The following is a 55621-nucleotide window of genomic DNA, read 5'->3' as shown; positions in this document are numbered from 1 at the left end:
ATGCTGCGCGTAACCGAAGCGGCGCAGGCCTATAGTTTCTCGAGAAGGGCGCTGTTGCTCGGCGGAGCGCAGGCCGCGGTGGGGGTTATTCTCGCCGGACGGATGACGTGGCTCGCGGTGTTCGAGAATGAGCGCTATCGGCTGATGGCCGAGAGCAATCGCGTGAATCTGACGCTGACGCCGCCCCGCCGCGGCTGGCTGGTCGATCGAAATGGCAAGCCGATCGCCAACAATCGGACCGACTTTCGCGTCGATCTGATCCCCGACCGGATCCAGAACAAGGAGGCGACTGTCGCCGGGCTCCAGCCGATCCTGAAGCTCACGCCCGAAGACATGGCGCGGATCCGCACCGATCTGAAGCGCGCCGCCGGCTTCCAGCCGGTTCCGGTCCTCGAAAATCTCGATTGGGAACGCTTTGCCGCGGTCAGCGTGCGCCTGCCCGAGCTGACCGGCGTGGCGCCCACCCGCGGCTTCGCCCGCAACTATCCGCTGGGCGCTGCGGTGGGCCATCTGGTCGGCTATGTCGGTGCCGCCTCGGCCGAGCAGTATCGCAAGGAGAAAGACCCGTTGCTGCTCGCGCCCGGCTTCAAGCTGGGCAAGGAGGGGCTTGAGAAATCGCTCGAAAAGCGGCTTCGCGGTGCCCCTGGCGCCAAGCGGGTCGAAGTTACCGCGCGCGGCAAGCTGGTGCGTGAACTCGAGACCCGCGCCGACGTGCCGGGCGAGACGATCAAGCTCACGATCGACGCGGGGCTTCAGGACTATGCGGCGCGACGGATGGGCGAGGAATCGGGCTCCGTTACGGTGTTCGACTGCATGACCGGCCATATCCTCGCGATGGTCTCGATGCCGGCCTACGATCCGAACGCTTTCTCGGACGGGATCAGCAACAGCGAATGGCGGATGCTGTCGGAGGACGATCACATCCCGCTGATGAACAAGACGCTCCAGGGGCTCTATCCCCCCGGCTCGACCTTCAAACCCGCGACCGCTCTCGCCGCGCTGGGAGCCGGCGTGGACCCGAAGCGCGTGATTTACTGCAATGGCGGTTACACCCTCGGCAATCGCCGTTTCGGCTGCCTGGGGCGGCACGGGCCGATGACGATGCACACCGCCATCGCGCGCAGCTGCAACACCTATTTCTACACGGTCGGTCGTGAGATCGGCGTCGATCGGATCGCAGTTGCCGCGCGCGCGCTGGGATTCGGTGCCGAGCATGCCCTCCCTTTGCCCTCGCAGCGCTACGGCACGATCCCCGACGAGGCGTGGAAGCTGCGCCGCTACAAACAGAAATGGACTCAGTCCGACACCCTCAACGCGGCGATCGGCCAGGGCTATGTGCTGGTAAGCCCGTTCCAGCTCGCTTTGTCGGCCGCGCGTCTCGCCTCTGGTCTTCTCGTCGATCCCTCGCTGCTTCACGCCCCGCCGCGCAACTTCCCGCCGCTGCCCTTCCCCGCCGAGCATCTTGCGATCGTGCGCGCCGGAATGGATGAGGTGGTCAACGGCCATGGCACCGCGGGCGCGTCGAAGCTCCGGCTAGACGGGGTCCGCATGGGCGGCAAGACCGGCACCGCACAGGTGCGCCGCATCATGGATCGCAATCGCGGCCAGGGCGGCGACTGGAAATATCGCGATCACGGACTCTTCATCTGCTTCGCGCCCGTCGACAATCCTCGCTACGCTGCATCGGTCGTGATCGAGCACGGCATGGGCGGCGCGCGTGCGGCGGCGCCGATCGCAAAGGATGTGCTGACCTTCCTGTTCGACCGAGAGCAGGCGATGACCCGGCTGGGCGAGCTCGAGGCGGGCTGGGGCGGCGATATCGCGACTCGGATGGCCACCAAGTCCGCCGCATGGCGGGCAGCACAGGCCGCCCCCGCGCCGCCCGTTCCGGAAGACGCGGCAGAAGCCGCCAGCACGATCGCGTCGGCCGCGGCCAACGCCACGACCAACACGATCGACAGCGACGCTGCCAATACGAGCCCCGAGGAAGTCACGCCATGAGTTCGCTTGGACCCGGCATCGTGCCCCGGCCGCTCGCCCAGCTTCCCTGGAAGGTCATCCTGCTCGTGCTCGCCATCGGCGGCTTCGGACTGGTCGTCCTCTTCTCCGCGGCAGGGGGCAATCTTTATCCCTGGGCGGTTCCTCAGGGCGTACGGTTCCTGGTTTTCCTCGGCATGGCGCTGGTCCTGTCGCGCGTCCCGGAGGGCTTCTGGGCGCTTGCCGCCATCCCGATGTATATCCTCATTCTGCTGATGCTGATCGGCGTCGAGGCGCTGGGCGCGGTCGCGGGCGGAAGCCAGCGCTGGCTCGATCTCGGCTTCATCCGCCTCCAGCCGTCCGAATTGATGAAGCCGATGATCGTGCTGGCGACGGCGCGCTTCTACGAGATGCTGCCCGCCGGCGAAATTCGGCGCTTCGGCGCGATCTGGCCAGCGGTCGCGCTGATCGGCGTGCCTGCGGGGCTCGTGATGCTGCAGCCCGATCTCGGCACCGCGCTCATGATCACTGCCGGCGGGGTCAGCGTGATGTTCCTCGCCGGCATCCCGCTCCGGCTCTTCATCGGCAGCGCATTGGCGATGGCGGTCGCAGTGCCGCTCGCGGTCAACTTCCTGCTCCACGACTATCAGCGCAAGCGGGTGCTCACCTTCCTGAGCCCCGAGAGCGATCCGCTCGGCACCGGCTACCATATCAGCCAGTCCAAGATAGCGATCGGATCGGGCGGCATCTTCGGGAAAGGCTTCCTCAACGGCACCCAGAGCCATCTCGATTATCTTCCCGAAGGTCATACCGATTTCGCGCTGGCGACGATGATGGAGGAATGGGGCCTGGTCGGCGGCGTGCTCCTGATCATCGCCTTCGGTTGCCTGATCGGCTGGGCGATCAGCGTGAGCATGCGCGCCAAGAGCCGCTTCGGCCGGCTGACTGCCGCGGGCCTCTCGGCGACGATCTTCTTCTACAGCGCGATCAACATGGCGATGGTGATGGGTCTGGCGCCGGTAGTAGGCATTCCGCTGCCGCTGATCAGCTGGGGCGGCACCGCGGTGATGACGCTGATGATCTGCTTCGGCATTCTGCTCTCGATCGACCGCGAAAGCCGCCGCGTCGCGCGCTGGTGATGCGCCGACATCATTTTAGGGTTTGCAAGCCGCCAAAGCTTTGCTAACCGCCCCCCTCCAAACGCGGCGGCGCATCCTCCATATGCGCCAAGCCAGCCCCGGAATGGACGCATAGCTCAGTTGGTAGAGCAGCTGACTCTTAATCAGCGGGTCCTTGGTTCGAGCCCAAGTGCGTCCACCACCACTAAACCAATGACTTAACGCCCATATAGAACGGTCTGAAATTCGACTGTTTCCGGCTCACTTAATCGTCACGTAATCCGCGGGATCAATCTCGAGGTTTTCGCCGGCGGCTTTCTAAGCATCGCCCAGCCGGCAGATGCCTACGCGATCAGCTTTTGCGCGTCGTCCCGACGTTCTTCTTCGGTCATCGCATTCCAGTCGGCCTAGCTGATGAACTCTGTAAGGGTGGTGCGCATAAAATCGCCGACCAGTTTCTCGAATCCCTCATATTGCTGGGATGTCAGTTAGCTATTGCTCAAAGGCGGTTTGCTGGGCGGGAGGCGTTAGGCGGGAAATGGACGTGCCGAATGGTGCTAGGTGGTCTTGGCCCAAGGCCCGTGATTGCCCATCTTGAAGTATAGTTCGGCTTCTTGGGGAAGAATTTCGCGCAAAGGCGTATGCATCCACTGATCTAAAGGCGCCATCTCCTCCATTCGGAAGGCGACCTGCCTCAATATGGCAGTCATCGGACAGAAGGTCGCTGTAATACAAAGTAGCAAAGACAGCGATAGTGAGGCCTTGGTCAATAGCCTGTTGTAGGCGCGCTGCGCTTAGTCGATCGCCTGGCATAGCTGATTTATGTGAGAAGAGGCACGGCGTCGTAATTGCACGTCCATCGGCCCATCATAGGGCCGCACCAGCACCTTCACCTCCTCGGTGGTTCCGTCGAACCAGGTGTCCCATTCCTCGGCTTTGATCGCCCGCATGTTTGGGGTGGATCGGCCCGACGACGTCGTTCGGCGCGGAAGTCGCGAAGGCCGCGCTCGGTCAGGTTCAGCCGCCGCATGATCGAGGAAGCTACCACCCGCACCACCTGACCGGGCAGACAAGGACAGCCTCCAAGGCGCTTAGGCTTCAGCTTGGGCACCCCTTCTAATGGCTGACATAACTCAAGGTCGCGTGCCTGCGAACGCCCTCCAGCTTAAATGCTTGGCAAGCTCGCCACCGGCGCGACAATCACAAAGTCCCCCGCACGAAGCGGGGTCCCTGCCGCCAGGGTAGCAAACAGCATCGCCGCCCCCGCGTCATTTCCATCGGCGTCATACCATAGCCGCCCCGTAGCTTGGCCATAGACCAGCCGATCGTCGCCATCCGCCGCCGCGGCACCGGCGACGGGCTCATCCGCCAGGATCCCGCCGCCGGTCACTCCCGCGAATGCATCTAAGGCGAGCCCGATCTTGTCACCTGCCGCGAAGTCCTGGATTCTATCGACATTGCCGGCGACCAGCGCAGTCGTGAACGCGAAGGTGTCGCTGCCCCCGCGCCCGATCAGAAGATCGTCGCCGCCCCGCCCATCGAGGACATTCGCGGTATCGTTGCCGACCAACGTCTGCGCAAATGCGTTTCCGCGCAGCGTGAACTGCTGTCCCGCATCGGTGGACGTCTGGTCCGCCACGGTCAGGTTCTCGATGTCGGTCCCGTCGCGAAGCTGATAATTCGTGTTGGCGACGACGGTATCAAATCCCTGCCCGACCGCTTCGCGTACCACGTCACCTTGCAGGAACACCGCGAACGTGTCGTTGCCATAGAGGCCGATGATCGTGTCAGCATTGCCTTCGCCATTGCCCGATCGGCTATTGACTATGTTGTCGCCATAACTGCCGATGATCAGGTGCGACGCGCCGTTCCCGATCAGGTAGAAACTCTCGGTTCCGCCATGCAGCGATGTCGAAAGCGTCTCCACCGCGGCGGTCGAATAAAGGAAATAGCTCGTGCCGCTGGTGTAGACGATGTCGTTGCCGCCAGTGTCGTTGATTACGTCCCCGCTCGCGAACACGCGGTACGTGTCGTCACCCAGCCCGCCCTTGAGCGTATCGTGCGAGTCTGGACTGCCGCTCGACGGGATGTTCGCACCATCGTTGCCGTTGATTGTCTGCGAAAGATAGTTGCCGGTACTGTTGATCGCCGCCCTACCTGCCTCGGCCGAGACGGTCTCGACGTGCGCGTTTCCGGTCATAACCCAATTGAAGCCTTAAGCTTGGACGATCACGGTGCCGATGCCTTCCCCGACGCTCTCCATAACGACTGTGTCCATTGTACTGACAACATAGGTGTCGTTCCCCCCTAACCCCGAGAGGTTGTCCGAGCCTCCATTGCCCACAATCGTATTGCTAGCATCGTTTGCAACGATCGCGTCTGCGTAGTGTGATCCTACAATCCTATGACGGTGTTTGGCCGATGATCACATTAGACTTCGAGGCAGTCGAGTTTCCCGACCACTGGGATATAATTTAAATCTTCCCTATGTCCGACACTCCGCCGATGCGAAGGTCGAGGCGTGCGGCGACCTTCATGTTTGAAAGGTCAAGGGTGTCGGTACCGCCGAAGTCCCAGATTGTACGAAGCCCTGGGTTGAGGGCCGGGATCGTGCAGGTATCATCGCCAGCGCTCGCTGTCTGATTGATGCCGTATAGCTTCTGGAGCGCGAGAATATCGAGCGGCATTGGGGCCTGTCCCACTGTGCACCGTTGGCCTCTGGAGCGTTGTCGTAAGCCATCACCATATAAAGCGTGTTCCGCATCTCTGGATTGATTGCGACTGGTATTCGGATTATAGGCTCCCGTGGCGTCCGAATAGTTCATCGGATGAAACAGGCCTAAGGCGTGACCAAGCTCATGCAGAAAAGTCTCGTAGAATCCGGCCAAGCTCCCATTCCCCACCACATCGTAGGTCGACTTGCTGATGCCCCCATTCTGCTGCACAGTGTTCGCGCCCAGATAAATGTCACCTGTGCTGGGAAACAGGGCGTAACCCTGCCTAGTCGGGAAGAAGGCAGCACCACCACCGGAGATTGTGGTACCGTTTATCACAATGTCTACGTCTCGGTAGCCGCTGGACGCGGGAGCTTCCACGAATGTTACATTGGTGACGGCGCTTACCGTGCTGAATGCGCTTCGAGCGATTGCTCGCAGCTGGTCTGGCACCGGCATATAAGTGGCGACCGAACCGGTCATGTGCGTATCGTAGTCTGGCAACGTCTCGGAGAAGCGATACGATAGCGTAATTGGAGTGCCCAACGGTGCGCCCGAGTTCTACCGGAAGGGGTTCATAGATTCGGTTTCAAACAGCCCCGCGTAATTCTCATTAAACGCCGGCTGACCAACTGCGACCGCCATTTTCCGCCCCCGTGAATTATTAAGCCGCAGGCCTAAGTCCTTATCGGCGCTCTGATTAACATTTTGTAGTGTGGGACTGCTGGCCTGGTCCGGCTCGCGACATCCGCCCGCGTTTTGCGCCAGCCCTTGCTTGTTGTGCACCAGCTTGTTGAGCCGCGGCGTTCGGCACGGTTTCGTGTGCGCAGCCCAAACAAGCAAAACGCGACCCGCTTTTGGCCGCAGCTATGGCCATGATCGTTAGCAAGTTTCATGGACATCGATGCGTCCCCGCAATTGCACTACGCACCCCCGACACCGCTGCGGGGTCATGACTGTCACGTGACGTCGCGCGTGACATCGCGTTACGCCCGTCACGCCGCCGCCCTCGCTTGCACACGACAAAGCGCGAGCTGCAGATATATGAACTGGGAGCGAGCCAGCCCCCGTCCGCGGTGCAGGAACTTCGACAGCGTCCCGCCCTGTATCTTAGCGGCATCGGCTAGCCACTTATGCGTCACGCCAGCATCACGCTCTTGGCATGCCAGCACTCGCGAACGAAGGGCCTGCAAATCGGTCTCGGCGACGCCGCCTGCAGTTTCCACCCCATTTTCCAAGTGATCTCCCTGCCCTCCTCTATGGCTAACTATATGTACTGCGGTACATGCTCCAGCAGATCGAAAAGTCAAACAAGACCTGTCCGCAGGGCAGGGGCTCACCGAGCGCCCGGTCCCTGCGCTCGTCGCGACGATCAGCAACGCCGCGGCCAAATGCCTCAGCCTCAAGGCGAGCGGCGTCGCCTTCGCCGTCGGCACGCTGCTGCGCGTTTCCCAGCCCGACGAGTAACCCGACCGGAGGGCGCCGCGTCTATTTTGACGGAGGCGGCCTCAATTCTCAGCGCCAGCCCTTTGCGGGATCGCCTTCTTGCGCGTCCCGGATGATCATAGCAAGAAGCCTTGCGCGTAGAGCCACCGATCCGGCGAATTCTCCGTCGAGCGGAGGCAGGACCTTAAATCGCGCCTGCCTTCATTTGCTTTATCGCATGGTCCGTGGCGCGCGCGGTGAGCGCCATGAACGTGAGCGACGGGTTCACGCACGACACCGAGGTCATCTGCGCGCCATCGGTGACGAACAGGTTCGCCGCGTCATGCGCCTGGCTCCATTTGTTGAGCACCGATTGGCGCGGGTCCGCCCCCATCCGCGCGCCGCCCATCTCGTGGATCGCGTCGCCGGGAACATGCTCGCTCCGCGTACTGGTCACGTTGAGCAGGCCGGCCGCGCGCAGCATCTTCTCACCCTCGGTCCGAGCATCGTCCATCATCCGGATCTCATTCTCGCGGAAGGTGACGTCGAAGCGCATCAGCGGCACCCCGAAGCGGTCGAGCTTGTCGGGATGGAGGCTGACGCGATTGTCTTCATAGGGCAGGCATTCGCCGAATGCGCCCATCCCGAACTTCCAGGGGCCATAGCCGCGCATGCCCTGCTTCATCGATGCGCCGAAGCCCTGCGGCGTGGCCGGATCGCGGCGCGCCGCGCCCTGATAGCCATAGCCGCGCCGGAAGCCGACGCCTTCCTCACCGCCGACATTGCGGAAGCGCGGGATATAGACCCCGCCCGGGCGGCGGCCATATTCGATGAAATCGGTCATGCCGGGGATCTCGCCGCCGACGCCGACGCGGAAGATATGGTCCATCACATAGCGGCCGAGCGTGCCGCTGCTGTCGAAATGGCTGGTACCGCTGCCGGGGATCCGCGAGTTCATCATGATCTGCGTCGACGCCATCGCCGAGGCGCAGAGGAAGACGAGCCGCGCGGGGATCACCTCGGCCTGCTTCGTCTTGGTGTCGATTACACGTACGCCCGTTACCTTCTTGGTGGCGGGATCATATTCGAGGTTGGAGACCAATGCGTCGGGCCGCAGCGTCAGCCGCCCCGTGGCGCGCGCGGCGGGCAGCGTCACCGCCTGGGTCGAAAAATAAGCGCCGAACGAACAGCCGCGGCCGCATTGGTTGCGATACTGGCATTTGCTACGGCCCTGGTCGGGTTTGTCCTCGGTCATGTTCGAGAGGCGCGTGTTGATCAGCTTGCGGCCGGGCGACGTCGCCTCCAGCCGTTCCTTGAGCCATTTCTCGGCGATATTCATCTGCATCGGCGGCTGGAACAGGCTGTCCGCCAACTGCGGCAGATTCTCGCGCGAGCCGGAAACGCCGATATAATTCTCGACATAATCGTACCAGGGGGCGAGGTCGTCATAGCGGATCGGCCAGTCGATCGCGACATTCTCGCGCTTGTTGGCCTCGAAATCCTCGGGGCTCCAGCGGAAGCTCCAGCGCCCCCAGATCAGCGACTTGCCGCCGACTGCGCCGGGGCGGATCCAGTAGAATTTGTCGCCCTCGCCATAGGCATAGGGGTTCAGCCGGTCGTTGTTGTAATATTTCTGGCTCGAAGGCGCGACATAGCCATATTTGGCGATGAAATAATCGCGCTCGACCAGCGCCTTGGGCATCATGTCACGCGCGGGAATCTCATAAGCGGGCTTGCCGTCATAGTCATAGCCCTCGCCATGCTCGACCATCACCCCGCGGTCGAGCATCAGGACCTTGAGCCCCTTCTCGGTCAATTCCTTCGCCGCCCATCCGCCGCTCACTCCGGAGCCGATGACGATCGCATCGAACATGTCAGGCATGCTTATTTCCCCCGATGAAATTTATGCGACGAGCCGGCTGAGCGCGGCGAAACTGGTCTGAATGTCGGGAAGATAAGGCGCAGGCGACTGATCATTCTCGACATAGAAATGCTGCACGCCCGCGATGCGATTGAGCGTGAAGATATCGGTGAAATCGATCGTGCCCTTGCCGACGCTGGTCATCTTGCCGTCGGCGGTGCGATCCTTGACGTGATAGGCATAGATGCGGCCGGGATTGCGCCGGATGATCGCCTTGGGATCCTCGCCAGCTGCGACTGCCCAGAAAAGATCGAGTTCGAGCTTGACCAGCGCCGGATCGGTATCGGCCACCAGCATGTCGAACAGGCTGCGACCGTCCGGTTTCACGGTGAACTCGAAATCATGGTTGTGATAGGCGAAGCCCAGCCCGGCTTTCTTGAGTTGCTCGGCCCAGCGACTGAAATTGGCGAGCGCGGCTTTCCATCCCTCCGCATTGCGAAGATTCTCGGCCATCCAGGGAAGGACTACGGTGTCGGCGCCCAGCGTCTTCGCCCTCCGCACCGAGCCCGCGAAATCCGAGGCAAGCGCATCGTAGCCGATATGCAAGGACGGCGATTTTAGCCCAAGTCGGTCCATTGTCGCGCGCAATGCGGAGGGGTCGAGCTTCTCATAGCCCCCGCCGCCATATTCGACTTCGCGATAGCCGATCGCCGCGATCTTCTCGAGCGTGCCCATCGGGTCCTTCGAGAAGAGTTCGCGGACGGTGTAGAGTTGGATGCCGATCGACTTTGCCTTGCCCTGCGCCGCCAGCGGGCCAGCTGCGACCGCGGTCGCCAGCGCCGCACTGCCCGCCAGCCATTGCCGCCTGTTGATCATCATGAGGAATAGACCTTGTTGACCTGAGAATAGGGAAAGGCGCCGTCATAGCGCCCGGGCACGGGCAGATATTCGCGCTCCTGCGTGATGCCGACTTCGGAGGTGAAATAGCCGGTGATCACCAGCTGGCGAAACTTCTCGAAGAAGTCGGCCCCGCCCGGGAGCTTGTCTTCCATCGCCAGCGTCAGCAGCGCGTCCTGCCGCTCGGGGGAGACCGTGTCCGCGGCCTGCGCATAATCGGCCTGGCTGCGCGCCTCGATCGCATCGAGCCCCTTCAGGATCGGCGCGCGCTCGGCGGGCAGCGCCCAATCGGCGAGCAACTTCTCGATGAAGCCCGGCACGCCGGCGACGATCGCGCCCGGCGTGTCGGTGGTCGGCATCACCCGCTCGCTCAGCGCAGTCATCAGCAGGCGTTGCTGTGGATTGAACACCGGCGCGCTTGGCGGGCCGGCACTGATCGGAGTCACCTGCACGCCCGCCGCGCGGGCGATCGGCGCGAACAATGCGGTGCCGAACATCGCGGCCATGCCGGCCAGCGCGTCTCTGCGGTCCAGGCTCATTTCACGTCCCCTCGATAGTCGTGGCTCGCCGCCGCCTCGGGCAGCGGGCGCACCCAGATGTTGCGGAACGACACCGCCGAATCATGGTCCTGCAGCTGGATCGGCGCGGCATCGCCATGCGCTTCATATTTGGCGAGGCGCCGCCAGATCGTCGTGCCCGGCCAGGGCTGGCGATTCTGCACCAGCACGCCGTTGAGGAAGGCGGTGACATAAGCCGGCCGCACCAGCTTGCCGTCGGCGGCGAAGCGCGGCCGCTCGAACACCACGTCATATTGCTGCCATTCGCCCGGCGGGCGCGACGGGTTCACCAGCGGCGGCTGCGATCCATAGATCGCGCCGACGGTACCGTCGGCATAGGTCGGGTTGCGATAGCTATCGAGGATCTGGAGTTCGTAGCGTTGCATGAACCAGATGCCGCTATTGCCGCGATCCTGTGAGCTTTTGGTCGGCGGATTGGGCGAGCGAAATTCGAGATGGAGCTGTACGTTGCCGAAGCTTTGCTTGCTGACCAGCAGGCTCTCGCCGCCGCCCTGCACGCGGGGCGGCACTGTCATCGCGCCATCCTTCAGCGTCCATTCCGCGCCGCTCGGCCGCCACGCGTCGAGCGACGTGCCGTCGAAGAGAATTACCGCGTCCGATGGCGGCGCACCGGGAACGGCGCCCGGCGTCACCACCGGCGGATGCGGGCGATCGGCATCGTGCACGCGCCACTTGCCGCCGGGCAGCAGCGGCGTGTCGCGGAAGCCGGGTTTCTCCTGCGCTATGGCCGGGCTCCCCATCGCGATCAGTCCGGCTGCAGCCGTCCTCAGGAGCAGATTCAACCGGCGCCTCATGGCAGGTCGATTTCGCGATAGGCGGCGACGAGCCGCTCCTCGCCGGCGCGGCCGTCGATCGAATTGCCATGCTCCATCCCGATCACCCCGGCGAACTGCTTCGCGCGGAGCCAGCGGACGATGTTGCGATAGTTGATTTCGCCGGTGCCGGGCTCCTTGCGGCCGGGATTGTCGCCGAACTGGATATAGGCGATCTCGTCCCAGCAGGTCTCCATCGTCTTGATCAGATGCCCGGCCTGGATCTGTTCGTGATAGAGGTCGGCCAGCACCTTCACCGCCGGGCTATTCGCTCCCTTGGCGACCGCAAAGCCCTGCGGGATGGTCTGCAGGAAGACGCCGGGATGGTTCACCAGCGTGTTAAGCGGCTCCATCACCATCACCAGCCCGTGCGGGGCGACGATATCCGCGGCGCGCCGCATCGTGTCGATGATCCGGCCGGTCTGGATCTCGACCGGCAGCTTGCGATCCAGGAAGCCGGTGACCACCGTCATCCACTTCGCATCAAGCCGCTTGGCGACGTCGATCGAGGCGCGGATATCGGCGAGGAAGGCGATGCGATCCGCGTCGTCATTCCCGCCGAGCAGGGGCCGGAACTCGGCCCAGCGCGGCATGCTCGCGACGAAGACGCCCATCGTCATGCCGCGCTGCTGGAGTGCCTTTGCCATCGCCGTCTGCTCGGCGATCGTCCGGCCTGCCGCCTCATTGTCTTCCCAGGCGGTGAAGCCCTGATCGGCGGCGAAGGCGATCTGCTCGATCCGGCTGCCGCGGCTCTTGAAGCTGCCCTCGTGCGGCGCGAAGCCCAGCGAGAAGCGGGCAGCGTTGGACCGCGGCAAGGCCTGGCCCATCGTCGCCGCCCCCGCCGTGGCAGCGCCCGCAGCCAGCATCGTTCGTCGGCTCAGCTTCATGCAACCTCTCCTGCAAGCATGGTCCGCGACTTGCCGCGCTCGCGCAGCCAGATGAAGCCGAACACGAACAGCAGGATGATCGGCAGGAACGCCAGCTTCTGGAAGGATACCGATGCCGCAGCATCCTCGACCGCGAGCTTCGCCGCGCCGGTCAGCGCCGCGAACGCCTCGGGCCCGCCGGCGAACTCGATCTTCGCCTGATCGAACATCGCGCCAAGCCGCGGCAGCACGAAATAGCTCGCAAGCGCGCCGGCCGATCCGACCAGTCCCATCGCCCAGGATCCGCCGCGGGGATAGCGCTCCGCGACCGAGGCGAGCATCGTCGGCCACATCACGCACACGCCGAGGCCCCACACGGTCGATGCGAGCACCGCCGCGACCGGGGTCTGCGCCTGCGAGAGCATGAACAGGCCGATCGCGGCCAACAGGCTCGATACCCAAAGCAAACCGGGGTTCGATATCCGGTTCGCCAGCCGTCCGGCAAAATGACGAAAGACGAACATCAGCGCGTTGACATAGACCAGCAGCAGGATGCCCCGCATGCCGACGCGGTTCGACAATGCAACATCGATCCACTGCCCGGGCGCGAGTTCGGACGCGGCGGTCAGGAACATCGCCGCGAACCAGATGAAGAAGCTCGGGCGCCGAAACACTTCGCTTATCATCGCGCCGAAGCTCACCCCACTCTGGCTGCGCAGCGGCGGCGGGAAATCGGTGGTCGCGGCGATCAGCACGGTCGCGGCGGCTGGGATCATCACCAGCGCCATGATTCCCTGCCAGGGCAGCGCCGCCGACAGGAAAAAGCCGGCAAGCCCGCCGATGATGATCCCGCCGGGAAACCAGGCGTGCAGCACGTTGAGCCGGTGGGTGGTATCCTCGGGATAGAGCTGCGCGGTGAGCGGATTGATCGCCGCCTCGGTCAGCCCCCAGCCGATGCCGCTGAGCAGCATGCCGATCCAGACCAAAGTATAGACACTCATGCCCGTTGCCAGATGGCCCGCGGCGATCACCAGCAGCGGCCCGGCGAAGAAGCAAAGTCCTGCGCCGACCAGGCAGCGCTTCATGCCGATCTGGTCGAGCAATGCGCTGGCGACAAACAAGGTGATCGCGAAACTCAGGAACGCAGCGCCCAGCGCCGCGGCGAGCAGCTCGCCAGCTTGCAACGGCGCGATCGGATCGATCCACTCGGCCTTGAGCCCGCTCGCGATCGCCCCCCGAATCGCCAGCCCCGATGCTGCAGTGAACAGCGCCAGGATACCCAGCCAGAACAGCCGTCCTTTGTTGCTCGCCTCGGCCATCCCCATCCCCTCCGTTCGAGTCTCTAGTCCAGCCCCAGCAGCGCCCGGTTGAGCCCCGGATCGCTGCCGCCCGCAAAATCGTCGAAAGCCTTGTCCGCACGGCGGATCATATGCGCGGCGATGAACGGTGCGCCCTCACGCGCGCCGTCCTCGGGATGCTTCAGGCAGCATTCCCATTCGAGCACTGCCCAGCCGGCATAGCCATATTGCGTCAGCTTCGAGAAGATGCCGCCGAAATCGACCTGCCCGTCGCCTAGCGAGCGAAAGCGGCCGGGGCGATCGATCCAGTCCTGGAAGCCGCCGTAGACTCCCGAGCGCCCGGTCGGGTTGAGCTCGGCATCCTTGACGTGGAACATCCGGATCCGCTCGTGATAGATATCGATGAAGGAGAGATAATCGAGCGCCTGCAGCACATAATGGCTGGGATCGTAGAGGATGTTGGCGCGGGGGTGGTTGCCGACGCCGGCGAGGAACCGCTCGAAGGTCACCCCGTCGTGCAAGTCCTCGCCGGGATGGATCTCATAGGCCAGATCGACGCCCTGCTCCTCGAACGCATCGAGGATCGGCCGCCAACGCTTCGCCAACTCGCCGAACGCTTCCTCGACGAGTCCCGCCGGACGCTGCGGCCAGGGATAGAGATAGGGCCAGGCGAGCGCGCCGGAAAAGGTCGCATGCGCATTCAGACCAAGGCGGCGGCTGGCCTTGGCGGCGAAATGGAGTTGCTCGACTGCCCAGGCCTGGCGCTCGGCAGGCTTGCCGCGCAGCGACTCGGGCGCGAAACCGTCGAACGCCACGTCATAAGCCGGATGCACCGCAACCAACTGGCCCTGCAGGTGCGTCGACAATTCGGTGATCTCAACCCCTGCTTCGCGGCAGGTGCCGGCGAGCTCGTCGCAATAATCCTGGCTTTCGGCCGCCAGCGCCAGATCGATGCAGCGGCTGTCCCAGGTCGGGATCTGGACGCCGACATAGCCCGCATCCGCCATCCAGCGCGCAGCGGACGGCAGCGTGTCGAACGGCGCGGCATCGCCCATGAACTGCGCGAGGAAGACCGCCGGACCCTTCATGCCACCCCCCCTACTTTTTCGACGTTTCGGCTTTGAGGTAGGCGATCAGCGCCGCGCGGCGGGCGGGATCGGCCACGCTCACCACCATCCGGGTGCCGGGGACGCGTTTGGTAGGCGCGGCGATATATTGGTCGAGCGTCTTCGCGTCCCAGACGACGTTCGATGCCTTCAGCGCAGGGCTGTAGTTGAAGCCCGCGATCGAACCGGCCTTGCGCCCGAACAGCCCGTGAAGATTGGGACCCATCGCGCTTCTTCCGCCTGCAGCAAGCGTATGGCATGCACGACAGGTTGCGAAGGCCTGCGCTCCGGGATCCTGTACGGGCTTCGCCACGATGGCGGGGGGCATCGCCCATACCACTGCGCACAAAGCCGCCACGGCGGGCACCAGCGCGATCATGGACCTCATAAACCTCTCCGGCGTGCCAACCCTTTGGTTGACATCGTTGACAGCATCTTGCCGATAGGTAGCGCCGGGCGCAACCCCGCGCGGGCGGCTCGAACGCAATTATGGAGGAGAGGCAAGACATGCGCATTATGCCGAAGATCCGGTACGGCATGGTCGGCGGCGGCGAAGGTGCCTTCATCGGCGCAGTGCATCGCATGGCCGCGGCGCTTGACGGCGATTATGCCCTGGTCTGCGGCGCTTTCAGCAGCGATGCCCAGCGCGGACGGCGCAGCGCCGATGCGCTTGGCCTGGCCCCGGGGCGCAGCTATCCGACACTCGACGCCCTGCTCGCCGGCGAATCCGCCTTGCCCGCGGAGGAGCGGATGGAGGTATTGGCGATCGTCACCCCGAACCACCTCCACGCCCCCGCCGCGATCGCCGCGCTGGATGCCGGCTTCCACGTCATGTCCGAAAAGCCGATGGCGCTCGACCTCGCGGAGGCGCTCGCCATCGAGGCGGCCGTCCAGCGCAGCGGGAAACTCTATGGCCTGACCTTCACCTATAGCGGCTTTCCGCTCGTCGAGGAGGCGCGGGCCCGGGTCGCGCGCGGCGATCTGGGCAAGATCCGGCTGGTCCAGGTCGAATATTCGCAAGGCTGGCTCAGCGGTCCCCTCGACCGCGAAGGTAACAAGCAGGCCGAGTGGCGTACCGATCCGGCGCGTGCCGGGCTGGGCGGTTGCCTGGGCGATATCGGCACTCACGCCTTCCAGCTCACCGAGCATGTCTCGGGGCTAACGGTGGAGCAGCTCAGCGCCGACCTCACCACGCACGTACCCGGCCGCCGGCTCGACGACGACATTGCCGCGCTGCTCCAGTTCGAAAATGGCGCGCGCGGCGTGCTCAAGGCGAGCCAGATCGCCGCGGGCGACGAAAATGGCCTGCGCCTGCGCATTCATGGCGAGAAAGGCGGACTCGACTGGTCGCAGATGGAGCCCAATACGCTGACGATCCGCTGGCTCGACCGGCCGGCCGAGATAATCCGCGCGGGCGGCCCCGGCCTCGAGGCATCGACTACGGCCCGGCTGCGCACCCCCGCGGGCCATCCAGAAGGCTATATCGAGGCGTTCGCGAACCTCTACCGGAGCTTCGGCCACGCCCTGCGCGCGGGCCAAACGCGCCCGCCGGCCTGGGACACGGTCGACTGGTTTCCGGGCATCGCCGATGGCCTGCGAACAATGACATTCGTCGAGGCGATGATCGCGAACAGCGCCGGCGCGGCGAAATGGACGAGCCTGGCCGATGTCCTGGAGGCGCGCCGTAACCCGTCGTAGACCGCGGGCAGCGCCCGGCCCCCTTGCCTGAGCGGAAAATTTCCCTATTGCCCGCGCCTGAGGATCGGGGGCGACCCCTTCTCTCATGATCGCGCCGGTGCCCCGCAAGGGGCTTGAAAGGGAATGCGGTGCGGGTGCCCCCGGGCGTCCAACTCCGCGGCTGTCCCTGCAACTGTAAGCGGCGAGCGCGATGCACATGCGCCCTCCTCGGGGGGAGCAGCCACTGGGCCTTAGCGCAAGCGAGGGCCTGGGAAGGCGTGCATCAAGCTATGACCCGCGAGCCAGGAGACCTGCCAGCGCACCGGTCGCTCTTGCCATGGTCCAGGGATAGGCCAAGGCACGGTACTCCGTCTGAGCGACGAACCCATGCGGCGGGTCCGCATCGGTGCACGTTGCCGGGCGCGAAAGGCGTCCGCCCGCTGGCGCGCACCGACCGTTCGTTCGCGAACGGCACGCCCCGCCGACGTTGCTCATGACGCCGGGGATATCCCTGATGAAGAAGACCATGATTTCGATGCTCGCGCTTGCCGCGGCCTCGCCCGCTCTAGCGCAAGCCGACCAAGACCAGACCAATCCTGGCGACGCCATCCTCGTCACTGCTTCGCGCTCCGGCGACGCCGTGCGGGCGGACCAGATCGGCGCATCGGTGACGGTGCTCGATGCCGAAGCACTCGACCGGCGCCAGACGCGCCGGGTTTCCGACATATTGCGCGACGTGCCCGGCGTCGCGGTGAACAGCATTGCCGGCCAGGGCCAGGTCCGCATCCGCGGCGCCGAGGGCAATCAGGTGCTGGTGCTGATCGACGGCATCGAAGCCGCCGACCCTTATGTCGGCGAGTTCGATTTCAGCACCTTGCTGGCCGATCCTGCAGCACGGATCGAAGTGTTGCGCGGCCAGCAATCCTCGCTTTACGGATCGGACGCGATCGGCGGGGTAATCAATTACATCACGCTCTCCGGGGCCGAAGCTCCGGGGCTCAGCGCGCGCGCCGAGGGCGGCTCGTTCGGCACCTATAACGGCAACGCGCGGGCGGCCGGTGCATCCGACACGTTCGATTACGCCGTGTCGGGGTCCTTCTATCATAGCGACGGCACCCCCAATGCCCGCGGCGGCGCCCGCAACCTCGGGTCGGAGTCGGTGACCGGCACCGCCAAGCTCAATTGGATGCCTTCGCCCAACCTCAAGCTGAGCGCAGTCGGCCGCTACAGCCAGCTCGACGCCGATTCGAACAATAGCGAGCTAAACCCGGCCAGCCCCCGCTTCGGCACGATCGTCGACAGCCCCGGCGTGCGCTTCAACAACCGCGCTTTCTACGGCCTCGTCAGCGCCGAACTGACGGCACTCGACGGTCGCTGGACCAACGCCCTCTCAGCGCAGTTCGCCGACACGACCCGGAAAGGATACAATCAGGCTGGCCTAGACAGCGGCGACAAGGGTCAGCGCTACAAGGCCTCCTTCGTCTCGAGTTTCCGCTTCGGCACCGGTAGCGTCGTCCATCGGATCACCGGCGCGGTGGATCTGGAACGCGAAAGCTTCCGGAACATCACCCCCTCCCCCTTCGCGTTCCAGGGCAAGCGCGATACCGACAATCTCGGGCTGGTCGGTCAATATGAGCTGACGGTGGCCGATCGGCTGTCGCTCGGCGGCTCGGTGCGGCACGACGACAACAACCGCTTCGGCGATCCCACGACCTGGCGCGTCCAGGGAAGCTATCGCCTCCCGACCGACACGCGGATCCGCGCAGCCTATGGCACCGGCGTCAAGAACCCGGGCTATTTCGAACTCTACGGCTATTCGGACGGACGCTACATCGGCAATCCGAACCTGAAGCCAGAGAAGTCCGAAGGCTGGGAGGCCGGGATCGAGCAGAGCTTCGGCGAGGGCCGCGCGACGATCGGCGCGACCTATTTCGATTCGACGCTGAAGGACGAGATCTACACGACCTATCCCGCCCCCATCTTCGTCGCGACCCCGGGCAACCGCACGACCGATTCCAGGCAGCACGGCGTCGAAATCTTCGTCAGCGCGCGACCGATCCCGCAGCTTCGCCTCGACGCGACCTACACCTATCTCGACGCCGAGGAGAATGGTGCCGAGGAAGTCCGCCGGCCCAAGCATTTGGGAAGCTTCAACGCGACTGTGCTTAGCAAGGACGAGCGTTTCGCTGGCACGCTCACCGTCCGCTACAACGGCCGGATGACCGACATCACCTTCACCGATCCGACCTATGCGAGCTCGCCGGTCGTTTCGCTGCAGGAGTTCGTGCTGGTCAATTTCAACGCGGACTACAAGATCAGCGACAAGGTCTCGCTGTTCGGCCGCGTCGAGAATCTTTTCGACGAGCGCTATGAGGAGGTGTTCAGCTTCGCCACTCAGGGCCGCGGCGCCTTTGGCGGCGTGCGAGTCGCCTTCTAGGATGTTCTCCCCACCGCGCTGGACCCAGCGCGGTGGGGGCTTAGGCACAGCCAGGCATGCTTTGCCATCGAGCCCTGCTGCTCCGGATCCAGCGGACCCTGTTCGAACGCGCGCAGATTGGCCTCGACCTGCGCACGCGTCCGCATCCCCACCGCCACAGTCGATACCGCAGGATGCGACTGGGCAAATCGCAGCGCCAGATCCGATATCGCCTCTCCTGGCTCCGCGATGCGCCCTGCCCGCGCCTCGGTCTCTTTGCGATGCGCGTCGTAGAAATAGCCCGCCCGCCAGTCGCCTCGCGCGAGGTTGGCCCCGGCCAGCGCGCCATAATATAGCGGCGCGCGCGCGATCACCGCGACGCCGTGCCGCTGGCACAGTGGAAAGAGCGCCGCCGCCGCGCCCTGATCGAAGATATTGTACATCACCTCCACGGCGTCGATCAGCCCGCTGGTCACCGCCTCCAGCCCGGCATCGACGTCATGATCGAACAGCGAGATGCCGAAGCCGGCGATCTTGCCCTCCTGCCGCAGCCGATCGAGCGTCTCGATCCAGTCCCCCTCGCGCAGCCATTCGGGGCACCAGGCGTGGAGCATCGCAATCCCCAGCCGCTCGACTCCCAACTGCCTGAGCAGCGCCTCGGTCTCGGCGCGGAGTTGCCGGCCAGGATAGGCTTGGCCGACCATGACGTGCGGTGACGGCAGATCGAACGGCAGCAGCGAGGTCAGCCGCGCGAGGACATGCATCCGATCGCGCGCGCCCTCGCGCTGGAGCATGCCGCCCAGAAGATCGATCGACGCGCTGTCGCCGGCATCAACCTCTACTGCATTCACGCCGCGCTCGAACGCCAGCGAGAGCGCCGCTTTCGCTTCCATGAGATCGCTCCCCGCCAGCGCGGCGGTGCCGAAGGTGCAGGAAGACACCTCGATGCCGGTACGGCCAAAAGCGCGGCGCGCGATCATGCCGGCCCCGACGCGGCAGTGATCACGATCTGGAACCCCGGCGCACGGCGATTGGCCCAGGAAGAGCGATGATAGGTGCCCGGCTGCGATCCGGTCTCGACCCGGTGGATGCTGGCGGCATCGGGGTGGACCGCAACCTCCAAATCCGGATCGCGCAGGAAGGGATAGCGGCCGGTCGTCATCGCCTCCAGCTGGACCGGCCGGTGCGCCCAGAGGGTCTCGACGTCCGCGCCGGCGCGTAGCACGCGCGCATCCAGCTGGCACAGCAACGGATGTTCTCGGCGCATGTAGGCGCGGTGCATCCCCGCATCCACATTGTCCGCCGGGGTGAAGCGCATGCCGCCGGGCCGTCCGAGCGGCCAGAGCAGACGGAAGGCGCTTGGCTCGCTCAGGCGATCGAGATGCCAGACGAGGTCGCCGGGGGCAAACAGCGTGCGCACCGAAATCGACGGCCTGACCCCGCCCACCAGCCCCGCCGCGAAATCCGCGAGCTCGGCGATGTCGGATGCAAGCAGGCCGCGTTCCTGCCGGAACGCGCCCGGACCGAGGAGCTGGTCGGAGACCAAGGCGAGCGCCTCGTCCGGGGTCATCCGATTGAAGTCGAGCTTGAACCCCTGCCGCCCCAGCAGCGTCCGCACGAAGTCGCGGTAGGGCAGATCATCGAGCGGGGGACGGGCAATCTCCACCGCCCCCAGGGCCGGCGCAGCGAGCAGGCGAAGCGCGGCGGCGGGTCCGCCTGCCAGCGAGACAGGTACGAGCGCCGTCACGAGCTCGGGACCCCGGGGCATCAGATGCCCCGTGCAGCGGCGGCCTCGTCAGCAGACAGCCGGCGGACATTGCGGACCAGGCAGCGGCGAAAGCCGCTCTCGCTGGCGTTCGGAACCAGCAATTCGGCGGGCCGCCCGGGACAGATGCGCTCCCCGCCCCGCGCGCGAACGCCCAGTTTCATCGCCCAATCGACGTCGGGGCAACCGGGGGACAGCGTCAGCTCCCATGTCTCGCGGGTACCGATATGCACCAAAGCGCGGTCGGGCCCGGCATCGGCGAAGCCGGTGACTTGCGAGGACCAGAAGCAGGCGCGCTGCGCTTGCGGCGCGGTGCCCGCAATCGGCGGCGCTGCGCAGGCGCCGAGCGCGAGCAGGGCTGAAGTCAGCAGCCAGATCCGACGCATCAATCTCTCTCCAACCCCCGGTTGAAACGGAAAAAGCCAGGTGAGCATGGCTTCGAGCAAATGCTCCTACCACCGCTCCCCGGCTTTCCCAATCTCGGAGGTGGCGGGCCGCCCTTCAGAGCGGCCCGCTTAGCCTCAGTTGCCGAACTGGACGCGAACGCCCCCCATGATCCGCCGGCCGCCATAGTTCAGACGGAGAATGCGGGGCGTACCGTCGCCAAAAGGCACATATTCGCCCGTCGACACGGTCTGCGCCTCGCGCCGCATGTTGCGGCCTTCGGCATAGATCTGGAAGTTACGGGTGATGTTGTACGAGGCCTTGACGTCGATGAAAGTGCTGCCGTCCTCGAAGCGCGGCACGCCAGGGTTGTAGCCCGGTGCGACCAGACGGACGTTAGTCCACTGCTCGCCCGGATAGTTGATGTCGGTCGTATTGCCGCCGCACGGCGTGATGCACGAGAAACGCGAGCTGCGCTTCTGATATGCGACACGCAGATTCAGCTTGCCGTCGTCATACCAAAGCGAGGCGTTGGTATAATATTTGGACTCGTTGGGCGGCAGCATCACGTCGCCGGTCAGGGGGTCCTGCTGGCCGCTGGTCGCGGCGGAGGCGAGGATCGAGAAGTTGGCGTCCGCACCGGTATATTTGAGGAACCAGGGCAGGAACGTGAACGCCGTCTTTGCCGAGAATTCCCAGATCGAGCGCTTGTAACCGGGCCCGTTCGCAAAGGTCGGGACGAGGAAGGTGAAGTCCGCCAGCGCTGCGCCGGTGACCGGATCTACTTCGGCGCTACCCGCGAACGGCTGGCGCAGCTCGGTCACCTGGATCGGGTTGCCGACCGAGACATCCAGCTTGCCATAGGCCGCCGAGAACATGGTGTCCGCGTTCGGATACCATTCGAGACTGGCGTTATAGTTCCAAGCAGTGAACGGCTTCAGCCCCGGATTGCCGATGCGGCCCGAGCAGTTGAATTCGTCGGCGCCCGGATCGAGCGCCTGACGCTCGTCGAAGGTGACGCAGGTGCCGGCAGGAACCAGATTGTTGACGTTCGGACGCGCGATGGTCTTGCCGCCATACAGGCGAAGCACCAACGACTCGTTGAAGCCCCACAGGTTGAAGTTGAAGCTCGGGAGCCAGTCGGTCGTCGAGCTGTCGAAGGTGACCGGCAGCGAATAGCTGGTGGTGACGATCCCCGCAGTCGCATTGGGGTTCGCCGGGTTGTACGAAGCCGTCACGGCGACTTGCGAAAGCGTCTGCAGGCCCGAGCCTTCGACCGTGGTGAAGACTCCGCGGACGCCGACATTGCCGTTGAACAGCAGGCCGAGCGGCAGACGCTGTTCAAAATCGGCCATGGCATAGACGTTCTTGATCGTCTCGTTCGCGCGCGTGACGGGCTGCGCATAAACGTTGCCGTCGCTCGCCGTGCACTCCTTCAGGCAGTCGAAATTCATGAACTGCGACGCGCCGAGCGCTGCGAACAGCTCGTCGGTCCGAATGCCCTGCCATGACGGCGGCAGATCGCCCCGGTTTGGCAGATCACCGAAATAGTCCGAGTCGGCCGGCTCAAGCGTGCGCGTAAAAAGCTCGCGCAGTTGGTCCGGAGTCAGCGTGTCGACGCCAGAGCGAACATTGGCGGGATTTGTGCTGGGGACGAATCCATAGTTGCACGACAGGCCGCCTGCTGCCGACGAGGTCGCGGTCGGCTGGCATGCCCGCAGCGTGCCGCGGACGATCGCCGTCGGCACGATGACCGCAGGAACATAGCCCGGCGTACCAAAGGTACCGACCGCCGGCTTGGCGGTGTAGCCGCCATTGTTCCAGCGGCTGATGCTGTTGTTGCGATACATCGCGCCAACCTTGACCCGGGTGATGAAGGGCAGAATCTCGTCGGTCTTGTAGGCAAAGTCGAACTTCGCGATCTTCTCCGATGCTTCACCCAGAGCCGGGGTGTATTGGACCTGGAAGTTCGGCGTCGTCAGCGGCTGCTGCGCGATCGAGTAAGCAGGCACGGCTGGACCATTCGGCCCGGCCACCACGGCGGCCAGTGCGGTCGTGGCCGGAGCGACCTGGACGAAATTGCTCGGGTTGGTTTCGTCATAATTGGCCGGGAGATCGATGTCCCACAGGCCATTCGGCTGCAAGGTCAGCGTCGCATCGCCATAATTGTAGGAACGCTGCGTGCGCATATCGCCGCGGCTGGTGACCGCCTTGGTGTAGCCGCCCCACAGATCGATCTCGAGCCGATCGCTGCGATACTCCAGGCCGGCCTGGGCATATTTGGTGCTAGTATCGATGCGGTTCTCGATCTGATCGATCGTCACCGAATTGTTGGTCGTCGTGAGTTGGGTAACGTTATGCGCACTGTCGACCACGACGCTGCCGGGCACCACGTTGAGCACGTTGCCGAGCGTGGCGTTATTGGCGACATTGTTGAATCCGTACTGCGGATCGAAGAGGGCGTAGCCGGCCGGTGCGGTTGGCGAAACCGAGCGGATCCGCGGGTACCCGGTCGCGGTGTCGACGAAAGTGCCGTTCAGATTCGCGTTGAACAGCGAGACCGGCGTGCGGCTACGGTTCTGGTCGTGGACCTTGCGATTGGCGATCGTGCCCTTGGCGAAGAAGGTCAGATTGTCGGTGATGCGATAATCCATCCGTGCGTCGAACGAATAGCGTTCATCGGTCTGGGTATTCGAGAAATGCCGGATCAGCGACGGCGTATAATCGTTCCACTGATTGAGGCAGGTCTGCTGTTCCAGGATGCGCTGCGCGCGAACGCCGGTAGCAGCGGTGGCACTGGCGTTCGGGAAGATGGTCAGGCACTGCGCCTTGCTCGCAGCACCGGCCGCAAGCGTCACCAGTTCGCGCGGAGTCAGAGTGGAGCCGTCGGGCGCCGTGGCGTTGGCGATGGCAACATCGGCAGCGTCGGTGCCGACCGTGGCAGGATTGAACGCGAAGGTCTTCTCGGGCGAATTGTCGAAATCATACAGGCGCGAATAGCCGCGATTGTTGCTCGTGGTATTCTCATAGCCGTGGGCATTGTTCTGCAGCTTCGAATAGCTGCCGCTGGCGATGACACCCAGTCGATCATTGAAGAAGCGGCTCGCAAGCACCCCGTTGACGTCGGGCGTCCAATCCTTGCCCAGCGAATTCTGGCCGGCGCCGACGCGCAGCGAAGCATAGGGCTTCTTGAAATCGAGGCCTGTGCGCGTCTTGATCTGGACCGTGCCGCCCAGCGACCCTTCGGTCATGTCGGCGGTGGAGCCCTTGACCACGTCGACGCTCTTGACGAGTTCCGCGGGGAGCTCGCGGAGATCCGATCCGCGACCGCTCGCACCCGCGATCGCAAGCGCATTGGTGCTCTGCACGCCGATGCCGTCCAGCTCGACGCGGGTCAGATCGGGGCCGTTGCCGCGCACGGCAACGCCGTCGCCCTCACCGAACTCGTTGCGGCTCAGCGCAACGCCCGGGATGCGCGAAATCGCTTCGTTGACGTTGCGATCGGGGAAGGAGCCGATATCGTCCGCAACGATCGAGTCGGTCGCGGTCCGGGCGTTCTTCTTGCGGTTGTTGGCCGATTGCTGGCTCGCGCGCGAACCGACGACGACGATGGCATCTTCATCCTGGAGCGCGCTTTCATCGACCACGGTTCCGGTGGGATCAGGTGCGGTCTGCGCCAAAGCCTGCCCGCCGAAAGCGAGCACCAGGCCGAGCGCGGCCCAAGAGCTGGTCGCACCCATATAGCGGCGCATTTTCGATCGGTCAGTCATTACGTCCCCTCTCCCGAAGCATTTTCTAGGGCGCTTTTGTCGCGGGATTGGGCTTTTGATTTCCCCCACAACACGCCGATTTGACAACCACGCTACAACGACCGCCTTCATTTCCCATTATATGAAACGCGACGCCAAGGTTTAGAATAACAGCTTGTTTGCTGGTTGCAAGTGTCTGACGGGGTTTGCGCAAGACGCTCGGGCCGCCGTTGCCCTGATGCAACGGTCGGGCCACCGGATCACGGTGTGGCGGCCCCTCATATCGCTGCGAATAGCTTGCCCTGGATTGTCGCCCGGCGCGGGGACCGCTAACCAGATGGCCATCGGAAGCGAGGCATCCCGACCATGACCAGCCCTTCTATAGATTTCAATGGCTTATTGAGCCCAGCCTGGCCTTCCTTGCGGTCCGGCGGGCAAGTCGCCTGAATGCCGCTCTACGGGTTCGGCGGTCGACAACCGCAGATCGGCACGGAGGTCTGGATCGCGCCCAGCGCCGACGTGATCGGCGATGTCCACCTCGCCGAACTGGCCAGCGTCTGGTTCGGCGCCGTGATCCGCGCCGACAACACGTCGATCCTGATCGGCGCGCGCAGCAACATCCAGGAAGGCGCCATGCTCCATTCGGATCCCGGCGCGCCCTGCACCGTGGGTGAAGACGTCACCGTCGGCCATCATGCGATCCTCCACGGCTGCACGATCGGCGATCGCGTGTTGATCGGCATGGGGGCCACGATCCTCAACCGCGCGGAGATCGGCGAGGATTGCCTGGTCGGAGCCGGCGCGCTGGTGACAGAGGGTAAGATCTTCCCGCCCGGCCACCTCATCGTCGGCAGTCCGGCCCGCGCGGTCCGTCCGCTCGACGACATGCAAAAGGCGATGCTCAGGGCCAGCGCGTCGCATTATGCCCAAAAACAGCGCGAATATGCCTTCGGATTGAAGCGGATCGATTGACCGGCGTCCGAGTCGCGCGCACCCCCGCGCAGCGCCCTTCACCCGCGAAGCCGATGCCGTAGCGTCGCCGGGGGCGGGATAGACAGCCATTCCGGTTGCGCTATGAAACCAGCATGGCCCTTCCCTTGCTCTTCGATCGCCTGCGGCTGCCCGTGATCGGCGCGCCGCTCTTCATCATCTCGGTGCCCGATCTGGTGATCGCGCAGTGCAAGGCAGGGATCGTCGGCTCCTTCCCGGCGCTCAATGCGCGTCCGCAGTCGCTGCTCGACGAGTGGCTCCATCGTATCACCGAAGAGTTGAGCGCCTGGGATCGCGACCATCCGGATACGCCGGCCGCGCCTTTCGCTGTCAACCAGATCGTCCACCGCTCGAACGACCGGCTCGAAGCCGATCTCCACACCTGCGCCAAATGGAAGGTGCCGATCGTCATCACCTCGCTCGGCGCCCGGCCCGAACTGAACGACGCCGTCCATAGCTGGGGCGGCATCACCCTCCACGACGTGATCGACGACCGTTTCGCACACAAGGCCGTCGAAAAGGGCGCAGACGGCCTGATCCTGGTCGCGACCGGCGCGGGCGGCCATGCCGGGCGGCTCAACCCGTTCCCATTCGTCCAGGAAGTGCGCGCCTGGTTCGATGGACCACTGATTCTCTCCGGCGCGATCGCGACCGGCCGTTCGGTGCTGGCGGCGCAGGTGCTGGGTGCGGACCTGGCCTATATCGGCTCGGCCTTCATCGCCACCGAGGAGGCCAATGCCGTCGCCGCCTACAAGCAGGGCATCGTCGAGGGCCGCGCCGCGGACATCGTCTATTCGAACCTGTTCACCGGCGTGCACGGCAATTATCTGCGCGCCTCGATCCTCGCCTCGGGCCTCGATCCCGACAATCTTCCCGAGGGCGACATCAGCACGATGGACTTTGGCGGCGCCAAGGCGTGGAAGGATATCTGGGGTTCGGGCCAGGGCATCGGTGCGGTCGAGGCGGTCGAGGCGGTATCGGTGGTAATCGACCGGCTAAAGTCCGAATATGCCGGGGCCAAGGCCGCGCTCGCCTGACCGGACCCTAGAAAGCGGCGGCCAGCCGATCGAACATATGACGTGCGGGGCTGGCATGATCGACCGGCGCACCCAACGAATCGTCGAGCCGCGCGACCCGCCGATGCAGTTCGATGCTCGTCAGGATGATTGTCGCCGCCTGCGCAGGCATCGCCGCGAGAGTGGCGTCGTCGGTGTCGGGTGCCTCGCCCAGTCGCCGCGAGGGCGACAGCGCATCGCCCGGGGTGAGTTCACCGGCATCCACCGCGCGCTGCGTGAGCAGCCAGGCGATGATATGCATCAGCCGCGTCGTGACTTTGAGCGACTCGCACGAAAAGGCGACTCGGCGTAGCGCGTCCAGCGTATGCCGCTCCTCGCGTCCGGCCACATCGAAATAGGCTCGCGCTTCGTCCGCCAGCAGCATCGCCTCGACATAGAGCGAGTCGATCAGCTTTCGATGGATCCGCGATGCCCCCGTGTGCCTCATCCGACTATGGCTGCCACAGGATTCACGGTAACAAAATGCTTAATTTCACCCGGTCGATCCCGCCGCGGGAGTCTCAGGCGATTATGTCCGGAATCAGCTGATCGCCAAGCTCGGCAATCTCGTCGCGCAGCTTGAGCTTGCGCTTTTTCAGCCGTGCGATCTGGAGCTGATCCACCGACGCTGCGAAGAGCAAGGCGTCGATGCTGGCGTCCAGGTCGCGATGCTCGGAGCGCAACGCTTCGAGCCGTTTCAGGATCTCGCGTTCGTCCATTCCCACCCCCCGATACCTCCCCTCCCTGCACGAAGCTTTCCTGCTCCGCAACGGATCACCGCGACTTTTCGACGGGCTGTCGCTTGTGGGCTAGGAGGGGGGCGACAAGCGTCCGGAAAGCTGATCTATTCGATCGTCCAGCGACCACATCAGGAGGAACGCTTCCCATGCAGAATGCGCATTTCACGGCTCTCAACGCCAAGCATTCCACTCTGGACCAACGCATCGCCAGCGAGGCGCAGCGACCGCTGCCGGACCAGATCCTGCTCGCGGAGTTGAAGAAGCGGAAACTGCGCGTCAAGGAAGAGATGAGCCGCTAACGGCCCCCTTTCCGCTTTCGTCGCGGGGTGTCGCACGCGTGCCGCACCCCGGCGGCAAGAGGCGGACTTGCGAACCGCCCGCCGCCTCGGCACCCGTCAGCGCCGGGGAACGATCGCCTTCGCATAATGCGGCGTATGGCCGCCCTTGCCGACCGGCTTGCGGGCGAGCATCGGATCGATGTCATTGTCGAACGCGACGCCGATGCGACCCTCCGCGGTCCAGGCAACTCGGCCGCGCAGCCAGCCGATCCCACGCACCTCGATCTGCACCGGTGTCTTCGGCGTGATCGGCGCGGTGTAATCCGCCATCAAACCGCCCGACGAGAGGTTGCGCACGCGCACCTGCTCGATCTCCCCGTCGTCGACGCGAAACTGCGCCGTCAGCATCAGGCTGTCGCGGGATCCGCTACGCTGGCCGGTGAAATCGTCGGCCGACAACGCGCTCAAGGGGTCGGGGGAGAACTGTTCCATCGATGCTATCCGAACGCAAATTGACGTCGCGCGACTTAGAACAGCAATCCCTATCGAAAGCGTAAATGCCGCGCGATTATTCCTCGCGCGAAACCTTTTCGTTGCGCTCGTGGCGTTCTTGCGCCTCGACCGTCATCGTCGCGATCGGTCGCGCTTCCAGCCGCGCGAGCGAGATCGGTTCGCCGGTCACTTCGCAATAGCCATATTCGCCCTCCTCGATCCGGCGCATCGCGGCGTCGATCTTGGCGATCAGCTTGCGCTGGCGATCGCGCGTGCGCAGCTCGATCGACCAATCGGTCTCGCTCGAAGCGCGGTCGGTGAGATCTGCCTCGCGCAGCGAATCGGCCTGGAGCTGATTGAGCGTGCCCGCCGCCTCGCGATAGATTGCGTCTTTCCAGGCGACCAGCTTCTGGCGAAAATATTCCAGCTGACGCGGGTTCATGAAAGCCTCGTCGCCATGCGGGCGATAGCCGTTGTCGCCATCGTTCGCAGCCGGCGGCAGGTGTTTACCAGGTTCGTCGAAACGTTCCAAAACTGTAGCCATCCCCACTCTCCACTCCCGGTCGACAGTGGCCAAGCCGCTAGAAGACCGCCCTTTTGCCCGCTGGCCCTATACTTTCGCGCGGGCCCATTAACAAGCGCATGATTTGGATCATGATCGGCGTTAATTCCCCTTCGACTAGGGGGGATTAGCCGATTCTGAACGTCCGGCCACATCTGTTCGAATTAACCACGTTGATTAGGAAGTCGGTCATAGTCGTTAACGCCAACTGTGTCGTTGCAGCACATTAACCATAAGCTCAGTGCGGCGGACGAGAAAAAGTTGGCAAGATCAAGGTAAACGAGAGCGCGATCGCTTGCGCTTAACAATTTGTTCTGCACTTTCGCGTCATTGAGGGCGCGGAAGCTGCTGACGATCCCCGTGGGGAGCGAGCGCCAGCAAAGGGAAGAGTGGACATCATGTCGGTTCGCATGGCCTTGGCAAAACTCTGCGCTTGTGTTTGCGGCGGCGCCGTCGTGGGCGGCAGTGGAGTCTATGTAACGGAACGCGTGGCGCAGAAGCCCCGCGTCGTGAAACAATATACGGTCGCGAAGAAGCGCGTGGTCCGCCGGACCACGGTGCGCCGCGCACAGCCGCGCGTGGCACGTCGCACCGTCACGACCACGACCCAGGCGCAGCCGCAGGTTGTGGTTGTCACCGCGCAGGGGGCTCCGGTCCCGTTGCCGCCGGTCCAGGACATGGGCTCCAGCGGATCGGGCGGCTCGCTCGCGGTGATCGGCGGCTCGGGTGGCTTTGGCGGCGGCTTCGGCGGGGGCTTCTTCGCAGGCGGCTTCTTTGGCAGTTCCGGTTCGAGCTCGGGCAGCAGCTCGGGATCTAGCGGCATCAATATCGAGATTTCGAGCTCGAACAGCAGCGGCGGATCGACCAGCACGTCGACCGGCGGCTCGTCGACCTCGACGGGGGGCTCCTCGACATCGACCTCCACGGGTGGCTCATCGACGTCGACCTCCACGGGCGGTTCGTCGACCTCGACGTCGAGCGGCGTATCGACCTCTTCGTCAACCTCCAGCGGCATCTCGACTTCTTCGTCGACGTCGAGCTCCACTTCGGGATCATCCTCGACCTCGAGCTCGACCAGTAGCGGCTGGAGCAATTCGAGCGGCTGGGGCTGCAAATATGGCAAGGATTGCGGCGGATCGAGTCACGGGTCCAGCGGCCATCATGGCTCGAGTGGTTCGTCGGGTGGCCCTGCCCCCGTCCCTGCTCCGCCGATGATCCTGCTGTTCGGTGGCGCTGCCGCCGCCCTGGTAGCGCGCCGTCGCTTTGCCAAGAAAAAGCAGGATATCGTCGCAGCCTGATCCGATGCCGTCACTTCCGCGTGGGAAGTGACGGCCGGAAGATCAGGCCTTCTGCAGCGCTTCCTCGATCTGCGGCACGGTGTGCCCGGTCAGGTCCTTGCTGATCTCGCCCGCCAGCCGCTGGCTTACCGACACATGATAATGCTTGCGCAGTTCGCCCAACGTGCGCGGCGCCGCGACGATGATCAGCGATTCGAAATCATTGTTCAGCGCGCGTTTCTTCAGCATTTCGGCAGCTTCCGCGGCGAAGCGGTCCTCCTCCTGCTGATGAAAGTCGGTCTCGCCCATCGTGCCCATCGTGGTGGAGGATGCCTGGCCCGCCGTATCGGTCTTCTGGTCCGAGTCCTTGGGGTTATCCTGAACCTCCTTGTCCTCCACCTGCAGGTTCGGGAATTCGGCATCGCCGGCGTTGCGGAGGAAAAGCATCTTGCGCCCATCGACGACCATCACGACGGCATCGTGCGGAACCTGCATATTTGATCTCCTTGTTGCAGTTGCCTCCTCCTAACGCAGCGCCGCGCCCCAGGGTTGCGCGCCCCCCCGGCCGCCGCCATAGGCTGACGCGATGCATGACATCCGCTTCATCCGCGAAGACCCCCAGGCGTTCGACCAGGGCCTTGCCCGCCGCGGGGTCGAACCGCAGTCCTCCGAACTGCTCGCCCTCGACGAACGCCGCCGCTCGCTGCTGACCGAATTGCAGGCCGGCCAGGCGCGCCGCAACGAGGCGTCGAAGGCGATCGGTGCGGCGAAGGCCCGGCGCGACGATCCCACGGTCTTGATGGCCGAAGTCGCAGCGCTCAAGGAGCGGTTGCCCGCTCTTGAAGTCGAAGAGAAGGCCGTCGGCGTCATGCTCAACGACGCGCTTGCTGCGCTTCCGAACCTGCCGCTCGCCGACGTTCCGCAAGGCGCCGACGAAGACGACAACGAGCTGGTCCACGAACGCGGCACAGTGCCCGCGTTCGCATTCACGCCGCGCGAGCACGACGTGCTCGGGCCCGCACTGGGCCTGGATTTCGAGACCGGCGCGCTGCTCGCAGGCTCGCGCTTCACCTTCCTGCGCGGCCACGCCGCCCGGCTGCACCGCGCGCTGGGCCAGTTCATGCTCGATACGTTGACCCGCGAGCATGGCTTCGAGGAAGCCGTCGTCCCGCTGATGGTGCGCGACGAAGTGATGTTCGGCACCGGCCAGCTTCCCAAATTTGCCGAAGACAGTTTCCGCACCACCGATGGCCGCTGGTTGATCCCCACCTCCGAAGTGAGCCTCACCAACGCGGTGCGCGAGCAGATCCTGCCCGAGGAAGCCTTGCCGCTCCGATTTACGGCATTGACCCCCTGCTTCCGCTCCGAAGCGGGCTCGGCCGGGCGCGATACGCGCGGCTATATCCGCCAGCACCAGTTCGAAAAGGTCGAGATGGTCTCGATCACCACCCCCGAACACTCCGAAGCCGAGCACGAGCGAATGACCGCCTGCGCCGAGGATATCCTGACCAGGCTCGGCCTGGCCTTCCGCCGCATGAAATTGTGCACCGGCGACATGGGCTTCTCCGCCGCCCGCACCTACGATCTCGAAGTGTGGCTGCCCGGCCAGGCGCGCTATCGCGAGATTTCAAGCGTCTCGACCTGCACCGATTTCCAGGCGCGGCGGATGAACACCCGCTTCCGGCCCGAAGGCGAGAAAGCGACGCGCTTCGTCCACACCCTCAACGGCTCGGGACTTGCGGTCGGCCGCACGCTCGTCGCGGTGATCGAGAATTACCAGCAGGAGGATGGCTCGGTCGCCGTCCCGCAAGTGCTGCAACCCTATCTTGGCGGGCTTAGCCGGCTGGAGCCGAGATGATCCTCCCCGGCATGGGGAGGTGGCAGCGCGAAGCGCTGACGGAGGGGGCTTTCCACGAGCCACTTTGCTCGCGGCCGGCCCCCTCCACCACCGCTTCGCGGCGGTCCCCAGCGTCGGGTCGATCGCGCTCCCAGCGCGATCTTGGATTGCCGGGGGCACCCGCCGCTCCGTACCGGGGAGGATAGAATGCGCATCCTCCTCACCAACGACGACGGCTACCACGCCCGCGGCCTCGCCGTCCTGGAACGCATCGCGCGTAAATTCTCCGACGACATCACCGTCGTCGCCCCCGCCGAAGAGCAATCGGGCAAGGGCCGCGCGCTGACGCTCACCGAGCCGTTCCGCGTCCGCCGCCACGACGACAAACGCTATGCGGTGCGCGGCACGCCCACCGATTGCGTGATGTTCGCGCTGGCCGAGGTGATGAAGCATTCGCCCCCCGATCTCGTCCTGTCGGGCGTCAATCGCGGCGGCAACCTGGCCGAGGATGTCAGCTATTCCGGCACCGTCTCGGCAGCAATGGAAGGGGCGCTCGCGGGCATCCGCTCGATCGCGCTCAGTCAGCGCTACGCCCAGTCCGGCCAAGGCGACCAGGTTCCGTTCGACACCGCCGAGGCCTGGGGCGAGCGCACGTTGCGCCCGCTCATGGACATGGAATGGCTGCCGCGCACCTTGCTCAACGTCAATTTCCCGCCCGTGGCCGCCGACGCCGTCCGGGGCATCAAGGCCGTCTCGCAGGGTCTGCGCGACTATGGCCGGGTCGGACTCGACAAGCGCGTCGATCCGCGCGGCTTCCCTTATTACTGGCTGGCAATGGCCCGGCTGCCGCACGATGCAGTGCGCGACACCGATCTCGAAGCGATCGAACAGGGCTATGTCACGGTAACGCCGCTGCATCTGGACCTGACGCATCGCGAATCTCTCGATATGCTGCGGAAAATCTATCGCTGAGAAGATGGCGAGCCGGGGGAGCAGGAGCGTGATGCGCAGGGGGATGTTGGTGCTGGCGATCGGACTCGTCTCGGGGTGCATCCCCGGAGGCGTCCAGCAGTCGGCGGACTATGATCGCCCAGCCCCGCAGGCACCTGATCAGCGGGACCCCTCCGGACGCCCGGAGCAGGATGTCCGGGCCTTGCCGGCCCCGCCCCCGGCCTGGGTTGCACGCCGCGTTACCCCCGACGCGAAGCTGGTCGCCGCCTCTACCTACGTCGTCGAGCCCGGCGACTCGCTCCGGTCGATTTCGGCCAAGCTCGGCGCCGGATCCGAAGCGATCGCCCGCGCCAATAATATCGCCGCCCCCTTCGTCATTCATCCCGGGCAGCGGCTGACGATCCCGGGCGGGCGTTACCACCTCGTCCGCGCAGGCGAGACCGGGATCGGCATCGCCCGGGCTTATGCAGTCGATTGGTCGCGTATCATCGCCGCCAATGCGCTCGCCGAGCCCTATATCCTGCGAACCAACCAGCGCCTGCTGATCCCCAGCACCGGCCCCGAGAGCATCGAGGAGCGCGCCGCGCGCTTCCATATCGATATCGACGATATTCTCACCGGTGGCGAGCCCGCGCTCGCGAGCAACGCCCAGCCCGCCCGGCCGACTGCCTCGGTCAAGCGCGTGCTCCCCGCAACGACCCCGGTCGCCGAGCCCAGCACGCGGCTGCGCACCGCCTTCGCCTGGCCGGTGAAGGGTTCGATCATCGCCCGCTTCGGCCCCGGCAAGAGCGGCGAGCGCAACGACGGGATCAAGATCGCGGTCGCGCTGGATACGCCGGTCCTCGCGGCGGCCGACGGCGTCGTCGCTTATGTCGGCAGCGACGTGCCGGCGCTGGGGGGTCTGATCATCCTCAAGCACGGCGCGAGCGTCACCAGCGTCTACGGCTATGCCAGCCAGTTGCTCGTCCAGCGCGGCCAATCGGTGAAGAAAGGCCAGATGATCGCGCTGTCGGGCAATTCGGGCTTTGCCGACCGCCCCTCGCTCCACTTCGAGATCCGCCAGGGCAGAACCCCGGTCGATCCGCTGGCGAGATTGCCCGCTTCCTGATGGCGATCCGTCCGACCGGCACTCTCAAGCGCAAGTCCAGCCTGCCCGTCTGGGCGGCGATCGGCTGGCGGGTGCTGGCGGTGGTGGCCCTGCTGGCGCTGGCGATCGGAGTGCACTGGATCGAACGCGACGGGCTGCGCGACAATAGCGACGGCAATATCAGCTTCCTCGACATCATCTATTTCACGTCGATTTCGATCACCACCACGGGCTATGGCGATATCGTTCCGGTCAGCGACAGCGCACGGATGTTCGATGCGTTGGTGGTTACGCCGATCCGGATCTTCGTCGTTCTGTTGTTTATCGGCACGGCATATAATTTCGTCCTCAAGCGAACCTGGGACAAATGGCGCATGGCACTGATCCAGCGAAATCTCTCCGGCCACATCGTGGTCGCCGGCTATGGCACGACTGGGTCCGAAGCGGTCGATGAACTCATCGCTCGGGGCGAGCGCCCGGAGAATATCGTCGTGGTCGACACCGACGAGGATAACCTTGCGCGCGCCAAGGCCGTCGGCTGCATCATATTGCGCGCCGACGCCACGCGCGATTCGGTGCTCGAGGATGTCCGCATCGGGCAGGCGCAGGCGCTGATCGTCGCGGCAGGGCGCGACGATACTTCGATCCTGATCACCCTCACCGCGCACCACCTCGCTCCCTCGGTGCCGATCAGCATCATCGTCCGCAACGAGGATAACGAGCTTCCCGCCCGCGCCGCGGGGGCGACCACGGTCGTCAATCCGGTGAGTTTCGCCGGGCTGCTGCTCGCCAGTTCGTGCACCGGGCCGCATCTGGCCGATTATCTGACCGACCTCGCTTCGATCCACGGCCGCGTCCAGCTCAAGGAGCGCTGCCCCCTGCCCAATGAAATCGGCAAGCCGCTGACCGGGATTTCCACCGGAGTCGGCCTGCGCGTCTATCGCGACGGCAACGCCTATGGCTTCGCCGATCCCGAGGCGCAGGCGCTACGCGAAGGCGACGAGATCGTGGAGATCGTCACCAAGGCTTGACCGCCACGCGATCGGCGCGATGGTCGCGGCATGCCTACGCTTCCCTTCGCCCACATCGCCCCGATCCTGCTGCTGGTCGCGTCGAACATCTTCATGACCTTCGCCTGGTACGGCCATCTCAAGCATAAGAGCGCGCCGCTGCTGCTGGTGATCGTCGCGAGCTGGGGCATCGCCTTCTTCGAATATTGCCTGGCCGTCCCCGCCAATCGCTGGGGCAGCAGCGTCTATTCGGCCGCCCAGCTGAAGGGGATGCAGGAGATCATCACCCTGCTGATCTTCGCGATCTTCTCGACGCTGTATCTTGGGCAGAAGATCACCGCGAACCACATGATCGGCTTCGCGCTGATCGCGGCGGGCGCATTGTTCCTGTTCCGTGCGCCACTACCCAGCTAGCAATTTCCGCCAAAATCCTTATGTGCGGCGCCAATCATGGCAACCAAACTCCCCGAGGCCCCCCGCGTAGGGATGGTGTCGCTCGGCTGTCCCAAGAATCTGGTCGACAGCGAACGCATCCTCACCAAGCTGCGCAGCGACGGCTATGCGATGTCGCCCGACTATGCCGGCGCCGACGTCGTGCTAGTCAATACCTGCGGTTTCCTTGACTCGGCCAAGGAAGAGAGTCTCGAGGCGATCGGCGAGGCGATGGCCGAGAATGGCCGCGTCATCGTAACCGGCTGCATGGGCCAGGAAGCCGCGACGATCCGAGCGCGCTTCCCCAACATTCTCGCTGTCACCGGCGCGCACCAATATGAGCAGGTCGTCGATGCGGTGCGCCAGCATTCGCCGATGCCGCCCTCGCCCTTCGTCAATCTGGTGCCCGACGCCGGCCTCAAGCTGACGCCGCGCCACTACAGCTACCTGAAGATTTCGGAGGGCTGCAACCATCGCTGCGCCTTCTGCATCATCCCCTCGATCCGCGGCGACCTCGTCAGCCGCCGCCCCGACGCGATCCTGCGCGAGGCCGAGAAACTGGTCGAAGGCGGCACGAAGGAGCTGCTCGTCATCAGCCAGGACACCTCGGCCTACGGCGTCGACATCCGCAAGGAACCGCGCATGTGGAAGGGCGAGCCCGTCATCCCGCACATGACCGACCTCGCCCGCGAGCTCGGCAAGATCGCGCCCTGGGTCCGGCTCCATTATGTCTACCCCTACCCCCATGTCGATCAGGTCATCCCGCTGATGGCGGAGGGACTCGTCCTCCCTTATCTCGACATTCCCTTCCAGCATGCCAGCCCCAAGGTGCTGCGCGCGATGCGCCGTCCCGCCAACGAGGCGAAGGTGCTCGAGCGACTCAAGACCTGGCGCGCGATCTGCCCCGATATCGCGATCCGAAGCTCGTTCGTCGTCGGTTTCCCCGGCGAGACCGAGAAGGATTTCCAATATCTGCTCGATTGGCTCGACGAGGCCCAGCTCGATCGGGTCGGGGCATTCCGCTTCGAGCCCGTACAGGGTGCGGTCGCCAACTTCCTGCCGGATCCCGTTCCCGAGGAGGTCAAGGAAGAGCGCTATGCCCGCGTGATGGAGAAGACCGCGGCGATCTCCGCCGCCAAGCTCCAGGCCAAGATCGGCCGCACGCTCGACGTGATCATCGACTTGGTCGTTGGCGAGGGCGCCAGCGGTCGATCGACCGCCGATGCGCCCGAGATCGACGGCGAAGTCCATCTCCGCGATGCCGGGCACCTAGCCCAGGGCGACATCATCCGTGTACATATCGAAGATGCAGACGAGCACGACTTGTTCGGCGTCCCCCTTTCCACCACCCTACAGTGAGATCGCATGAGCTATAATTCGACCTTCCAAGACCGCCTGAAAAGTTCTGCCGACGCCAAGACCAAGGCGCTAGAGAAGCTGCGCGCCAAGCCCGCGCTCGATCCCGCCGTCGTCGCCGAAAAGATCGCCAAGCGCGAAGCCAAGGAAGCCGCCGAGGCCGCCAAGCGCGAAGCCAAGCGCGCCGCGATCGAGCAGGAAAAGGCCGACAAGATCGCCGCCGCCGAAGCCGCCGCCGCCGCGATCGAGGAAGAAAAGGCCCGCGCCGCCGCCGAACGCAAGGCAAAGGCCCCGCCGACCGCAGCGGAGCTCAAGGCAATCCGCGACGCCCGCTACGCCGCCCGCAAGGCGCGCAAGTAGCAGCGTGAGCGGTTTGCTCGTGCGAGCAGATCGCTGGACTCGAGAATATGCTGGCTATCTCCACCCCGGTATCCCGGCGAAAGCTGGGATGCCGGACTGCTGGTGGGTCCTGAAACCTAAGCCGCCTGCTCCCACCGGCCGGCGTCGTTCTGCTTCCAGTAGCGGCGCTCGACGTCCGCCCGATCAGTCAGCGCCTTCCACGCCGCACGCGCCTCGCTGATCCGCTCCTCGTCGAAGAAGTGGAAGGCGCGGTCGAAGCCGAGCGCCGCATCGCGCCAAACCCCGTCCACCAGCGCAATGTTGCGCGCGGCGTTGGCGGCCTCGGGCTCTTGGCCGATCAGCACGGGCTGCTGTGCATCGTCAGCGCCGCCGGCCAGTCCATGCGCCAGGAAGCTTTCGGGCGCGTAGCTCCACAGCAGTTGATCGAGCTTCGTGCGTTGCCCGGCATCTTCCGCCACGATCAGCAGCCGTCCACCGCTCGCCAGCACTTTCTCGGCGATCTGCGGCAGCACGCGATCCAGCGACGCATGCGTGAGATGGTAAAAATCGACCTGCATCGCACGTTGATAGCCGGTCCTCGCGCTCGGGCCAACGTACACGCCGTTGCGGTGCCGCAATCGCTGGGATAGGGCGGGGGCTGCCGCGTGCCCGGGAGTGAAGAAAAAAGTGGGAAGTGTCGTGACGCGCAAGGCCTTGCTGCTGTCCGCTGCGCTCGGGCTGTGCCTGTCCGCGCAGGCTTGGGCGCAGGAGACCGCTGACCCGCGTGAAGCGCCTGCGACGCAAGCCGCCCCACCGGCCGCAAGCGAGGGCGCAGACCTTCAGGATCGCGGCACCGCGCCCCCGCCCCCTTCGGTCGACGGTGTCGCGGCGAACCCGGACGAGGTCCAGTTCAACGCCAATTCACTCGAATATGATTATGAGAATGACGTCGTCACCGCGAACGGCGACGTCCGGCTGTATCGCCGCAGCGACCGGCTCCGCGCCGACAAGGTCGTCTGGAACCGCAAGACCGGCCAGGTGGTGGCCGAGGGCAATATCGTCGTCGTCAATCCGGAGGGCGACGCCGCTTATGGCGATCGCATCGAGCTGACCGACACGCTCAAGGACGGCATGGTCGAGAATATGCTCGTCGTGCTCGATGCCGGCGGACGCATCGCCGCCGAGCGCGGCGTGCGCGAAAACGGCATAATCACGGTCGACAATGCGGCCTACACCGCCTGTTCGGTGACCAATTCGGACGGCTGTCCCAAGGAGCCGTCGTGGAAGATCACGGCCGAGCGCGTGGTCTATAATCCCGAGAAGCGCCGTATCCGCTACACCGGTGCGCGCATTTCGGTGTTCGGCTTTGCCTCGATCCCGCTCCCCGCTTTCTCGCATCCGGCCGGTGGATCGAGCGACGACGGCTTCCTGACCCCCGACATCCGCTACAGCCGCACCAACGGCTTCCAGCTCGCTTTGCCCTATCTGTTCAGCCTGGCGCCCAATCGCGATCTGGTGGTCACGCCGCGCGTGTTCACCGGCGCGCTGCCTATGCTCCAGGCAGAATATCGCGAGCTCAATCGCCTCGGCGCCTATCGGGTCACGGCCTATGGCACCTACAGCCGGCGCGCCGACGATCTGACCGTGCCGATCACCCCGGCCACCTCCAGCAACGACTTCCGCGGCTATCTGGACGGCACCGCGCGCTTCCAGCTCTCACCCGAATGGAGCGCCAGCGCGTCGATCCGCGTCGCCAGCGATCGCACCTTCCTGCGCCGCTACGACATCTCGCGCGACGATCGCCTGCGCAACAATGTGCGCGTCGAGCGAATCGATCAGGACAGCTATTTCTCGATCAACGCCTGGGCCGTGCAGACCCTGCGCGTCGGCGAGCGCCAGGGGCTGCAGCCAATCGCGCTGCCGGAGATCGACTATCGCCGGCGCATGGACGACGGGCTGATCGGCGGTCGCGTGGAATTCCAGCTCAATACGCTGGCGATCGCACGTTCCGAGGGACAGGATTCGCAGCGCGCCTTCGCGAGCGCGCGCTGGGACATGCGCCGGCTAACCGCCTGGGGCCAGGAAATCACCCTGACCGCGTACGGCCGCGCAGACGTCTATAACGCCGAAGACACTTTGCTCACGGCCGTCCCGCTCTATCGGGGCACCGAGGGCTTTCAGTTCCGCGGGATCGCCGCGTTGGCACTCGACATGAAATGGCCGCTGGTCGGAGAGTTGTTTGGCGGCACGCAGCGCATCACTCCGCGCTTTCAGGTTGTCGCCTCCCCGCGGATCGAGAATTTCGATGTCCCGAACGAGGATGCCCGCGCAGTCGATCTCGAAGATTCGAACCTGTTCGCGCTCAATCGCTTCCCCGGATACGACCGTTTCGAGGATTCCACCCGCTTCACGCTCGGGCTCGATTATTCGCTGCTCCTGCCCGGCTTCAGCATGGATGCGAATGTCGGCCAGAGCTATCGCCTGTCGACCCGCAATGCCCTGTTTCCCGATGGCACCGGGCTCACCGATCGGGTGTCGGACATCGTCGGCAGGACAGTCGTGCGGTTTCGCGACTTCATCAGCTTCACGCATCGCTATCGCCTCGACAAGGACGGGCTTGCCTTGCGCCGCAACGAGGTCGACGCGACGGTCGGATCGCGCAGCACTTATTTCCAGCTCGGCTATCTGCGGCTCAACCGCAATATCGGCCCCGCGCTGGAGGATCTCCAGGATCGCGAGGAGGCTCGGGCCGGTGCCCGCGTCCAGATCGCACCCTTCTGGTCGATGTCCGGCGCGATCCTGCTCGATCTCACCAATCGCGACGAGGATCTCCTTTCGCAGGCCGACGGCTTCGAGCCGGTACGTCATCGGCTCGGCGTTACCTATGAGGATGATTGCCTCCGACTCGGCCTGACATGGCGCCGCGACTATGAGACCACCGGCGATGCGCGGCGGGGCAACAGCTTCCTTTTGAGCCTAGCCTTCAAGAATTTGGGACGCTAACCCTTTGCCCGGGGCGGATTGGGGCTGATCTGCTAAGCCTTGGTTCAGGCACAATTGCGGATTAAGCGCCCCGGTCTCCGGGATGGATGAGGGTATTGGTTCACGTGAACAATGGTGTTGCAAAGGCGCCCCGCATCGGGCGCAAGGCATTTCTCGCAGTGGCGCTGGCTGGAATCGCGTCGATTGCGACTGCCCAGACCGTGCCCGATCAGCGTGTTCCCGATACTGGTCTCAACTTGCCCGCGAACTTCCAGTTCTTCGGAAAGACCGATCCCAACATCCGCAAGCCGACCGCGATCGTCAATTCGGCCGTCATCACCGGTACCGATGTCGACCAGCGCGTGAACATGATCATCGGGGTCAATAACCTCAACCTGAAGCCCGAGGAGCGCGACCAGCTTCGCATGACCGTGCTGCGGCAGTTGATCGACGAGGCACTTCAGATCCAGGAGGCCAAGGCGAACGAGATTACGGTCGATCCCAAGGAGATCGACTCCGGCTTCAACCGGGTCGCCCGCAACTTCCAGAAGTCGCCCGAGCAGATGCGCGCCTGGCTGAAGGAAGTCGGTGCGTCCGAGCGCTCGCTGCGCCGTCAGGTTGAGAGCGATCTGGCCTGGAACCGCCTTCTGCGCCGCCGCATCAACATCAATGTCGGCGAAGCTGAAGTGAAGGCGATGCTCGAGCGTATGGAGCAGTCGAAGGGCAGCGAAGAGCTCCATGTCTACGAAATCTACCAGAACGCCACGCCGGATCGCGCGCAGGAAGTCTATGCGAACATGCAGCGCATGATCACGCAGATGCGCGAAGGCACGCCGTTCGACTATCTCGCCAAGACCTATTCCGAAGCCTCGACAAAGGCGGTCGGCGGCGATCTGGGCTGGATCCGCCCGTCGATGCTGCCGGAGGAGTTGGCCACCGCGGCCGCGGGCATGTCCGCCGGCCAGGTGGCGGGACCGATCCAGCTTCCCACCGGTTTCTCGATCCTGTACCTCGCCGAAAAGCGCAAGGTCTTGATGGCCGACGCGCGCGACGCCAAGCTCAGCCTTCGCCAGGTCTCGATCAGCTTTCCCAAGGGGCTGACCCAGGCGCAGGCAACTGCGCGCGCCGGCGAATTCGCGACTGCGACGCAGGCGATCAAGGGCTGCGGCGATGTCGCCAAGGTCGCCCAGGCGCAGGGCGCCGAGGTGGTCGATCGCGACGGGATTGCCGTACGCGACCTTCCGCCCGCGCTTCAGAATATGATCCTGCCGCTCCAGGTCGGCCAGGTCAGCGCGCCATTCGGCTCGGTCGACGAAGGCGTTCGCGTCCTAGTCCTGTGCGGTCGCGACGATCCCACTGCCGTGAACCTCCCGTCAGTCGAACAGGTCCAGGCCAAGCTCGAGGACGAGCGAGTTAATCTGCGCGCCCAGCGCATGCTGCGCGATTTGCGCCGCGATGCGCTGATCGAATACCGCTGACGTGCAGGCCGAGCGGAGGATGATCCGACCGCTCGCCGTCGCGATGGGCGATTCTGCCGGGATTGGCCCTGAAATCACAGCCAAAGCGTGGAAGGCGCGCGAACAGCACGCGCTCGCGCCCTTCTTCGCCGTCGGCGATCCCCGTGCCGTCGAAAAGCTGTGGGACGGTCCGATCGCGCGGATCAGCGATCCGCATGCCGCATTCGACGCCTTTCCCGACGCGCTCCCGGTCCTATCCGTCGGTGACTGCGGCGACGTCTCTCCCGGCTCCCCCGACGTGGAAAGCGCTCGCTGCGCGCTCCAGTCGCTCGAGCTCGCAGTCGGCCTCACGCGCTCCGGCGCCTCGGGTGCGCTGGTGACAGGTCCGGTATCGAAAGCCCAGCTTTACCGGATCGGCTTCACCCATCCTGGCCAGACCGAATTCATCGCGGAACGTTGCGGCGTGTCCGGCGACAATAGCGTGATGATGCTTGCCGGACCGACCCTTCGGGTCGTGCCGGTCACCATCCATGTCGCCTTGGCCGACGTGCCGGGCATGATCTCGACGCAACTGATCCTCGCCAAGGCGCGCGTCACTGCCCGCGGCCTCTATCGCAACTTCGGCATCGAGCGCCCGCGCCTTGCCTTTGCCGGACTCAACCCGCATGCCGGGGAAGGCGGCGCGATCGGCCGCGAGGAGATCGATATCCTGGTCCCCGCGATCGAGCAGCTTCGCGCCGAGGGTATCGACGCGGTCGGCCCCTTTTCCGCGGATACGATGTTCCACCCGCGCGCGCGCGCGGGCTTCGATGTCGCGCTCTGCCTCTATCACGATCAGGCGCTGATCCCGATCAAGACGCTGTATTTCGACGATGGCGTGAACACCACGTTGGGCCTGCCGATCGTCCGCACCTCTCCCGATCACGGCACCGCTTTCGGCATCGCCGGGCGCGACGAGGCCAATCCGGGCGCGATGATCGCCGCGATCCGCATGGCCGCCAGCCAGGCAGAGCGCCGCGCCGAACTCAGCGCGTGAGCGAACTCCCCCCCCTGCGCGACGTCATCCGCCGGCACGGTCTCAGCGCAAGCAAGGCGCTGGGTCAGAACTTCCTGTTCGATCACCAATTGCTGGCGCGCATCGCCAAGGTTCCCGGCGACCTGGCGGAAGCCGAGGTCTTCGAAGTCGGCCCCGGCCCCGGCGGGCTGACCCGCGCGCTGCTGGAAGGCGGCGCCCGCGTCGCAGCGGTCGAGCGCGACCGCCGCTGCATCCCGGCGCTCGCCGAGCTGTCCGACCATTTTCCGGACAAGCTCCGCGTGATCGAGGGCGACGCACTCGAGGTCGACGCCCCTGCATTGTTCGATGGCAAACCGCATATCGTCGCCAACCTGCCCTACAATGTCGGCACCGCATTGCTGGTCCGCTGGCTTTCTGCAGAATGGCGTCCCTGGTGGAAGAGCCTGACGCTGATGTTCCAGAAGGAAGTCGCCGAACGCATCGTCGCGGCGCCTGATACCGAATCCTACGGCCGCCTCGCGGTGCTCGCTCAGTGGCGCTCGACCCCGCGCATCGCGATGACGGTCCACCGCTCGGCCTTCACCCCGCCGCCCAAGGTCATGTCGGCGGTGGTCCACATCGTTCCCACCGAAACGCCCGCAGGCGTCCGACTGTCGGTGCTGGAGGGCATCACCGGCGCGGCGTTCGGCCAGCGGCGCAAGATGCTGCGCCAGAGCCTGAAGGGAGTGCCCGGGGCGCTTGCGGCGATGGAGACGCAGGGTATCGAGTCGAGCCGCCGCGCGGAGACGCTATCGGTGGACGAATTCGTCGCGCTCGCGCGGGTGCTGAGCGCCTAGGGAGTAGCAGGCGCCGGCGTTGTCGGTGCCGCCTGCGCGGTCGCTGTCACCGGCGGGCCCTTGGCGATCGCCGCCGTCAGGATATTGGCGTCGTTGCACTGGCCGGGGCACAGCGTCTTGATCTTGGCCAGATTCTCCTTGGCTTTTTCCACCGCGCCGCGCGCGACCAGCGCCTCGCCCTGCCCGCGCAATGCGGCCAGATCGTTCGGCTGCAGCGCCAATGCCTCGCGGTACAGGCGGATCGCCTTGCCCGGCAGATCGCGCTGGCGCGAAATCTCGGCCAGGACGATGAACGCATCACGGTTGCGCGGATCGACCGCCAGCGCACTCTCCAGCGCGTCCTGCGCGGCTTCGATATTGCCCGCCGCACGGGCAGTGCGGCCATCCTGGAGCAGCGCCAGCGACTTCGGATCGATCTGTGCGTCGGGCCGCTGTGCGCTGAGCGACGTCGACAGCGAGAGCAGAAGCAGCGCCGCGGCGGCAGAGATCGCAGTGATCCGCATGAAATTCTCCGAAACAGTCGCCTTCGCGGCTACCATGGCCGCACCAGCTTCGCGACAAAAAAGCCGTCGGTCGAGTCCGCCAGCGGCGAGAGCCGGAGCCCCGGACCGCGCGCGTTGCCGGCGCCAAGCGCCAGCGGCTCGGCTTTCCACCCCGGATAGGCCTTCAGGAAAGCCTCGGCCTGGCTCGCGCCTTCGTCGTCCAGCAGCGAGCAGACGACATAGACCAGCGCCCCGCCCGGCCGGACCAGTTCGGCGCCAAGCTTCATCAAATAGCGCTGGGTCTCGCCCAGCTTGGCAAGCCGATCGGGCGACAGCCGCCAGCGCGCCTCGGGATTGCGCCGCCAGGTGCCGGTGCCCGAGCAGGGCGCGTCGATCAGGACGATATCGGCCCGGGCGAACCGATCGGCGAGCTGATCGAACTCCTGGCCGGGATTTAGCAAGCGGGTCTCGGCGATCGTCACCCCCGCGCGCTCGGCGCGCGGCGGCAGCCGCTGAAGGCGTCCGCGGTCGATATCGCAGGCGAGGATGCTGCCGTGGTTCCCCATCATCGCCGCGAGCGCCAGCGTCTTGCCGCCGCCGCCTGCACAGAGATCGATGACCTGATCGCCGCGTTTCGCCCCAGTTGCTAGACTGACCAGCTGGCTGCCGGCGTCCTGGACTTCGATCTGGCCGTCGCGGAACGAGGGCAGCTTCTCGACCGGCAAGTCGCTGGGAATGCGCAGGCCATCGGCGACATGCGGCAGCTGCACCGCGCCCGGTATCTCGGCGGCGACCGCAGCCGGATCGGCCTTGAGGCTGTTGACGCGGACATCGAGTGGGGCACGTTGGAGCAACGCCGCCTGCTCGGCATTGCCGAGGCCCGATTTCTTGAGCAGCAGACCCAGCCATTTGGGCATCAGCCCCGCATCGGCGACCGGCTCGGCAGGATCGATCGCGGCGGGGCCATAGGGCGAGCCATCGAAATATTCGGCCATTTCCGGCCGCACCTTGGCGAGCGCTAATATGCCCGCGCGACCGCTCTCCGGCCGCACGCCGAGCAGGCGGATCGCTTCATAGACCATCTCGCGGATCGCCCGCCGGTCCTTGGAGCCGGCATAGCGGCGCTCGGCGAACCAGCGCGCGATCAGCGTGTCCGCAGCGGCGCCCTGGTCGCGCGCGGCGACGACGATCCGGTCGAGCAGTTCGATCGCCGCCTGGGTGCGTGCGGCGGGGGTCATGGTTTAGCGCGTGGGATAATTGGGTGCCTCTCGGGTGATCGTCACGTCATGGACGTGGCTCTCGCGCAGTCCTGCGTTGGTGATGCGCACGAACCGCGCCTTTTTCTGGAATTCGGCGATCGTCGGCGCGCCGACATAGCCCATCGATGCCTTCACGCCGCCAACGAGCTGGTGCACGACGTCCTTGGCGCTGCCCTTGAACGGGACCTGGCCTTCAATGCCCTCAGGCACGAGCTTGAGCTGGTCCTTGATGTCCTGCTGGAAATAGCGATCGGCCGATCCGCGCGCCATCGCCCCGACGCTGCCCATGCCGCGATAGGATTTGTACGCCCGGCCCTGGTAGAGAAAGGTCTCGCCGGGCGCTTCTTCGGTGCCCGCCAGCAGCGAGCCGATCATTGCAGTCGACGCGCCTGCCGCCAACGCCTTGGCGATGTCACCCGAGGTGCGGATGCCACCATCGGCGATCACCGGGGTATTCGACTTCATCGCTTCGTTGGCGGCGTCCATCACTGCGGTAAGCTGGGGGACGCCGACGCCGGCGACGACGCGGGTGGTGCAGATCGAGCCCGGGCCGATGCCCACCTTGAGTCCGTCGGCACCCGAGCCGATCAGCGCCTTGGCGGCTTCGGCGGTGGCGATGTTGCCGGCGATGACCTGGACCCGGTTCGAGAGCTTCTTGACGCGCTCGACGGCCAGGCCGACTTCGCGGTTATGGCCGTGGGCGGTGTCGATGACGATCAGGTCGACTTCGGCATCGACCAGCGCCTCGGTCCGCTCGAAGCCCTTTTCGCCGACGGTGGTGGCGGCGGCCACGCAGAGCCGGCCATTGCCGTCCTTGGTGGCGTCGGGGAAGTTGACGGCCTTTTCGATGTCCTTGACGGTGATCAGGCCGACGCAGCGGTAATTTTCGTCGACCACCAGCAGTTTCTCGATGCGGCGGGCGTGGAGCAGGCGGCGCGCCTCTTCCTTGCCGACGCCGGTGGAGACCGTAGCGAGATTTTCATGCGTCATCAGCTCGGCGACCGGCTGGCCGGGATTTTCCGCAAAGCGCACGTCGCGATTGGTGACGATGCCGACCAGCTTGCCGCCCTCTTCGACCACCGGGATGCCGCTGATCTTGTGGCGCTGCATCAGCGCGCGCGCCTCGGCGAGCGTGCCCGAGGGGCGGATCGTGATCGGATTGACGACCATCCCGCTCTCGAAGCGCTTGACCTGACGCACCGCCTCGACCTGCTGCTCGATATCGAGATTGCGGTGGAGCACGCCCATCCCGCCCAATTGCGCCATGACGATCGCCATGTCGGCTTCGGTGACGGTGTCCATCGCCGAGGAGAGCAAGGGGATGTTGAGGCTCAGGCTGCGCGTTACGAAAGTGCGGGTATCGGCCATGCTCGGCACGATCTCGGACTCGCCCGGATAGAGGAGGACATCGTCGAAGGTGAGGCCGAGGGGGATGTCCATGGGTGCGCCAGCAGTCCTGAGTCGGAGGTTGGCGGCCCATGTAACCGCAGGGGGGGTGATGCGCTAGGGGGTGGCGCGCGCGGCGAACGCACCGAAGCCGATCCCCACCGCGATCACCGCCATCCCCACGGCATGATAGCCATGCAGCGCTTCGCCCAGCAGCAAGGCCGCCAGCCCCGCGCCGAACAGCGGCAGCAGGCTGATCGCCTGGCCTGCGACGCCCGAGCCGACTTCGGCCACTGCTGAATTGTAGAGCAAATAGGCTACTACCGAGGGGAAGAAGGCGACATAAGCGAAGGCGAAGAAGGTTGCAGCGGTCAGCGGCATCGCGCGGATTGCTTCCACTTCCAGCATGGCCAGCGGCGCCATCGTCAGCGCACCGATCGCGAAGGTGACGGCGAGTAGGCTCAGCGGATGGACCTCGGGCCGCAGCCTTAGCAGGCTGGTGTAGGTTGCCCAGGCAAGGACCCCGCATAGCACCAGCACGTCGCCGACCCCGAAATGCAGCGCGACGAGCACCGAGGGGCTGCCCCGGCACACGATGATGATCACGCCAACCGCGGCGAGCGATACGCCGATCAATTGCGCCCGGGCGGAGCGGATCCCGAAGATCAGCCGGTCCGCCACCAGCACCATCGGCGGGATCGCCGCCTGCAGGAGCGAAGCGTTGGTGGCGGTGGTGAACTGTAGCCCGCTGTAGAGGAAGGCGTTGAACGAGGCGACGCCGGTCAGCGCGAGGATCAGCACGACCGGCCATCGGCCGAGCAGCTTGTCGCGGTCGGTGGCGACGTGGCGCCAGGCGAAGGGCAGCACGATCAAGAACGCGCCGGTCCAGCGGACGAAGGCGAGCATGAACGGCGGGATCTCGCCATGCATCCAGCGGGCGACGATCGTGTTGCCCGCCCAGAGCAGCATCGTCAGCGCGAGCGCGGCCAGAGCGAGCATCCAGCGCCCGCGACCGGGCGCGGCAGCGGCTACGCTCATGGCTGGCGGATGCGCGCGAGTAGCGCCCTCGCCTGCTCGACATGCATCGTCTCGATCATCCGGTTGCGGTAGCGCTCGGCGCCGCCGGTCGCCGCCGCGATCAGCGCCTCGGCCTCGGCGATTTCCGTCGCCGAAGGTCCGAACGCCTCCGCCGCGACTTCGATCTGGTTGGGATGGATCAGCGACTTGCCGTCGAAGCCCAGCGCGCGGCCGTGGCGGCACTCGGCGGCGAGGCCCTCGGGATCGTCGAGCGCGTTGAAGACGCCATCGAACGCCCAGATCTCGCTCGCCCGCGCTGCCAGCACCACGGTCTGGAGCGCGAGCGACAGGCTCTCCCGCCCCGCCCCCGCCGGAATGCCGAGCGACGCGCGCAGATCGTTGACCCCGGCAAGCAGCCCCGCCACCCCCGGAACCGCAGCGATCTCCGCAGCGACGAGGACCCCCAGCGGCGTCTCGATCATCGCCAGCAGCGGCTTGCCGCATGCCTCCGCGATGGCAGCCGCATCCCCTGCACTCTCGACCTTGGGCAGGACGACGAAATCGCAGGCCGAGCCTGCCACCGCGTCGAGATCCTCGCCATGCTCGCCCGAATCGACCGCGTTGATCCGGATCGCGCAGAGCCGCGCGCCGAATCCTTCGTTCGCCGCCGCAACCGCCGCCGCCCGCGCCTCCGCCTTCGCATCGTCGCGAACCGCGTCCTCGAGATCGAGGATCACGAGGTCGGCATGGGTTTCACGCGCCTTGGCGATCGCGCGGGGGTTGGAGGCGGGCAGGAAAAGCGCGGTGCGCGGGGCGAGGCGGACTGTGGTCATGGGCCGACTCTATGCTAGCAAGAGCGCAGGATTGCGAGGGGGAGTCGGTAGTGGACGTGCTCAACATTTTTCTGATCGTGCTGGTCGCAGTGGTGCTGCTCTACCTCTTTTCGAGTGTGAAAATCGTCACCCAAGGCTATCAATATACGATCGAATATTTCGGCCGCTTCACCGCCGTCGCCTCGCCCGGACTCAATTTCTATCCCGCCTTCTTCTATCGTGTCGGCCGCAAGGTAAACATGATGGAGCAGGTGATCGACATTCCGGGGCAGGAGATCATCACCAAGGACAATGCGATGATCCAGACCGACGGCGTCGTCTTCTTCCAGGTGCTCGACGCCGCCAAGGCCGCCTATGAAGTTTCCGACCTCTATCTGGCGCTGCTCCAGCTCACGACGACCAATTTGCGCACGGTGATGGGTTCGATGGACCTCGACGAGACGCTGTCGAAGCGCGACGAGATCAACGCCCGGCTGCTCTCGGTGGTCGATCATGCCACCACGCCCTGGGGGGTGAAGATCACACGCGTCGAGATCAAGGACATCCGCCCGCCCGCCGACATCGTCAACGCGATGGGCCGCCAGATGAAGGCCGAGCGCGAGAAGCGCGCCAACATCCTCGAAGCCGAAGGCACCCGCGCTTCCGAAATCCTGCGCGCCGAGGGCCAGAAGCAGTCCAAGATCCTCGAGGCCGAAGGCCGCCGCGAAGCCGCCTTCCGCGACGCAGAGGCGCGCGAGCGCTCGGCCGAGGCCGAGGCGACCGCCACCCGTATGGTCTCCGACGCGATCGAGCAGGGCAGCACCCAGGCGATCAACTATTTCATTGCGCAGAAATATGTCGAGGCGATCGGCAAGTTCGCCACCTCGCCCAACGCCAAGACGATCCTGTTCCCGGTCGAGGCCACGCAGCTGATGGGGACGCTCGGCGGCATCGGCGAGCTCACCCGCGAGGCGATCAGCAATGGCCTGACGCCGCCCGCTGCCCCACCGGCACCGCCGCGTCCTCGCCCGACCCCCTTCGGCCCGCAGGAGGGCTGAGCGATGCAGTTCTTCGTGACCTCGCCCGGTCTCGCCTGGCTGATTCTCGCCGCAGTGCTCGCGCTTACCGAGCTGGTCCTTCCCGGCATCTTCCTCGTGTTCGTCGCCGCCGGCGCGGCGGTAACGGGGATCGTCACGCTGATCATCCCCGAATTCGCGCTCGCCTTCCAGGTCGCGGTGTTCATCCTCGCCTCGTCGGGCGCAGTAGCGCTTGGCCGGCGCTGGTATGCGAAGAACCCGGTGGCGAGCTCGGACCCCTTGCTCAACGATCGTGTCGCGCGGCTGGTCGGCCAGATCGTGACGGTGGTCGAGCCGATCGAGGCCGGCCAGGGCCGCGTCCGCGTCGGCGACGGCGAATGGCTCGCGCAGGGACCCGATACCCCTGCCGGCGCCCACGTCCGCATCGTCGGCGCGCATGGCCTGTCGCTCGACGTCGAGCCTGTCACCGCCGCCTAGTTGAGGATCGTTAGATGCGTACCACCCGACGCCAGCTCCTGCTCGGCACTGCCGGCACGCTGGCCGCCTCCGCTATCCCCGCATTCGCCTTCGCTGCGGACGCGGATCGCGCAGCTGCTGCCTTGCTCGATCGCACCGCGGAAACTTTCCTCAACGATTATCCCGAGAGCGCGACCTCGCTCGGCATCGACAAGGACAAGCACGCCGCACTCAAGCACCGCCTCACCGATGGCTCCCCCGAAGGCCAGCGCAAGATCGCCGCGCACCTCCGCCAGGCGCTCGCCGAGATCGGCAAGCTCGACCTCAACGCGCTAAGTCCGGTGATGCGCACCAATGTCGATGTCGTCCAGGCGTCCTACGCCAATGCGCTCGAGGGCTTCGCCTTCCCCTATGGCGACGTCGCGGTCGGCGGCTGGCGCAACTCGCCTTATGTCGTCGTCCAGAATGTCGGCGCCTTCCTCGACGTGCCGCGGATGCTCGACACCGATCATGTCATCAAGACGCGCGACGACGGCGAAGCCTATCTCGATCGCCTCGAATCCTATGGCGAGCAGCTCGACGGCGAGACCGAGCGGCTCAGGATCGCCGCGGCGAACGGCGTCATCGCTCCCGATTTCCTGCTCGACAAGGCGATCGCCCAGCTCAAGCTCGCGCGCGGCGGCAACACCGCCGGCTGGGGCCTGGTCACCTCGGTCGCCAATCGCACCGCCGGCATGGGCGGCGATTTCGGCCAGAGCGCCTGGCTGCTCGCCAACGACAAGATCGTCCCCGCGCTCGACCGCCAGATCGCCGAGCTCGCAAAGCACCGCGTCCGCGCCACTTCGGACGCCGGCGTGTGGAAGTTCAAGGATGGCGACGCTTATTACGCCTGGGCGCTGCGCGCCGGCACCACGACGAGGATGACCCCGAACGAAGTCCACCAGATGGGCCTCGACGAGCTCCGCACGATCCAGGCCGAGATGGACGGAATCCTGCGCAAGGAAGGCTTCACCCAGGGCAGCGTCGGCGCGCGGATGACCGCGCTCGGCAAGGATCCGCGCTACCTCTACACCGACAATGACGCGGGCCGCGCCGAGATCATGAAGCTGCTCAACGATCGCATCACCGATATTCGCGGTCGCATGCCCCGCGCATTCAACACGCTGGTGCGCGGCAATGTCGAGGTTAAGCGGATGCCGCCCGAGGAGGAACCCGGCGCGCCCGGCGCCTATGGCGGTGCGGGTTCGATCGACGGCAGCGTGCCGGGCAAATTCTGGATCAACCTGCGTACCACCGGGCTGCACACTCGCTACAGCCTGCCGACGCTGGCTTACCATGAGGCGATCCCGGGCCATGTCTGGCAGGGCGAATATGCCCACAAGCTGCCGCTGATCCGCACCCTGCTCTCGTTCAACGCTTATTCCGAAGGCTGGGCGCTGTATGGCGAGCAGTTGGCCGGCGAGCTCGGCGTCTATGACGCGGACCCGGTCGGCCGGCTCGGCTATCTCCAGTCGATCGCCTTCCGCGCCTGCCGGCTGGTGGTCGACACCGGCCTCCATGCCAAGCGCTGGACCCGGCAACAGGCGGTCGACTGGTTCGTCACCGCCAACGGCTCCCCGGTCGAGGAAGTCGCGGGCGAAGTCGATCGTTATTGCTCCTGGCCCGGCCAGGCCTGCGGCTACAAGGTCGGGCATAGCGAGATCAACCGGCTGCGCGAACGCGCCAAGGCCGCGCTCGGCGCACGCTATGATTTCAAGGCCTTCAACGATGCGCTCGTGATGGGCGGAAACGTGCCGATGACGGTGCTCGGGCACGTCGTGGATCGCCACGTCGCCGCCGGCAAAGCCTGAAGAACCACATTCCGAAAGAAAACGGGCGCCGGACCATTGGTCCGACGCCCGTTTTTCAGCTCAAGACGGAAGCTCAGCCCTTTGCAGCGGCATAGCGCTCGGAAACCACGTCCCAGTTCACCACGTTCCACCAGGCCTTCAGATAGCCCGGCCGGTCGTTGCGATAGGTGATGTAATAGGCGTGCTCCCACACGTCGTTGCCGAGGATCGGCGTGCCCTTGGTCGCGGCCACGTCCATCAGCGGATTGTCCTGGTTCGGCGTCGAGCTGATCTCCAGCTCACCGCTGCCGTTGACGATCAGCCAGGCCCAGCCCGATCCGAACTGGTTCGCGCCTGCCGTGTTGAATTTCTCTTTCAGCGCATCGAGCGAGCCGAACGCCTTGTCGATCGCCTCGGCCATCGCGCCGCTGGGTGCGCCGCCGTTCGGCACCATCGTCTTCCAGAAGAAATCATGGTTCCAATAGCCGCCGCCATTGTTGCGCAGCTTCGCCGGCGCGCTCGCCATCTGCTGCATCAGTTCCTCGATGGTTTTGCCTTCGAGCGACGGATCCTCGCTCACCGCCTCGTTGAGCTTGGCGGTGTAGGCGGCATGATGCTTGTCGTGGTGCAGCGTCATCGTTTCCTTGTCGATGGTCGGCTCCAGCGCGTCGTAGGCGTAGGGCAGCGGCGGCAGTTCGAAAGCCATGATATTTTCTCCTTTATGGGTTCGTGCAAGGAACGCAGCCCGCGATATATGGGTCCGCGTCGATCATTGCGACAGCGATCCGAACCGAAAGTTTCAGCCGCCGGCGCCCAGCAGCTCGTGCCGCTTCAGCGCGTGCCGCAACTGGTCATAGGTCAGCCCCAGCGCGTCTGCAGTAGAACGCTGGTTGAAACGATGCTCGGCCAGCGCGCGCGACAGCAATTGCCGCTCGAACGCCGACACGCGCGTCTTGAAGTCGGTCCCGCCGTCGAAGGCCGGCGCGGTTTCCGCTTTCTCGGGCGCGGCCGCTGTATCGGCCACCGCCGCCACCTGCGCGCCACCGGCGCGTGTCCGCGGCCGGAAGGGGGAGTCGAACGGATCGATTTCGATCGAATCGATCGGTCCTTCCTGTTCCCAGCGATACACCGCCCGCTCCACCACGTTGCGCAGCTCGCGCACATTTCCCGGCCAGTCATAGTGGATCAGCGCGTCGAGCGCGTTCGGGCCCCAGCCCGGCCAGTTCTCCAGCCCGATCTCGGACGCCATCCGCCGCCCGAAGAAATCCGCCAGCACTTCGATGTCGCCGCGCCGCACGCGCAAGGGCGGCAACGTCACCACTTCGAACGAAAGCCGATCGAGCAGATCGGCGCGAAACGTCCCCGCATCCACCTTGTCGGGCAGATGCTCGTTGGTCGCCGCGACGATCCGGACGTTGACATAGACCGGGCGCGACGCGCCGATCCGGGTAACCTCGCCATATTCCACGGCGCGCAGCAGCCGGTCCTGCGCCGCCATCGACAGCGTGCCCAGTTCGTCGAGGAACAGCGTCCCGCCATGCGCCTCCTCGAACCGCCCTGCCCGCGCTTTGGTGGCGCCGGTGAAGGCCCCTGCCTCGTGCCCGAACAATTCGGCCTCGATCAGCGTCTCGGGCAGCGCGGCGCAGTTCATGATGACCAAGGGCTGGTCCCAGCGCGGGCTCAGTCGATGCAGCCGTTCGGCCACCAGCTCCTTTCCGGTCCCCCGTTCGCCGATGACGAGCACGGGCCGATCCAGCGCAGCCGCGCGGCTGGCGCGTTCGAGGGCGTCGAGAAAGGCTCCGGATTGGCCGATGACTTGAGTTGCGCGTTCCACACCAACTCCTTGGCGTACTTTCCCAACACTTGGCAAGTTAGATCTGCCAGCTGAACCCTGGATGAACCCCAAAACCCGCGGAAATCAGCCATTCCCACAAACTGGCACGGCTCCTGCTATACTGTTGGCAAGCCCGATGACGGGCCAACGAAACAAGCCAAGGTTCAGGGAAACGACCATGACTCACCAGCTCGCAAATCTCCGCAATGCCTTCTTCGCAGTCACCATCACCTTCGTCGCCAGCGCCATCCTGATGGCCGGCGCGGTGGGCCCGGCGATCGCCTGAAGCCACGATGTCTCTCCGCTCATCCTTCCCCGGATGAGCGGAACCCCGCCGGGAGGGTCCCCTAGCTCCTCCCGGCGGTCCCCAATACGAAGGAGTATGTACATGGGTATCTTCTCTCGAACCCGCGATATCATCGCTGCCAACGTGACCGACCTGCTCGACAAGGCGGAAGATCCCGCCAAGATGATCCGCATGATCATCCTCGAAATGGAGGAAACCCTCGTCGAAGTCCGCGCCTCCGCCGCGCGCACCATCGCCGACCAGAAGGAAATGCGCCGCCACATCGCCAAGCTCGAAAAGCTCCAGGAGAGCTGGACCGAGAAGGCCGAGCTCGCGCTTTCGAAGGGCCGCGAGGACCTCGCCAAGGCCGCTTTGGTCGAGAAGCAGAAGGCCGCCGACATGTGCGACCAGCTGTCCACCGAGATCGGCGTTCTCGACGAGACGCTCAAGGCGTCCGAAGAGGATATCACCAAGCTGCAGACCAAGCTGCGCGAGGCGCGTACCCGCCAGAATTCGATCAGCGCACGGCTGGAGAGCGCCAACAACCGCGTTCGCCTCCGCGAGATGACCAATGGCGGCAAGATGCAGGATGCCTTCTCGCGCTTCGACGTCCTCGAACGCCGGGTCGACTTCGCCGAGGGCCGCGCCAATGCGCTGGGCCTGGGCGCCGAGCCCAAGACGCTCGAAGAGGAAATCGCGGAGCTGCGCTCGTCCGAGAAGGTCGACGCCGAGCTCGAGGCGCTCAAGAGCCGCATGAACAAGGGGGTTTGATCCCATGGACGATGGCGCAATCATCATCGTGCCGATCGTCATGGGCACGCTCTTCATCGGGCTGCCGTGGCTGATCTTCCACTACATAACCCGGTGGAAGACGGCTGCATCGCTGACCGGCGAGGACGAGAAGCTTCTAGACGAGCTCCACTACACCGCCCGCCGTCTCGAAGAGCGGCTCATCACGATCGAGCGGATCATCGCTGCCGACAATCCGGACTTCCGTCCGAACCAGCCGCTGACCCCCTCGCCCTACGATATCAGCAGGAGGAACTAATGTCCGCCAGCCGCACCAAATTCTACCTCGACAAGCAGAATCGCAAATGGTCGGGCGTGTGCGCAGGCATCGCCGACTATACCGGGATCGACGTCACCTGGGTCCGCGTGGGGGCAATCCTCCTGACCCTGATCGGGGGCTTCCCCTGGACGCTGATCGCCTACTTCCTCGTCGCCTGGATGGCCAACGCCAAGCCGACGGGCCTGTATGACAGCCCCGAGGAAGCCAAGTTCTGGCAGGGCGTTCGCTCGAATCCGAAGCGTTCGGCACATCAGGTCCGCTCGACCTTCCGCGACATCGATCGCCGGCTCGCCGACATCGAAATGTACTATACGAGCCGCAACACGCGCCTCGCCGACGAGATCGACAGCCTGCGCTAGGCGCGGGCTGTCCAGAGGGAGGGAAGAGACATGAACGACGAAGTTATGGTCTTCGTGATTGTGCTGGTCGCGATTTCGACGATCGGCTGGGTGGTCAACAACTGGATCCGCGCCAAGCATGGCTATGCGCTGGAGAATGAGTGGAAGGGCATGACGCCCAAGACCGACCCCGCCGCCGAGCGCAAGATCGAACTGCTCTCCAGCGAGAATGGCCGCCTAACCGGCCAGATCTCGCGGCTCGAAGAGCGGATCGCGGTGCTCGAGCGGATCGCCACCGATCCCGCCGAGCGTACCGCCCGCGAAATCGACGCGCTGCGCTGAACGAAAGGAAGTCACGATGATCTCCCCTCTCCTCATCCCGATTCTCGGCATCTGCGTCGCACTCCTGGCCGTCTTCGGCGGCGTCTTCTTCAAGCCCTGGCTGGCGATGCAGCATCGCAAGATGGAGCTCGAAGC

Annotated in this window: 56 protein-coding genes, 1 tRNA gene and 1 riboswitch (1 of these 58 running past the window's edge); of the genes, 27 read left to right on the top strand and 30 right to left on the bottom strand. The window is 65.1% G+C overall.

The window, feature by feature from the left end; genetic code table 11:
• The 3 genes from mrdA to OKW87_RS01705 all read left to right on the top strand — a co-directional run bounded on the left by mrdA (position 1) and on the right by OKW87_RS01705 (position 3297).
• On the top strand, positions 1–2001 hold the full coding sequence (mrdA, locus tag OKW87_RS01715) for a penicillin-binding protein 2 (RefSeq protein WP_265541762.1): 2001 nt from the start codon (positions 1–3) through the stop codon (positions 1999–2001).
• Positions 1998–3116 (top strand): rod shape-determining protein RodA, encoded by a 1119-nt coding sequence (gene rodA, locus OKW87_RS01710; RefSeq protein WP_265541761.1) that lies wholly within the window; start codon positions 1998–2000, stop codon positions 3114–3116. The genes mrdA and rodA overlap by 4 nt, the downstream gene beginning before the upstream one ends.
• Before the next feature lie 105 nt (positions 3117–3221).
• Positions 3222–3297: transfer RNA gene (locus tag OKW87_RS01705), tRNA-Lys, on the top strand.
• Positions 3298–3889: 592 nt separating this feature from the next.
• On the opposite strand, the gene OKW87_RS01700 is transcribed toward OKW87_RS01705, so the two are convergent.
• The 12 genes from OKW87_RS01700 to OKW87_RS01650 all read right to left on the bottom strand — a co-directional run bounded on the left by OKW87_RS01700 (position 3890) and on the right by OKW87_RS01650 (position 15040).
• Complete coding sequence (locus OKW87_RS01700) at positions 3890–4045, bottom strand: hypothetical protein (protein WP_265541760.1); 156 nt, start codon at positions 4043–4045, stop codon at positions 3890–3892.
• A gap of 215 nt (positions 4046–4260) precedes the next feature.
• Entirely contained in the window at positions 4261–5295 is a 1035-nt protein-coding gene (locus OKW87_RS01695) for a calcium-binding protein (RefSeq protein WP_265541759.1), read from the bottom strand.
• Between the two features lie 15 nt (positions 5296–5310).
• Positions 5311–5469: a hypothetical protein gene (locus OKW87_RS17505; RefSeq protein ID WP_443025094.1), complete on the bottom strand. Its 159-nt coding sequence runs from the start codon at positions 5467–5469 to the stop codon at positions 5311–5313.
• Positions 5470–5569: 100 nt separating this feature from the next.
• A complete protein-coding gene (locus tag OKW87_RS01690; protein ID WP_265541758.1) occupies positions 5570–6292 on the bottom strand; it encodes a matrixin family metalloprotease in 723 nt (240 codons plus the stop codon).
• A gap of 1147 nt (positions 6293–7439) precedes the next feature.
• The gene (locus tag OKW87_RS01685; protein WP_443025069.1) at positions 7440–9116 is read right to left on the bottom strand and encodes a GMC family oxidoreductase; all 1677 of its coding nucleotides are present in this window, start codon (positions 9114–9116) and stop codon (positions 7440–7442) included.
• Positions 9117–9137: 21 nt separating this feature from the next.
• Entirely contained in the window at positions 9138–9974 is an 837-nt protein-coding gene (locus OKW87_RS01680) for a sugar phosphate isomerase/epimerase family protein (protein WP_265541757.1), read from the bottom strand.
• Positions 9971–10531, bottom strand: coding sequence for a gluconate 2-dehydrogenase subunit 3 family protein (locus OKW87_RS01675; RefSeq protein ID WP_265541756.1), 561 nt, complete (start codon positions 10529–10531; stop codon positions 9971–9973). Before OKW87_RS01675 ends, OKW87_RS01680 begins: the two co-directional genes overlap by 4 nt.
• Entirely contained in the window at positions 10528–11364 is an 837-nt protein-coding gene (locus OKW87_RS01670; RefSeq protein WP_265541755.1) for a 3-keto-disaccharide hydrolase, read from the bottom strand. The genes OKW87_RS01675 and OKW87_RS01670 overlap by 4 nt, the downstream gene beginning before the upstream one ends.
• The gene (locus OKW87_RS01665; RefSeq protein ID WP_265541753.1) at positions 11361–12269 is read right to left on the bottom strand and encodes a hydroxypyruvate isomerase family protein; all 909 of its coding nucleotides are present in this window, start codon (positions 12267–12269) and stop codon (positions 11361–11363) included. Before OKW87_RS01665 ends, OKW87_RS01670 begins: the two co-directional genes overlap by 4 nt.
• Entirely contained in the window at positions 12266–13567 is a 1302-nt protein-coding gene (locus tag OKW87_RS01660; protein ID WP_265541751.1) for an MFS transporter, read from the bottom strand. The genes OKW87_RS01665 and OKW87_RS01660 overlap by 4 nt, the downstream gene beginning before the upstream one ends.
• Before the next feature lie 23 nt (positions 13568–13590).
• Positions 13591–14634: a sugar phosphate isomerase/epimerase family protein gene (locus tag OKW87_RS01655; RefSeq protein ID WP_265541749.1), complete on the bottom strand. Its 1044-nt coding sequence runs from the start codon at positions 14632–14634 to the stop codon at positions 13591–13593.
• 10 nt (positions 14635–14644) lie between these two features.
• Entirely contained in the window at positions 14645–15040 is a 396-nt protein-coding gene (locus OKW87_RS01650) for a c-type cytochrome (protein ID WP_265541747.1), read from the bottom strand.
• 128 nt (positions 15041–15168) lie between these two features.
• Between OKW87_RS01650 and OKW87_RS01645 the strand changes: the two genes are divergently transcribed.
• Together OKW87_RS01645 and OKW87_RS01640 are read left to right on the top strand one after the other, a co-directional pair.
• A complete protein-coding gene (locus tag OKW87_RS01645; protein ID WP_443025093.1) occupies positions 15169–16350 on the top strand; it encodes a Gfo/Idh/MocA family protein in 1182 nt (393 codons plus the stop codon).
• Between the two features lie 78 nt (positions 16351–16428).
• Positions 16429–16662: riboswitch (cobalamin riboswitch) on the top strand.
• A 181-nt stretch (positions 16663–16843) separates the two neighbouring features.
• Positions 16844–18766 (top strand): TonB-dependent receptor plug domain-containing protein, encoded by a 1923-nt coding sequence (locus OKW87_RS01640; protein ID WP_265541743.1) that lies wholly within the window; start codon positions 16844–16846, stop codon positions 18764–18766.
• Here the strand turns inward: OKW87_RS01640 and OKW87_RS01635 are convergent.
• The 4 genes from OKW87_RS01635 to OKW87_RS01620 all read right to left on the bottom strand — a co-directional run bounded on the left by OKW87_RS01635 (position 18763) and on the right by OKW87_RS01620 (position 24664).
• Positions 18763–19725: an aldo/keto reductase gene (locus OKW87_RS01635; protein WP_265541741.1), complete on the bottom strand. Its 963-nt coding sequence runs from the start codon at positions 19723–19725 to the stop codon at positions 18763–18765. The genes OKW87_RS01640 and OKW87_RS01635 overlap by 4 nt on opposite strands.
• Positions 19722–20513, bottom strand: coding sequence for a hypothetical protein (locus OKW87_RS01630; RefSeq protein WP_265541739.1), 792 nt, complete (start codon positions 20511–20513; stop codon positions 19722–19724). The genes OKW87_RS01635 and OKW87_RS01630 overlap by 4 nt, the downstream gene beginning before the upstream one ends.
• On the bottom strand, positions 20513–20896 hold the full coding sequence (locus OKW87_RS01625; protein WP_265541737.1) for a DUF6491 family protein: 384 nt from the start codon (positions 20894–20896) through the stop codon (positions 20513–20515). The genes OKW87_RS01630 and OKW87_RS01625 overlap by 1 nt, the downstream gene beginning before the upstream one ends.
• Positions 20897–21031: 135 nt before the next feature.
• Positions 21032–24664, bottom strand: a complete 3633-nt coding sequence (locus OKW87_RS01620; RefSeq protein ID WP_265541735.1) for a TonB-dependent receptor — start codon at positions 24662–24664, stop codon at positions 21032–21034.
• Between the two features lie 426 nt (positions 24665–25090).
• On the opposite strand from OKW87_RS01620, the gene OKW87_RS01615 reads away from it, so the two are divergent.
• Positions 25091–25615: a gamma carbonic anhydrase family protein gene (locus OKW87_RS01615; protein WP_265541733.1), complete on the top strand. Its 525-nt coding sequence runs from the start codon at positions 25091–25093 to the stop codon at positions 25613–25615.
• Between the two features lie 113 nt (positions 25616–25728).
• The gene (locus OKW87_RS01610; protein ID WP_265541731.1) at positions 25729–26670 is read left to right on the top strand and encodes an NAD(P)H-dependent flavin oxidoreductase; all 942 of its coding nucleotides are present in this window, start codon (positions 25729–25731) and stop codon (positions 26668–26670) included.
• Between the two features lie 7 nt (positions 26671–26677).
• Here the strand turns inward: OKW87_RS01610 and OKW87_RS01605 are convergent, their stop codons facing one another.
• A complete protein-coding gene (locus OKW87_RS01605; RefSeq protein WP_265541729.1) occupies positions 26678–27136 on the bottom strand; it encodes a DUF1465 family protein in 459 nt (152 codons plus the stop codon).
• Positions 27137–27209: 73 nt separating this feature from the next.
• Entirely contained in the window at positions 27210–27407 is a 198-nt protein-coding gene (locus OKW87_RS01600; RefSeq protein ID WP_265541728.1) for a YdcH family protein, read from the bottom strand.
• 167 nt (positions 27408–27574) lie between these two features.
• Here OKW87_RS01600 and OKW87_RS01595 point away from each other — a divergent pair, with 167 nt between their 5' ends.
• Positions 27575–27727 (top strand): YdcH family protein, encoded by a 153-nt coding sequence (locus tag OKW87_RS01595; RefSeq protein ID WP_265541727.1) that lies wholly within the window; start codon positions 27575–27577, stop codon positions 27725–27727.
• Positions 27728–27823: 96 nt separating this feature from the next.
• On the opposite strand, the gene OKW87_RS01590 is transcribed toward OKW87_RS01595, so the two are convergent.
• The 4 genes from OKW87_RS01590 to OKW87_RS01575 all read right to left on the bottom strand — a co-directional run bounded on the left by OKW87_RS01590 (position 27824) and on the right by OKW87_RS01575 (position 30532).
• Complete coding sequence (locus OKW87_RS01590) at positions 27824–28198, bottom strand: PilZ domain-containing protein (protein WP_265541726.1); 375 nt, start codon at positions 28196–28198, stop codon at positions 27824–27826.
• A 76-nt stretch (positions 28199–28274) separates the two neighbouring features.
• Positions 28275–28742, bottom strand: a complete 468-nt coding sequence (dksA, locus tag OKW87_RS01585; RefSeq protein ID WP_265541723.1) for an RNA polymerase-binding protein DksA — start codon at positions 28740–28742, stop codon at positions 28275–28277.
• A gap of 490 nt (positions 28743–29232) precedes the next feature.
• Positions 29233–29883, bottom strand: a complete 651-nt coding sequence (locus OKW87_RS01580; RefSeq protein WP_265541721.1) for a hypothetical protein — start codon at positions 29881–29883, stop codon at positions 29233–29235.
• 217 nt (positions 29884–30100) lie between these two features.
• Positions 30101–30532, bottom strand: coding sequence for a host attachment family protein (locus tag OKW87_RS01575; RefSeq protein ID WP_265541719.1), 432 nt, complete (start codon positions 30530–30532; stop codon positions 30101–30103).
• 91 nt (positions 30533–30623) lie between these two features.
• On the opposite strand from OKW87_RS01575, the gene serS reads away from it, so the two are divergent.
• The 7 genes from serS (at position 30624) to OKW87_RS01540 (ending at position 37070) form a co-directional block, all read left to right on the top strand.
• Entirely contained in the window at positions 30624–31895 is a 1272-nt protein-coding gene (gene serS, locus OKW87_RS01570) for a serine--tRNA ligase (RefSeq protein WP_265541717.1), read from the top strand.
• A gap of 186 nt (positions 31896–32081) precedes the next feature.
• The gene (gene surE / locus OKW87_RS01565; RefSeq protein WP_265541715.1) at positions 32082–32846 is read left to right on the top strand and encodes a 5'/3'-nucleotidase SurE; all 765 of its coding nucleotides are present in this window, start codon (positions 32082–32084) and stop codon (positions 32844–32846) included.
• A gap of 31 nt (positions 32847–32877) precedes the next feature.
• Positions 32878–33933 (top strand): M23 family metallopeptidase, encoded by a 1056-nt coding sequence (locus OKW87_RS01560; RefSeq protein ID WP_265541714.1) that lies wholly within the window; start codon positions 32878–32880, stop codon positions 33931–33933.
• Positions 33933–34943 carry a potassium channel family protein gene (locus tag OKW87_RS01555; RefSeq protein WP_265541712.1) on the top strand — a complete coding sequence of 337 codons (1011 nt, stop codon included), beginning with the start codon at positions 33933–33935 and terminating at the stop codon, positions 34941–34943. Before OKW87_RS01560 ends, OKW87_RS01555 begins: the two co-directional genes overlap by 1 nt.
• Before the next feature lie 30 nt (positions 34944–34973).
• Positions 34974–35336 (top strand): DMT family protein, encoded by a 363-nt coding sequence (locus OKW87_RS01550; protein WP_265541709.1) that lies wholly within the window; start codon positions 34974–34976, stop codon positions 35334–35336.
• 36 nt (positions 35337–35372) lie between these two features.
• A complete protein-coding gene (gene rimO / locus OKW87_RS01545; protein WP_265541707.1) occupies positions 35373–36713 on the top strand; it encodes a 30S ribosomal protein S12 methylthiotransferase RimO in 1341 nt (446 codons plus the stop codon).
• A gap of 6 nt (positions 36714–36719) precedes the next feature.
• Positions 36720–37070 (top strand): DUF6481 family protein, encoded by a 351-nt coding sequence (locus tag OKW87_RS01540; RefSeq protein ID WP_265541705.1) that lies wholly within the window; start codon positions 36720–36722, stop codon positions 37068–37070.
• A 116-nt stretch (positions 37071–37186) separates the two neighbouring features.
• On the opposite strand, the gene OKW87_RS01535 is transcribed toward OKW87_RS01540, so the two are convergent.
• Positions 37187–37627: a DNA polymerase III subunit chi gene (locus tag OKW87_RS01535; protein ID WP_265541704.1), complete on the bottom strand. Its 441-nt coding sequence runs from the start codon at positions 37625–37627 to the stop codon at positions 37187–37189.
• A gap of 121 nt (positions 37628–37748) precedes the next feature.
• Between OKW87_RS01535 and OKW87_RS01530 the strand changes: the two genes are divergently transcribed.
• The 4 genes from OKW87_RS01530 to rsmA all read left to right on the top strand — a co-directional run bounded on the left by OKW87_RS01530 (position 37749) and on the right by rsmA (position 43339).
• Positions 37749–40052: an LPS-assembly protein LptD gene (locus OKW87_RS01530; protein WP_265541701.1), complete on the top strand. Its 2304-nt coding sequence runs from the start codon at positions 37749–37751 to the stop codon at positions 40050–40052.
• Positions 40053–40138: 86 nt separating this feature from the next.
• Positions 40139–41509 carry a peptidylprolyl isomerase gene (locus OKW87_RS01525; RefSeq protein WP_443025066.1) on the top strand — a complete coding sequence of 457 codons (1371 nt, stop codon included), beginning with the start codon at positions 40139–40141 and terminating at the stop codon, positions 41507–41509.
• A gap of 19 nt (positions 41510–41528) precedes the next feature.
• Positions 41529–42524 carry a 4-hydroxythreonine-4-phosphate dehydrogenase PdxA gene (gene pdxA / locus OKW87_RS01520; protein ID WP_265541698.1) on the top strand — a complete coding sequence of 332 codons (996 nt, stop codon included), beginning with the start codon at positions 41529–41531 and terminating at the stop codon, positions 42522–42524.
• Positions 42521–43339, top strand: a complete 819-nt coding sequence (gene rsmA / locus OKW87_RS01515) for a 16S rRNA (adenine(1518)-N(6)/adenine(1519)-N(6))-dimethyltransferase RsmA (protein WP_265541696.1) — start codon at positions 42521–42523, stop codon at positions 43337–43339. Before pdxA ends, rsmA begins: the two co-directional genes overlap by 4 nt.
• Here the strand turns inward: rsmA and OKW87_RS01510 are convergent.
• The 5 genes from OKW87_RS01510 to OKW87_RS01490 all read right to left on the bottom strand — a co-directional run bounded on the left by OKW87_RS01510 (position 43336) and on the right by OKW87_RS01490 (position 48316).
• Positions 43336–43842, bottom strand: coding sequence for a tetratricopeptide repeat protein (locus tag OKW87_RS01510; protein WP_265541694.1), 507 nt, complete (start codon positions 43840–43842; stop codon positions 43336–43338). The two genes, rsmA and OKW87_RS01510, sit on opposite strands and share 4 nt — an antisense overlap.
• A gap of 29 nt (positions 43843–43871) precedes the next feature.
• A complete protein-coding gene (locus OKW87_RS01505) occupies positions 43872–45059 on the bottom strand; it encodes an RsmB/NOP family class I SAM-dependent RNA methyltransferase (protein WP_265541692.1) in 1188 nt (395 codons plus the stop codon).
• Positions 45060–45062: 3 nt separating this feature from the next.
• Complete coding sequence (guaB, locus tag OKW87_RS01500) at positions 45063–46520, bottom strand: IMP dehydrogenase (RefSeq protein WP_265541690.1); 1458 nt, start codon at positions 46518–46520, stop codon at positions 45063–45065.
• Positions 46521–46583: 63 nt separating this feature from the next.
• A complete protein-coding gene (locus tag OKW87_RS01495; RefSeq protein ID WP_265541688.1) occupies positions 46584–47504 on the bottom strand; it encodes a DMT family transporter in 921 nt (306 codons plus the stop codon).
• Complete coding sequence (locus OKW87_RS01490) at positions 47501–48316, bottom strand: HpcH/HpaI aldolase/citrate lyase family protein (protein ID WP_265541686.1); 816 nt, start codon at positions 48314–48316, stop codon at positions 47501–47503. Before OKW87_RS01490 ends, OKW87_RS01495 begins: the two co-directional genes overlap by 4 nt.
• A gap of 50 nt (positions 48317–48366) precedes the next feature.
• On the opposite strand from OKW87_RS01490, the gene OKW87_RS01485 reads away from it, so the two are divergent.
• The 3 genes from OKW87_RS01485 to OKW87_RS01475 are packed head-to-tail and all read left to right on the top strand — an operon-like array spanning position 48367 to position 51638.
• Positions 48367–49353, top strand: coding sequence for an SPFH domain-containing protein (locus OKW87_RS01485; RefSeq protein ID WP_265541685.1), 987 nt, complete (start codon positions 48367–48369; stop codon positions 49351–49353).
• Between the two features lie 3 nt (positions 49354–49356).
• Positions 49357–49809, top strand: coding sequence for an NfeD family protein (locus tag OKW87_RS01480; RefSeq protein WP_265541684.1), 453 nt, complete (start codon positions 49357–49359; stop codon positions 49807–49809).
• A 14-nt stretch (positions 49810–49823) separates the two neighbouring features.
• Positions 49824–51638, top strand: coding sequence for a DUF885 domain-containing protein (locus OKW87_RS01475; protein ID WP_265541682.1), 1815 nt, complete (start codon positions 49824–49826; stop codon positions 51636–51638).
• Between the two features lie 73 nt (positions 51639–51711).
• Here the strand turns inward: OKW87_RS01475 and OKW87_RS01470 are convergent, their stop codons facing one another.
• Together OKW87_RS01470 and pspF are read right to left on the bottom strand one after the other, a co-directional pair.
• Entirely contained in the window at positions 51712–52323 is a 612-nt protein-coding gene (locus OKW87_RS01470; protein WP_265541681.1) for a superoxide dismutase, read from the bottom strand.
• A 93-nt stretch (positions 52324–52416) separates the two neighbouring features.
• The gene (gene pspF / locus OKW87_RS01465) at positions 52417–53451 is read right to left on the bottom strand and encodes a phage shock protein operon transcriptional activator (protein ID WP_265541679.1); all 1035 of its coding nucleotides are present in this window, start codon (positions 53449–53451) and stop codon (positions 52417–52419) included.
• A 388-nt stretch (positions 53452–53839) separates the two neighbouring features.
• Here pspF and pspA point away from each other — a divergent pair, with 388 nt between their 5' ends.
• The 5 genes in view from pspA to OKW87_RS01440 are tightly spaced (at most 30 nt apart) and all read left to right on the top strand, a layout consistent with a single transcriptional unit that may run on beyond the window.
• Entirely contained in the window at positions 53840–54508 is a 669-nt protein-coding gene (gene pspA / locus OKW87_RS01460) for a phage shock protein PspA (RefSeq protein WP_265541677.1), read from the top strand.
• Between the two features lie 4 nt (positions 54509–54512).
• Positions 54513–54785, top strand: a complete 273-nt coding sequence (gene pspB, locus OKW87_RS01455) for an envelope stress response membrane protein PspB (RefSeq protein ID WP_265541676.1) — start codon at positions 54513–54515, stop codon at positions 54783–54785.
• Positions 54785–55165 (top strand): envelope stress response membrane protein PspC, encoded by a 381-nt coding sequence (gene pspC, locus OKW87_RS01450; RefSeq protein ID WP_265541675.1) that lies wholly within the window; start codon positions 54785–54787, stop codon positions 55163–55165. The genes pspB and pspC overlap by 1 nt, the downstream gene beginning before the upstream one ends.
• A 30-nt stretch (positions 55166–55195) precedes the next feature.
• Positions 55196–55486 carry a hypothetical protein gene (locus OKW87_RS01445; protein WP_265541673.1) on the top strand — a complete coding sequence of 97 codons (291 nt, stop codon included), beginning with the start codon at positions 55196–55198 and terminating at the stop codon, positions 55484–55486.
• Between the two features lie 16 nt (positions 55487–55502).
• Positions 55503–55621, top strand: partial view of a hypothetical protein gene (locus tag OKW87_RS01440; protein ID WP_265541671.1) — the start only. Its footprint extends 148 nt past the window's final position; only the first 119 of its 267 coding nucleotides appear in the window; its start codon is at positions 55503–55505; its stop codon lies beyond the right edge, outside the window.

The sequence above is a fragment of the Sphingomonas sp. M1-B02 genome, assembly GCF_026167525.1.
In the GTDB taxonomy this organism is placed as follows: Bacteria; Pseudomonadota; Alphaproteobacteria; order Sphingomonadales; family Sphingomonadaceae; genus Sphingomonas.
Note: the sequence above shows the minus strand (reverse complement) of the source record. Positions and strands in the feature narration are given on the sequence as shown.

Excerpts from the sequence above, each read along its gene's own strand:
- pspC (WP_265541675.1), top strand. The coding sequence starts at position 54,785 with ATGTCCGCCAGCCGCACCAAATTCTACCTCGACAAGCAGAATCGCAAA.
- OKW87_RS01475 (WP_265541682.1), top strand. The coding sequence starts at position 49,824 with ATGCGTACCACCCGACGCCAGCTCCTGCTCGGCACTGCCGGCACGCTG.
- OKW87_RS01600 (WP_265541728.1), bottom strand. The coding sequence starts at position 27,407 with ATGGACGAACGCGAGATCCTGAAACGGCTCGAAGCGTTGCGCTCCGAG.
- surE (WP_265541715.1), top strand. The coding sequence starts at position 32,082 with ATGCGCATCCTCCTCACCAACGACGACGGCTACCACGCCCGCGGCCTC.
- OKW87_RS01605 (WP_265541729.1), bottom strand. The coding sequence starts at position 27,136 with ATGAGGCACACGGGGGCATCGCGGATCCATCGAAAGCTGATCGACTCG.
- OKW87_RS01650 (WP_265541747.1), bottom strand. The coding sequence starts at position 15,040 with ATGAGGTCCATGATCGCGCTGGTGCCCGCCGTGGCGGCTTTGTGCGCA.
- OKW87_RS01685 (WP_443025069.1), bottom strand. The coding sequence starts at position 9,116 with ATGCCTGACATGTTCGATGCGATCGTCATCGGCTCCGGAGTGAGCGGC.
- OKW87_RS01510 (WP_265541694.1), bottom strand. The coding sequence starts at position 43,842 with ATGCGGATCACTGCGATCTCTGCCGCCGCGGCGCTGCTTCTGCTCTCG.
- OKW87_RS01445 (WP_265541673.1), top strand. The coding sequence starts at position 55,196 with ATGAACGACGAAGTTATGGTCTTCGTGATTGTGCTGGTCGCGATTTCG.
- OKW87_RS01665 (WP_265541753.1), bottom strand. The coding sequence starts at position 12,269 with ATGAAGCTGAGCCGACGAACGATGCTGGCTGCGGGCGCTGCCACGGCG.
- OKW87_RS01690 (WP_265541758.1), bottom strand. The coding sequence starts at position 6,292 with ATGACCGGTTCGGTCGCCACTTATATGCCGGTGCCAGACCAGCTGCGA.
- OKW87_RS01495 (WP_265541688.1), bottom strand. The coding sequence starts at position 47,504 with ATGAGCGTAGCCGCTGCCGCGCCCGGTCGCGGGCGCTGGATGCTCGCT.
- OKW87_RS01625 (WP_265541737.1), bottom strand. The coding sequence starts at position 20,896 with ATGCGTCGGATCTGGCTGCTGACTTCAGCCCTGCTCGCGCTCGGCGCC.
- OKW87_RS01610 (WP_265541731.1), top strand. The coding sequence starts at position 25,729 with ATGGCCCTTCCCTTGCTCTTCGATCGCCTGCGGCTGCCCGTGATCGGC.
- OKW87_RS01550 (WP_265541709.1), top strand. The coding sequence starts at position 34,974 with ATGCCTACGCTTCCCTTCGCCCACATCGCCCCGATCCTGCTGCTGGTC.
- OKW87_RS01595 (WP_265541727.1), top strand. The coding sequence starts at position 27,575 with ATGCAGAATGCGCATTTCACGGCTCTCAACGCCAAGCATTCCACTCTG.
- OKW87_RS01480 (WP_265541684.1), top strand. The coding sequence starts at position 49,357 with ATGCAGTTCTTCGTGACCTCGCCCGGTCTCGCCTGGCTGATTCTCGCC.
- OKW87_RS01555 (WP_265541712.1), top strand. The coding sequence starts at position 33,933 with ATGGCGATCCGTCCGACCGGCACTCTCAAGCGCAAGTCCAGCCTGCCC.
- serS (WP_265541717.1), top strand. The coding sequence starts at position 30,624 with ATGCATGACATCCGCTTCATCCGCGAAGACCCCCAGGCGTTCGACCAG.
- mrdA (WP_265541762.1), top strand. The coding sequence starts at position 1 with ATGCTGCGCGTAACCGAAGCGGCGCAGGCCTATAGTTTCTCGAGAAGG.
- OKW87_RS01615 (WP_265541733.1), top strand. The coding sequence starts at position 25,091 with ATGCCGCTCTACGGGTTCGGCGGTCGACAACCGCAGATCGGCACGGAG.
- OKW87_RS01620 (WP_265541735.1), bottom strand. The coding sequence starts at position 24,664 with ATGACTGACCGATCGAAAATGCGCCGCTATATGGGTGCGACCAGCTCT.
- OKW87_RS01590 (WP_265541726.1), bottom strand. The coding sequence starts at position 28,198 with ATGGAACAGTTCTCCCCCGACCCCTTGAGCGCGTTGTCGGCCGACGAT.
- OKW87_RS01680 (WP_265541757.1), bottom strand. The coding sequence starts at position 9,974 with ATGATGATCAACAGGCGGCAATGGCTGGCGGGCAGTGCGGCGCTGGCG.
- guaB (WP_265541690.1), bottom strand. The coding sequence starts at position 46,520 with ATGGACATCCCCCTCGGCCTCACCTTCGACGATGTCCTCCTCTATCCG.
- OKW87_RS01535 (WP_265541704.1), bottom strand. The coding sequence starts at position 37,627 with ATGCAGGTCGATTTTTACCATCTCACGCATGCGTCGCTGGATCGCGTG.
- dksA (WP_265541723.1), bottom strand. The coding sequence starts at position 28,742 with ATGGCTACAGTTTTGGAACGTTTCGACGAACCTGGTAAACACCTGCCG.
- OKW87_RS01655 (WP_265541749.1), bottom strand. The coding sequence starts at position 14,634 with ATGAAGGGTCCGGCGGTCTTCCTCGCGCAGTTCATGGGCGATGCCGCG.
- OKW87_RS01490 (WP_265541686.1), bottom strand. The coding sequence starts at position 48,316 with ATGACCACAGTCCGCCTCGCCCCGCGCACCGCGCTTTTCCTGCCCGCC.
- OKW87_RS01695 (WP_265541759.1), bottom strand. The coding sequence starts at position 5,295 with ATGACCGGAAACGCGCACGTCGAGACCGTCTCGGCCGAGGCAGGTAGG.
- OKW87_RS01575 (WP_265541719.1), bottom strand. The coding sequence starts at position 30,532 with ATGCAGGTTCCGCACGATGCCGTCGTGATGGTCGTCGATGGGCGCAAG.
- OKW87_RS01470 (WP_265541681.1), bottom strand. The coding sequence starts at position 52,323 with ATGGCTTTCGAACTGCCGCCGCTGCCCTACGCCTACGACGCGCTGGAG.
- OKW87_RS01640 (WP_265541743.1), top strand. The coding sequence starts at position 16,844 with ATGAAGAAGACCATGATTTCGATGCTCGCGCTTGCCGCGGCCTCGCCC.
- OKW87_RS01560 (WP_265541714.1), top strand. The coding sequence starts at position 32,878 with ATGCGCAGGGGGATGTTGGTGCTGGCGATCGGACTCGTCTCGGGGTGC.
- OKW87_RS01700 (WP_265541760.1), bottom strand. The coding sequence starts at position 4,045 with ATGCGGGCGATCAAAGCCGAGGAATGGGACACCTGGTTCGACGGAACC.
- OKW87_RS01660 (WP_265541751.1), bottom strand. The coding sequence starts at position 13,567 with ATGGCCGAGGCGAGCAACAAAGGACGGCTGTTCTGGCTGGGTATCCTG.
- pspB (WP_265541676.1), top strand. The coding sequence starts at position 54,513 with ATGGACGATGGCGCAATCATCATCGTGCCGATCGTCATGGGCACGCTC.
- pdxA (WP_265541698.1), top strand. The coding sequence starts at position 41,529 with ATGATCCGACCGCTCGCCGTCGCGATGGGCGATTCTGCCGGGATTGGC.
- rodA (WP_265541761.1), top strand. The coding sequence starts at position 1,998 with ATGAGTTCGCTTGGACCCGGCATCGTGCCCCGGCCGCTCGCCCAGCTT.
- OKW87_RS01645 (WP_443025093.1), top strand. The coding sequence starts at position 15,169 with ATGCCGAAGATCCGGTACGGCATGGTCGGCGGCGGCGAAGGTGCCTTC.
- pspA (WP_265541677.1), top strand. The coding sequence starts at position 53,840 with ATGGGTATCTTCTCTCGAACCCGCGATATCATCGCTGCCAACGTGACC.
- OKW87_RS01635 (WP_265541741.1), bottom strand. The coding sequence starts at position 19,725 with ATGATCGCGCGCCGCGCTTTTGGCCGTACCGGCATCGAGGTGTCTTCC.
- OKW87_RS01630 (WP_265541739.1), bottom strand. The coding sequence starts at position 20,513 with ATGCCCCGGGGTCCCGAGCTCGTGACGGCGCTCGTACCTGTCTCGCTG.
- OKW87_RS01670 (WP_265541755.1), bottom strand. The coding sequence starts at position 11,364 with ATGAGGCGCCGGTTGAATCTGCTCCTGAGGACGGCTGCAGCCGGACTG.
- rimO (WP_265541707.1), top strand. The coding sequence starts at position 35,373 with ATGGCAACCAAACTCCCCGAGGCCCCCCGCGTAGGGATGGTGTCGCTC.
- OKW87_RS01675 (WP_265541756.1), bottom strand. The coding sequence starts at position 10,531 with ATGAGCCTGGACCGCAGAGACGCGCTGGCCGGCATGGCCGCGATGTTC.
- OKW87_RS01505 (WP_265541692.1), bottom strand. The coding sequence starts at position 45,059 with ATGACCCCCGCCGCACGCACCCAGGCGGCGATCGAACTGCTCGACCGG.
- OKW87_RS01540 (WP_265541705.1), top strand. The coding sequence starts at position 36,720 with ATGAGCTATAATTCGACCTTCCAAGACCGCCTGAAAAGTTCTGCCGAC.
- OKW87_RS01525 (WP_443025066.1), top strand. The coding sequence starts at position 40,139 with ATGAGGGTATTGGTTCACGTGAACAATGGTGTTGCAAAGGCGCCCCGC.